The following is a 57,671-nucleotide window of genomic DNA, read 5'->3' on the forward strand; positions in this document are numbered from 1 at the left end:
ATATGTATCGTTCCTACGGAACTAATTTTTTATATCCATTATTTTCTCAACGGATTAAATCCGTTGCTACAATATTTTTCATTCCTAACGGAATTTTTAAAGAGCCATAGACTCGGTTTATTTTGCAGCCCGGGATTTAATCCCGGGTTAGAAAATCTCAAATAAAAAGAGCCATAGGATCGAATCATTTAATCTGCAATAATTCAAAAGACATAAGAAAAACCTTCAATTACTTACCTGAACTTATATGGTTCAAAAAATAAATGCTATTTTTGTTACTCTTTCAAAAGCGTCTTGTGATTAAAAACACCCCATTTTAATCAAAAATCAATAATACTTTACCATTTATGAATGTTTTACTCATTGAAGATGATAAACGCATCAGCGAATTTATTATAAAAGGTTTAGAAGAAAACAACTTTACCGTGCATCTTGCCGAAACGGGCGAAATGGCGCGTGACCTTGTTCAGGAAAACACTTGGGATATTATCCTGATGGATATTATGCTTCCGGGAATCGATGGTATTCAGCTGACGAAATTAATGCGTTTTAAAAAGATTCATACTCCTATTTTAATGCTCAGCGCCTTGAGTAATACCGATGATAAAGTTACCGCACTAGATTCTGGTGCCGATGATTATCTTGTAAAGCCTTTTCATTTTAAAGAACTGATTTCGAGAGTAAATGCGCTTACGCGAAGAACAAAATTCAATTACAACGAACCCGAAACTTTATACACCTGCGGAACTTTAACGATCAATCCGGACGAGCATAAAGTCACCGAAAATAACGAACTGATCGATCTTTCGCCAAGAGAATACAAACTGCTTTTGTATTTATTGGAAAACCGAAATAAAGTCATGTCTCGAACTCAGATTCTAACAGCGGTTTGGGGAATTAATTACGACAATAACACTAATGTGGTCGATGTGTATATTTCGTATCTAAGAAATAAAATCGAACACAATCACAAGTTCATTCACACCATAAAAGGAATCGGTTACATGCTAAAAGAATAAATATGAAAATCCGTAATCGCTTTACTTTAATTTCTTCTTTGACATTCAGCGTTGTGTTTGTCATTGCATCGCTGATCACGTATTTTTCTTTCTACAGTTATTCCGAAAAAATCGTGTATAACGAATTGCAGAAAACCTGTTTACTGACAGGTATTTTCTATTTAGAAAAAGACGAACTTCCAGAAAACCAGCATTTAATTATCGGACAGCAATTCCGCGAAAATTCACTTGAAATCGTAACTCGCGTTTACAATAAAGAGAACCAGATTGTCTACGGAGATAAAACTTTAGACAACAATATCAATAAAACCCGGCTGGATTACATTAGAAAAAACAGAAAACTAAGTTTTAAATCCAAACATCATTTTTATTTCGGAAGTTATTACCATGACAATCAAGGAGATTTTGTGGTTTTCGTTAAAAAAAATGACACCGATTTCAAAACCATGACCGATAGATTATTAATCATCATGATTTTGGTTTTAATTTCGGGTTTGGTCAGCATTTATTTGGTCAGCCGAGTACTTTCTAATTTGGCTTACAGTCCGATCAAAAATATTATCAATCAGGTTAATGAGATTCAGGCTTCGTCGTTAGACAAACAAATTGTTTCTCCGAATACCAAAGACGATGTTCAGGAATTGATCGAAACGTACAATAATTTGCTGAAACGTCTTTCGGATACTTTTATCATTCAGAAAAACTTCATCAATTATGTTTCGCATGAGTTCAAAACGCCATTAACTGCCATTTCTGGAAACCTTGAAGTTTTTGCCCAAAAAGACAGAACCAGCGCCGAGTATAAAGAAATGTCTCAGAAAGTGTTGGAAAACGTTTATCAAATCGAAGACACGATGAATACTTTAATGATGCTTTCGGGTCTTCGCGAGAATATGGAACTCAACGAAATTTTTAGAGTCGACGAATTGGTTTGGGACATCAACGATCAATTGTCGGCTAGTTATCATTTAAAAGGGCAAATCCAAATTGCATTAGAAGTTGGCAATGACAAACTGCTTTCGATACAAGGAAATTCAAACGAAATCAAAATTGCATTATTTAATATCATCGAAAATGCCGTTAAATATTCAGATGGAAATCCAATAAAAATCAGTTTATTAGAACAAAATCAGCAGTTAAAAATTGTGGTTGAAGATCAAGGAAAAGGCATCAGCGAAGACGATCTTCAATTCATCAAACAAACCTTTTACAGAGGTAAAAATGTGAGCGACATTAAAGGAAGCGGCATTGGTTTAACTTTAGCCAATGTAATTTTCAAACAAAATAATATCGAGTTTACCATTACATCCAAAAAAGGCGCTGGAACCACAGTAACACTGGTTTTCCCGAAACTCTAATCGTTTTCTAATCTAACTCTTACTGGTTTCTAACAGACATCAAATTAGGACTTAATATGCAGCAAATAGCTTTGCAACTTATTAAATCTACTTAATTTGAAACGTATATTTTTAACCTTGTTTTTAATTGTATCATTCAAAAGTATGGCACAAAATGCTACTTTAAATGATACAATTGTCTTGTCTAGAAAAAAAGCCGAAGCTATATTTCTGGAAAAAAATATTTCTATTATTTCAGAAAAACTAAACATCGATATTGCCGACGCGCAGGTAATTCAGGCAAAATTATGGCCGAATCCTACGCTAACAGTTGGCGAAATCAATCTTTGGAGCAATGCCACTGCACAGCAATTGCCGCCGCTATGGGGAAATTACGGAAGAACGCAGCAAGTTAATGCTGAACTAGAACAATTAGTTCAGACTGCGGGAAAACGAAAGAAAATGATCGCCATGGAAAAAGTGGGCGTTGATATTGCCAAAGAATATTTCAAAACTTTTTTGCGAAATCTCAAAATTGAGTTTAGAAACAACCTGACTGAACTGCAATACACACAAGCTCAAGAAGCCATTTATAAAAAACAGCTTTCGTCTATGCAAACCTTGATTAAAGCCTATGGCAATCAGGTTGCACAAGGTAATATTGGCAAAGCCGAATACATTAGGCTAAAAGCATCTGAGCTTCAATTTTTAAAAGAAATCAGCGATTTACAAAAGGCAAATAATTCGTTGCAGCAAGAACTTAAAGTTTTAATGAATCTTCCGCCAACAAATTATATCAAACTTACAGATGAAGGTTTTGTTCCCGAAAATAAAAATATTGACGATATCAATCTTGGAAATCTAATGGCATCGGCTGTAGAAAATCGTCCAGATATGAAAGTGCTCAAACTTGGAAATGACTACAACGACATTAAATACAAATACGAAAAAGCAGTACGAACTCCAGATGTTACGCTTGGCTTAAGTTACGACCGTGGAGCAAGTTTGATGAATGATTTTGTGGGTATTGGTTTTTCATTGGATCTGCCGTTTTTTAATAGAAATAAAGGAAATATAAAAGTCGCGAAACTCGCTATTGAGCAAGGCAAATTAGCTACAGATGAAAAAACGCTGACCATACAAACAGAAGTTTTACAAGCGTATCAGGATTTACTGGTTACCAAAAAACTTTATGATAACGTTGATGCCAGTTATGAAGGTGATTTGGATAAACTATTAGAAGCTTATCGAAAAAATTTCATGCAAAAAAACACAAGCATGCTCGAATATCTTGATTTTGTTGATGCATATCTAGACAACAAAACCATTTTATTAAACTCTAAAAAAGACCTCAACAATAACCTTGAAGAACTCCGTTACATAGCGGGTGAAGAAATCAATTAAACCAAATTATCTAAAAAATAATAACATACATAATGAAGAAATTTATTTTACTCCCGATACTTGGGTTACTGCTCGTTTACGGATGTGGCAAGAAAGAAGAAGTTAAAAAAGCACAGGATGAAAAATTCTGCATCGATAAAGAATTAAAAGAAAAAATAACAATCGAAACTGTTCAAAAACGGTCTGTGAGCGAATCGATCAATCTTACGGGAAACATTACTTACAATGGCGATCATGTAGTTCAGTTTAACAGTCTTGTTCAAGGTATCATTACCAAAACTACTTTCTCGTTAGGCGATTATGTAAAAAAAGGACAAGTGCTGGCAGAAATTAAAAGTACAGAATTGAACAGTATGCAGTCAGAAAGCAGATCATTGCAGTCGCAGATTACGGTAGCCCAGCGCCAGCTGCAATCAACAAAATCAATGTTTGAGGATGGAATTGCTTCTCAAAAAGATTTACTGCAGGCACAAAGCGAATTAGATGTTTTAAAAGCTTCTTTAGGAAATGTAAGAGCCAATTTAGCAATGTTCAGCGCAAGCAGCGACAGATCTGTTTTTCAAATCAAAGCACCAACAGAAGGGTATATCGTAGATAAAAACATCAGTCCCGGAATGCAGATTACAGATGAAACGAATTCGCTATTTACCATTTCTGATTTAAAAGAAATCTGGGTTTTGGTAAATGTTTATACAAGCAATCTGAAAAACATCAGCGAAAATATGGCTGTTGACGTTACAACACCCGCTTATCCGGGAGAAATTTTCAAAGGAAAAATCAATATGATGGCAAAAGTTTTTGATGCCGACGAACATGTTCTAAAAGCTCGAATTGTTATGGATAACCGCAATCTGAAACTAAAACCGGGAATGACGGCCGATATTACAATCGATAAAAGTACAGGTGGTGAAGCATTGGCAGCTGTTCCTGCAAAAGCCGCCATTTTCGATAACAACCGTGATTATATCTTAATCTATAAAAACGATTGTACAATCGAAACCAGAGAAATAAATCCAGTCTTAAAAAACAACACTTGGCTTTATTTTGATAAAGGCGTAAAAGAAGGCGAAATGGTGATTACTAAAAACCAGCTTCTGATTCACGAAAGATTAAAAAACTAAGCATCCTTAAAACGGATAAATACAATACAAAACATGAAAAAATTTGTACAAGGTCTGGTTGCTTTCTCCTTAAAAAACTCACTGATTATATTCTTTTTCACAGCCATTTTATTGGCTGCAGGAATTGTGAGTTACATTCACACACCCATAGAAGCATTTCCTGATGTAACCAATACAAGAGCCAGAATTATTACACAATGGCCGGGAAGAAGTGCCGAAGAAGTCGAAAAATTCATCACGCTTCCCATTTCCAAACAAATGAATACAATTCCGAAAAAGGCAGAAGTTCGTTCTATTTCCCTTTTCGGATTATCCGTTGTAACCGTTTTATTTGATGACGGAGTCGAAGATTTTTATGCGCAGCAATACGCTTCAAACCGATTAAACGGACTGGATCTTCCAGAAGGAGCCGATGTTGAAATCGATCCGCCGTCTGGAGCAACGGGCGAAATTTTTAGATATGTCATTAAAAGTGATCTGCCAATTAAAGAAATCAAAGCCATTCAGGATTGGGTTATCGAAAGAGAATTGGTTGCTGTTCCCGGCGTTGCCGATGTAGTAAGTTTTGGTGGAGAAGAAAAAATGTTCGAAATCAAAATCAATCCAACCGAACTCGAAAATTACAATTTATCGGCATTAGACGTTTACGAAGCTGTTTCAAAAAGTAATATCAACGTAGGCGGAGATGTCATCAAACGAGGCGATCAGGCGTACGTGGTTCGAGGAGTTGGTTTAATTAATAAAGTTGAAGATATTGGTAATATTTTAATTGAAACAAAAGGCGGAGCTCCTGTTTTAGTAAAGCATGTGGCCGAAGTTTCCATTTCAGCAAAACCAAGATTAGGACAAGTTGGTCTAGACGGAAATGACGATGTTGTCGAAGGAATTGTAGTCATGCTTCGCGGAGAAAATCCAGGTGAAGTAATTGGCAGATTAAAAGAACGTTTGAATGAACTAAATGAAAGAGTACTTCCAGACAATGTTAAAATAGTGCCATTTATCGACCGTACCGAATTGGTTAATACAACCGTAAAAACAGTAACCAAAAACCTTGTTGAAGGTATTTTATTGGTTTCGTTAATCGTATTTATTTTCCTTTACAACTGGCGAACTTCGCTGATTGTAGCAACTGTGATCCCGCTTTCATTTTTGTTTGCGATTATCATGCTGCGAATTCAGGGACTGCCTGCGAATTTGATTTCTATGGGAGCGTTAGATTTTGGATTACTGCTCGAAGGTACGCTGGTAATTGTCGAACAAGTTTTTGTTTCGCTCGAAAAGAAAGCCCATAAAGTGGGAATGGAACGTTTTAATGCCATGAGTAAAATGGGATTAATCAAGAAAAGTGTAGGAAGCGTGGCAACTTATATTTTCTTTGCCCTAATTATTTTGATTGTGGCGCTAATGCCAATTTTCTCTTTCACAAAAGTAGAAGGAAAAATGTTCTCTCCCCTAGCCTTTACTTTGGGGTACGCCTTATTAGGTTCGCTGATTTTATCACTTACTTACGTGCCCGCCATGTGTAAAGTGATGCTTACGAAAAATATTGTCGAAAAAGAAAACATGATTTCACGTTTCTTTAGAACCAATTTGTACAACCTTTTTAAATGGAGCACCAAACATCGAAAAATAACGATTTATTCTTTTCTAGCTTTATTAGCCGTTTGTTGTGTAAGATTTGCATTTTACGGCTCAGAATTTATTCCGAAGCTGAATGAAGGAGCCATTTACGTAAGGGCCACACTTCCGAATAGTATTAATTTGGATGAATCGGTCCGATTGACAAAAGAAATGAAAGCCAAAATTAGGAAGTTTGAAGAAGTAAAATTTGTGCTTTCCCAAACCGGAAGACCAAATGACGGAACTGACCCAACTGGATTTTTTAATATCGAATTCCATATCGAATTAAAACATAAAGACGAATGGAAACACGACATCAGTAAGGAAGAATTGATTGCAGAAATCAAAAAAGTACTCGATGTATATCCAGGAATTGCATTTGGTTTCAGCCAGCCGATACAGGATAATGTGGAAGAATATGTAGCAGGAGTTAAAAGTCCGCTGGCGATTAAGATTTTCGGAAGCGATCTTTTCCAAATGGAAGAAATGGCCGCAAAAGTCGCAAATTCAATTAAAGATGTAAAAGGAATTGAAGATATCAATGTCTATAAAAATATTGGATTGCCAGAATTAAGAATTCAGCTTGACGACGAAAAAATGGCACGTTATGCCGTTACTACTGCCGATGCTCAAGCCGTTATCAGAATGACGATTGGCGGACAGGCTGCTACCAAATTCTACGACGACGAAAAGATATTTGACATTACGCTGCGTTTTGAAAAAGAGTATCGCGATTCTAAAGAAAAAATCGAAGGTATTTTGATTCCGACTATGAATGGTAAAAAAGTGCCCTTAAAAGAAATTGCAACCGTAGAATATAAAACAGGGCCAACATTTATTTACCGTGAAGGAAACAGCCGTTACATTGCTGTAGGATTTAGTATTGAAGGACGAGACTTAGGAAGCACCATCGAAGAAGCACAGAAAAAAGTAGCTGCCGAAGTGAAACTTCCTAAAGAAAATGTCATGAAATGGGCAGGCGAATTTGAAAGTAAAGAAAGAGCTTCCAAACAATTGGCAATGATTGTTCCTGTTGTACTTATCCTTATTTTATGTCTCCTGTATTTCAACTTTGGTAATTTCAAAGATACCATGATTGCTGTAAGCGCAATGCCGTATGCCTTTATTGGCGGATTCTTGTCACTTTGGGCAACAGGAACTGTTTTTGGAATTTCGGCTGGAATTGGATTTATCATTCTTTTTGGTGTCAGCGCGATTGACAGTATTGTCCTAATCGGAATGATCAAAGAAAATATGCGCGCCGGAATGCATTTAAGAGATGCTATTTCGCACGGAATTTACAGTCGTATTCGTCCAATTGTCATGATTGCCTTAATGGGATCTTTAGGATTATTACCCGCTGCTTTATCAACAGGAATGGGCTCCGAAGTTCAAAAACCGCTGGCCATCATGATCGTAGGAGGATTAATAACCTGTATGATTCTTTCCTTAACAGTTTTACCGCAAGTTTTCTATCTGGTTTACCGCAAAAAAGATATAAGTACCTATTCATAATTTTAATTGTTATTATTTATTCTGAAAGCACCTTTGAACTTTTATGGTTTGGAGGTGTTTTTTTTTGATTATAAAAAATCAATTGCTTCCTGCTTTTGCTGGAAGCAATTCATAAAAACTATCAACAGCTTACATGAACTTATATGGTTCAAAAAATAAATCTTACATTTGGTAAAATCAAAAACAAAATGATTGAAATAAAAGCATTTAGTCAGGCAGAAGATTTAAAAATTCCGAGACGTGTTCTAAAGTATGTTCTGGTATTTTGCACTTCGGGAGAAACTACGATTTCCATTGATGAAAACGAATTTACATTAACCGAAAATTCTGTTATAACGATTACTTCTGGGCAGATTCATTATTTTAAAGATATTGAAAATGCTTCTGGTTTTGTTCTCGAATTTACCTATGCTTTTTTCTGTAAAGACGACAGCGACATGGAACTGATTTTCCACAATGGTTTATTCTGCCATTTTGCGATGAATGAAATGATCAAAGTCGATCAGCCCGAAATTGTGGTTCGTCAGCTTGAAGAAATTACAAACGAAATAAATCTACAACCGTATCAATATTTAATTTCTATTCACAGCCGAATTGAGTTGATTTTAATTGAAATCAACCGAACCAAAATAAATCGTGGAGATGAGATCTACAAACCCGATGCTTTATTTCTTCAATTTCTGGAAACGGTCATAAAAAACTTTGAAAAGAATCTTTCGGTAAATGAAATTGCTGGTTTGATTGGTACCACCGAAGCCAAACTCAACGAACTTTCAAAACTGCATTGCAATAAAACAGCCCAAAATATTATTTTTGGATTGATTGTTTCTGAAGCAAAACGATTGCTTACTTACGAAAAATTAACGGTAAAAGAAGTGGCTTATGCTTTAGGTTTTAATGATCCTTTCTATTTTTCAAACTTCTTCAAAAAACACGCTCAAGTTTCTCCAAAATCTTTCAGGGAGAAAATTGTTAGTGCCTAAATGTTTTTAAACACATAGAAACATAGATTTTTATTCTAAACTTCTTAGAAGTAAATAAAAGAGAAACTAGTCTCTCAACACATTAGCACTAGGTTTACTTAAAAAAGTAAAACTCGTTTTTTAACCTTTTACTCTACGCTTCTTTGTGTTTAAAAAAATATAATTACATGCTTTTTCCAAGATTCTCTATTTCTTAGCAAACGTTCTTGCGAGATCTTTGTATCATAATAATTACTAATCATTTAGTCATGAAAAGATATCAGGATTTTGCCATTTTTCTTTTACGTATTGCATTAACCAGCGGATTTATTTCTGCTGTTTCAAGTCGGTTGGGCTTTTGGGGAAGTCAATCTTCAGGCTGGGAAAATTTCTTGGCTTACGCCGAAAAAGTCAATTCTTTCGCACCAAAAAATTGCATTCCCGCAATCGCCATTACAGCCACAATATTCGAATCACTTTTGGGATTACTCCTTCTCTTTGGCTACCAAACAAGATTGGCATCAATTGCCGCATCTCTTTTAACCTTATTTTTTGCCTTAGCAATGACCTATTCTTTTGGTGTAAAAGATCCTTTAGATTATTCGGCATTTGCCTTTTCAATGGGCGCTTTTCTTTTATCAACTGTCGAAAAATACCAATGGAGTTTAGACGAAATTCTTTCTAAAAAATAAAATTTAACACATAGAACATAGTTTTTCGGATTAAAAAAAGATAGCTAAAGAAACAAGTTTGCACACATAGCTAAACTATGTGCATTTGAATTAGTGAAACGCCTTTTTAAATCTTCGAAAAACTATACTTCAATGTGTTAAAAATAAATACACGCAACAGATTAAACAATTAAAAATCAATTACAATGGAAAAACAAATTGCAAAAACAAGCGAAGTAAACTGGAAACCTCTTATTGAAGAAGGTGTAAATACAGACGGTATTTTTTATAAAGTATTACGTTTTGACGAAGCCGCCAACAGACCTAAAACTTTTTTATTAAAATTTGAAGCTGGCGCTTCGTATCCAAATCATATCCATCCCAGCGGAGAAGAAATCTTTGTCTTGGAAGGCGAAGTCCGATCTGCAAAAGACGAACTGAAAGCAGGCGATTATTTATACATGCCGCCTGAAAGTACACATTCTGTATTTTCTAAAACAGGTTGTACGATATTGTTTGTAGTGCCCGAAGAGGTAGTGATTTTGAAGTAAATAAAATATTGAGTAGCCTCCTGCTTTAGTTGGAGATGTACTTGCGACTCCTTTGGGGCTTTAGCCAAATATATTTTTGGGCTAAAGCCTTTTTATTTTACCAATTAATAACCTCCAGCTAAAGCAGGAGGCAATTCAAATAATTGAAATCTTTAAAATTACTACAGCATATTTATCTCAAATCCTTCTTTATAACCAAATATTTCAAATTGGTATTTCCGGCATTACTTATTCCATGTTCTGCATTTGGCGGGCAATATAAACTGGTATTTGGTCCAACCACAACTGTTTTACCATCTAGAAAAAAAGAAGCCGAGCCTTCTAGAATATAAAAAAATTCTTCTTCGGGATGATGATGTGGAGCGTGCGTCGATTTCCCAGGTTCGACAATACTCATTTTTAAAGTGTTTTCCTGAGTAAAGTTTTTATCTGCAAACCAATATTGATAACCTGCTTTGGTTTTGGTGGCTTTGTCTATTTCAAAATGATTCACACAGTTTTCGATAGTGCATTCTGGTGATGCTGTTTCTTTTTTGGTTTCCTGTGCGAAGGCTATTTGTTGGAAAAGCAAAAGAGCGATTGTGGTTTTTAGAGTCGTTAGTGCGTTCATTTTTTTATTGTAATGTTATGAAAATTGACATTCATAAATAATTGGAGAAAATAAAATACAATCAGTAACATGAAAATTAGAGTTTTGTCATAACTTTGTTTATTAACTTTAGTAAACTTTAAAAATCATGCAAGCAATTAATATCACAGCATATACCGAAGATGACTCTCAGATTGAAGCTGTAAAAGCTTTTATGAAAGCATTGAAGATAAAATTTGAAATTGCAAATATAAAACCTTATGAATTATCTTCTGAACAGCAGGAAATTTTAAATAGCCAGATTAATTTAGATAGAAGTAATTACAAAGATGCTGAATCAATTTACACTGATTTAAAAAAGAAGTATGAATTATAAGATTATCGTTTCTCCAATTGCATTAAAAAATTGAGGAAGCTATTGAATATTATATCATAAAAGTTAGCAAGAAAGTAGCCTTAGACTTTCTTAATGATTATAAAAAAACTTATAAACTCTACAGATAAATCCATTTTATCAATTTCACGATAACAACTACCGCTATCTTCCTTTTAAAAAATTTCCATATGTGGCATTTTCATTGTTGATGAATTCTCGAGAACCGTCTTTTTAAACGCTGTTTTTCATACTTCACAGAATCCCGAAAAATATCCTGTTCGATAACCGTTAAATTGTAGTTTATATACATTTCAGCGGGACGCAACCTTTTATCTATATTTCATTTTATTAAAATAACATCCAATCTTTGTAGAACTACTTACGGAGATTATTCGTTCTTCAGAATGACAAAAATAAGGGTAAACTTTGCGCCTACGCGACTTTGCGAGATAATCTAAGTAACAAACATCAATCTTTGCAGAACTACTTGCGGAGATTCTTCGTTCTTCAAAATGACAAAAATGAGGGTGAACTTTGTGTCTTAGGGACTTTGCGAGATTAATCTAAGCAACAAATTTGAACCCGGCTTTGCAGAATATCAGAAATAAAAACTACTTTTAAAACCGCTTCAAAAGCAACTTTTAAAACTTTTTATCATGAATGCATTCCAACTTAAAATAAAAGCACACCTTTTATTTGTTATTACTTTAACTTTTACAAATTTTATATGCGCTCAGACATCAAAAGAAAAAAGTCATGACTTAATAGCAAAAGGCGCCCTTCTCACAAAACTATCCGATCAATTCAGTTTTACAGAAGGACCTGCTGCGGATAAGAAAGGAAATATTTATTTTACGGATCAGCCCAATAATAGAATCATGAAATGGTCGGTTAATGGCGAACTTTCTGTTTTTATGGAAAATGCAGGAAGAGCGAACGGTTTGTATTTTGATCACAAAGGCAACCTTTTGGCTTGCGCCGATGAAAAAAATGAGCTTTGGAAAATAGACCAAAACAAAAATTATACGGTAATACTAAACAATTTCGAGGGAAAAAGGCTGAATGGTCCCAATGATCTTTGGGTTGACCCAAAAGGCGGTATCTATTTTACAGATCCTTTTTACCAAAGGGACTACTGGACACATATTTCCAAAGAAATAGAGAAAGAATGCGTTTACTATTTATCTCCAGATAAATCTAAAATTATCAACGTTGATAATGATCTTGTAAAACCTAATGGCATTATTGGAACTTCGGATGGAAAAACCTTGTACGTAGCTGATATAGCAGCAAATAAAACCTATTCTTATACCATCGAAAGTAATGGCTCTTTAGGCAAAAAAACGCTGTTTACTGAATTAGGTTCAGATGGAATGACAATAGACGAGTCGGGAAACATTTATTTAACAGGAAAGGGAGTTACCATATTCAATCCGCAAGGAGAAAAAATAGCCCATATTGATGTTCCTGAGCCATGGACAGCTAATGTTTGTTTTGGAGGAAAAAAATTCAAAACATTATTTATTACAGCTAGTAAAAGTGTTTATACATTAGAAATGAACGTTCGGGGAATGAAATAATCGATATATTTTTAACTGGACTGAAGTCCAGCCCTACAATATGAGACATTCCTTCGGAATTTTTCTTGCCATCTGATACAAAAAAGAGCCACTGGCTCTACGAATATTGTAGAGCTGGACTTTCAGTCCAGTTGAACATGGATTTTTTTTTGTCTTTCTATAGAAAAATTATGAAAATGATTCGTTCTCGCCTAGTCCCGATCGAAACGGCATCCTTTTGTATTGGGGTTCAATACAAAAGATATAGTGTAGAGCAGGACAAAACGTCTTTAAAACGAAAAATGTTCTGCTCCTAAAAAATATTTTAGAAATTAAAAGTCTAGTAAAATCAACACTTCACTAGCATTTTTAGTATTACTTATTGTACGATAAGAAAATATTATGATAAAAATATTTTGAAATTCAAAAAACCGCCATACATTTGCCTAACAGTGTTAAACAATTTAATACTCGAATATAATGGCTAGTAAAGATCGAATTTTAAGACAAAAAGAAGAGACAAGAAATAATATTCTTGGCGCTGCTTATGATATCGTGAAAGACGAAGGCTGGAATGGTTTGAGTATGCGTAAAATTGCCGACAGAATCGAATATACCGCTCCTATTATTTATGAATATTTCTCGAATAAAGAAGCAATTTTGGAAGAACTGACTGGCAAAGGTTTTATCAAGCTGACTAAAGAATTGCAAACTGCAATTGATAAGTTTGAAAAACCCGAAGATCAATTAGAAGCGATGTGGATGACTTATTGGGACTTCGCTTTTACTAATACTGAAATGTATCAGTTGATGTTTGGTGTTCAAATGACTTGCTGCGCACAGCGATGTTCAGCTCAAGAGGGACCTTACAAATTATTCACTCAGGTAATTGCTGATGTAATGAAAGACAGCAATCCGAGTCAAGATATCATAAAACAAAAGTACTTCACTTTCTTTTCTGTTATTCATGGTTTAATCGCCATCAACATCATTAATAAAAGTGATATTTTAGAAACAATTAATGCTCAAATTTTAAAAGATGCCATTGGGGGTATCATCAAATCAATACAATAATATTTTTTTCAATTTTTACTTAACGGTGTAAAATTATTTAATTGGATAATATAAAATCCTTTTTTTTATAACCTTAACTTAACACTGTTAGAAAATTTAATCGAGGTAATAAAACTCTTTTTTTGGACTTTTACTTAACAACGTTAGATAATTTAATACCGATTTAAAAAGAGAACTGAAAATGATAAAAGTATAGAAGTTTGTGCTCATTTACTTAACAATGTTAGAAAATTTAATTCAATTAAATATGAATCCCGAGAATGCCACAATACAAAAGAATTTAATCCGAGAAAATGTTCAACCAATTAAAACCACTATGAAAATGAAAAATGTAATTATAACCAGTTTTATTCTGGCACTAGTGTTAAGCAGCTGTGCCGATAAAAATCAGGCTCCTACTGCTCCACCACCACCGGTTTTACCAGTGTTAGCTATTACAAGTGCAAACACAATCACTGACTCTGAATATCCTGCTTCTATACAAGGAACTGTTGACGTTGAAATTCGACCACAGGTAAGCGGTAACCTAGAAAGAGTTTATGTTGACGAAGGTGCTTATGTAAATAAAGGACAAACGTTATTTAAAATCAATGAGCGTCCGTTTCGCGAGCAGTTAAACAATGCTTTAGCAAGTCTTCATGCAGCAGAAGCGGCTTTAATCAACGCCAACTTAGAAGTTGATAAATTGACTCCGCTAGTTCAGAACAAAGTGGTTTCTGATTATCAGTTAAAAACGGCTAAAGCAACTCAAAAAATTGCTGCTGCAAATATTGAACAGGCAAAAGCAATGGTAGGTTCTGCAAAAATTAATTTAGGATATACTAACGTAACTGCACCAGTAAGCGGCTACATTGGAAGATTGCCTAAAAAACAAGGAAGTTTAGTTTCTGCAACTGATGTTGAACCTCTTACTACTCTTTCTGATGTACACGAAGTATTTGCTTATTTCTCTTTGGGTGAAACTGATTTCATCAACTTTAAAGAGCAATATGCGGGAAGTTCATTAGGGGATAAAATCAAAAAATTACCTCCAGTTACTTTGATTCTGGCTGATAACAGTGCTTATCCAAAAACAGGAAAAATCGATATGGTTGACGGTCAGTTTGATAAAACTACAGGAGCTATTACGATTAGAGCTACTTTCCCAAATGCAAACGGAGTTTTACGTTCTGGAAACACAGGAAGAATTCGTTTAGGATTAAACCACAATGATGCCATCTTGGTTCCGCAGGCAGCTACTGTTGAAATGCAAGATAAGGTATTTGTTTTCACCGTTGGAAAAGACAACAAAGTAACTAAAATGCCAATTACTGTCGTAGGGAAAAGCGGTACGAATTATTTAATTAAAGACGGCGTAAAATCTGGTGATCAAATCGTATTAAGCGGTATTGACAAACTTCAGGACGGACAAGCGATTCAGCCTGAAAAATCAACTAAAGTTGCCGAAGTAACTAACAAAAAATAATCAAAAGAAATAATGTTCAAAATATTTATACAAAGACCAGTACTGGCAACTGTAATCTCCATTTTGCTGGTGATTCTAGGTGTGCTGGGTTTAACTAAACTGCCTTTACAACAGTTTCCTGATATTGCGCCTCCATCGGTTTTGGTAACGGCGGTATATCCTGGAGCGAATGCAGAAACGGTTTTACGTTCTGTGGCTCCTTCTCTAGAAGAATCTATAAATGGTGTAGAAAACATGACTTACATGAGTTCTACCGCGAGTAACGATGGTAGTTTGGCCATTACTGTTTTCTTCAAACTAGGAACAGATGCGGATCAAGCTGCAGTAAACGTACAAAACCGAGTTGCACAAGCAACAAGTCAATTGCCAGCAGAGGTTGTACAACAAGGTATTATCACGGCGAAACAGCAAAACAGTTTCATCATGGCGATTGGTATGTACACTGATGATGAAGCAAAATACGATCAGACTTTTGTGGCCAACTATGCGCAGATTAATATTATTCCAGAATTAAAACGTATTCCTGGAGTGGGTTCTGCCAGTATTTTTGGTGGTGTAAAAGATTACTCTATGCGTGTTTGGCTAAATCCAACACAAATGTCAACTTACAAAGTAACACCAAATGAAGTAATGGCTGCCATTCAGGACAAAAGTTTGGAAGCTGCACCAGGTAAATTTGGTGAAAGAAGTAAAGAAGTTTTTGAATACGTAATTAAATACAAAGGTAAACTTACTAAACCTGAAGATTATGAAAATATTGCTATACGTTCTAATGCAGATGGTTCAGTACTTCGCTTAAAAGATGTAGCGAGAGTTGAATTGGGTGCTTATTCATACAACAGTTTAACTCGTTTAAATGGTAAAAAAGGAATTGTAATTGGGGTAATTCAGTTAGCTGGATCAAACTCAAATGATATTCAGATTGCGATTAATAAAATGATGGAAAAAGCTTCTAAAGATTTTCCAACAGGTATTAAACACAATATATTCTATAGTACAAAAGTATCTTTAGACCAATCGATCGAACAGGTCGAACATACCTTACTGGAAGCTTTTATATTAGTTTTCATCGTGGTATTTATCTTCCTGCAAGATTTTAGATCAACATTAATTCCGGCTATTGCTGTACCTGTAGCAATTTTAGGAACGTTCTTCTTCATGCAGTTATTCGGATTCTCGATCAACCTTCTAACACTTTTCGCATTAATTCTGGCGATTGGTATTGTGGTAGATGACGCGATTGTGGTAGTCGAGGCCGTGCATGCGAAAATGGAGCACAAACATTTGTCTCCAAAAATCGCCACGCATGAAGCAATGCACGAAATAACGGGTGCTATTATCTCGATTACGCTGGTAATGGCTGCTGTATTCCTGCCGGTTGGTTTTATGGAAGGTTCTACGGGAGTTTTCTATCGTCAGTTTGCCTTTACGATGGCAATTGCAATTGTAATTTCGGCTGTTAATGCCCTGACTTTGAGTCCAGCACTTGCTGCTTTGTTCTTAAAAGACAATCATGGAGCACATGATACAAATGCATCTCATGAGAAAAAAGGATTTAAAGAAAAATTCTTTACCGCTTTCAACAGCAGTTTTGAATCACTAACAAATCGTTATGTTGGCGGAATAAAATTCTTAATCAGAAAAAAATGGTTGAGTTTAGGCGGATTGGCTTTAATTACTGTAGCAACAGTTTTATTAGTAAAAACAACTCCTGCAGGATTTATTCCAACAGAAGATCAAGGATTTATTGCCATTGCGGTTAATACACCATCAGGAACATCTCTAGACGGAACTCAAAAAGTAATGACTGAGGCTGAAAATACATTAAGAGGTTTAGATGCTTCACGATTTGTAACAGCGATTTCTGGTTTCAACTTGTTGACAAATTCAACGAGCCCATCTTCTGCTGTTGTTTTCGTATTGCTGAAACCAAACGAAGAACGTGGAGAAGTTAAAAATATTGACGAAATCATGAATCAGGTTCGTGGTAAACTAGGCTCTATTTCAGGCGGAAGTTTCTTCGTATTCAGTTTTCCAACTGTTCCTGGATTTAGTAACGTTGAGGCTTTAGATTTAGTTCTTCAGGATAAAACTGGAGGAAAACTGGATAAATTCAGTGGTATTTCTCAAAACTTCATTGGAGAACTGATGAAACGTCCAGAAATTGCAGTTGCCTTTACTTCTTTTAAAGCTGATTATCCTCAGTTACAATTAGAAGTAAATGATGAAAAAGCGAATCAGTTAGGCGTAAATGTAAAAGACATTTTACAAACTATGCAGGCCTATTTTGGTAGCGCGCAGGCATCAGACTTCAACCGATTTGGTAAATATTATCGTGTGGTTGTTCAAGCCGATATTGCCGACAGAGCAGATCCAACAGCAATTGACCGTGTATTCGTTAAAAATAAAACTGGCGAAATGGTGCCGATAAATACTTTAGTGAAACTAACTCGTATTTATGGTTCTGAAACTGCTTCTAGATATAATTTATTTAACTCAATTTCTATTAATGCCATTCCGAAACCTGGATTTAGTTCTGGAGATGCCATTAAAGCAATTGAAGAAGTAGCAGCACAACAATTACCTGCAGGTTACGGGTTTGAATTCTCGGGCCAAACTCGTGAGGAGATTTCTTCTGGAGGGCAGTCAGCGACAATTTTCTTACTGTGTTTAATATTTGTTTATTTCTTACTTGCTGCACAGTATGAGAGCTATATCCTGCCTTTAGCTGTAATCTTATCAATCCCTGCAGGTATTTTTGGAGTATTTGTTGCCATTGGTTTCACAGGAATCGAAAACAACATTTATGTACAAGTTGCCCTTGTCATGCTGATTGGACTTCTGGCCAAAAACGCCATTTTGATTGTGGAGTTTGCGGTACAAAAACGAAAATCAGGTATGGCATTAGTAAGAGCTTCAATAGATGCTGCCAAATTACGTCTGCGACCAATTATCATGACGTCTCTAGCCTTTATCGTTGGTTTAGTACCCATGATGAGTGCCAAAGGACCATCGGCGCAGGGAAATCACTCAATCAGTATTGGAGCTGCGGGTGGAATGATTTCAGGAGTAATTTTAGGATTATTTATTATTCCTGTATTGTTCATCGTATTCCAATATTTACAAGAAAAATTCAGCGGTAAACCAATCGCTGTCATTCACAACGAAGAAAAATAAATATGGAAAACTATATAACGACAATCCTTGTTGCCATCTTATTTGGCATCGGATATATATCATACAGAATCACGAAAGATCTTGAAACTAAAAAAGATATTTGTACAGAGATTTAATCTGTTAATGAGATTTAAAAATATATTTTAACACATAGAGACATAGAATCATATGCCTAAAAAGAGATTAGAAGAAACTAGTTTCCACACATAGTAACTATGTGCATTAAAATTAGTGAAATGCCTTTTTTAAATCTTCAAAAAACTATGTTTCTATGGGTTGAAAAAAAATTACACCCAAAGTCAATGGGTACGGAAATCTAATAAAAAGACAATGAAAAATTATATAACCAAATTCGTGACCTTCGCCATTCTGATCACGACTTTAATATCCTGTAAAGTTTCAAAGGATATTGAAACTCCAAAAGATGCATTTCCTGAAAAATTCAGGAATGCATCGGTTTCGAGTGATACAACCAGTATTGCCGATATCGAGTGGAAAAACTTCTTTACAGAAAAAGATATTGTTACGTTAATCGACAGCGCGGTTGCCCGAAATAATGATCTGCTTATTGCACAAAAAAACATCGAAATTGCGCAGTACAGATTTACACAATCGAAATGGGGAAATGTTCCTCAGGTTAATTTATTTGTAAATGCTAATACAAGCAATCCTTCTGACAATAGTTTTACAGGAATGAACTTGAATCAGGCTTTAGGCGCTAAACATATTGATGATTATTCTGCTGGAGCTTCACTTTCTTGGGAGGCTGATATTTGGGGAAAGATCAGAAACCAAAAGAAAGGAGCTTACGCAGGATATCTTCAATCTGCAGAAGTTAAAAAAGCATTGCAGACGAATATTGTAGCGAATGTTTCAAGAGGTTATTACAATCTTTTGATGCTGGACGCTCAGCTGAAAATTGCACAGCAAAACCTAAAATTAAATGACAGCACAACGAATATTATCAAATTGAAATATGATGCTGGTCAGGTAACCACTTTAGCAATTCAGCAGTCTGAAGCACAAAAATTAAACTCAGAGCAATTGATTCCGTTATTGGAACAAAATATTGCTATTCAGGAAAATGCTTTAAGTGTTTTAACCGGTTCATTTCCGAATTCAAAACAAAGAACCGTTCTTTTAAATTCAATAGAAATTAAAAGCAATCCAGCCATTGGAATTCCGTCTTCATTAGTAAGCAGAAGACCAGACGTAAAAAGTGCTGAATTAGCTCTTAAAGTAGCCAACGCCAATGTCGGTATCACAAAAGCGGATTTATACCCAGCTCTTAGAATTACGGCTCAAGGCGGTGTAAACTCTTTCGAAACGAGTAGCTGGTTCAATATTCCAGCTTCTCTATTCGGAACTGTTGCAGGTGGTTTAACACAACCAATCTTAAACAACAAAAGAGTGAGAACGCAGTATAATATCGCTGTCGCGGAAAGAGAAAAAGCGGTTTTAGCTTTTAGACAAGCTGTTTTAGTGGCTGTAAGCGAAGTTTCTGATGCCTTAGTAAAAGTAGAAAAACTACAGCAGCAAGAAACGTTCTTAAAAGAAAAAGTAAAAACTTTACAGCAAGCAATTAAAAACTCGAACTTGTTATTCAAAAACGGATTAGCAGAATATCTTGAAGTTTTAACTGCTCAAGCCAATCTTTTACAAAGCGAATTAGAACTTGCTGACTTAAAAAGACAACAACTCACAGCCAATACAGATTTGTACCGCGCTCTAGGCGGAGGTTGGAAATAATATAATACCCGTTACCCGTTAATTACCCGTTAATTATTTATTTTTTGAGATGAAAACGCTGTGAGACCTTTTGGTTTCATGGCGTTTTTTTTTGCAATAAGGCACTAAGGTTCAAAGTTTATTTTAATTTCTCTCGCTCCCGATAGTTATCGAGATTACAGATTAAGCAAATTTATTCTCATTTTATGTCTTCGTGAGCGGAGTCGAAAGATCGCATGCTAAATCCATACAGTACTTTTTACTTTGTGTGTCCTTCGACTTCGCTCAGGAGACAAATCTTTGTAAATTTTTGTGTGCAATTTCTCGTTGCTCGAAATGACAAACTTTATGCTTATTTCTTTATTTTTGGAAAAAAACTTTGCGCCTTAGCGCCTTCGTGGCAAAACTTATAAAAAAATGACTTTCAATAAAGAAACCTATCTCAGCAATCTAAAACAAACTATTGAAAGTTATTATCCTATTTCTGAAAATTCATGGAAACTAATCGAAAACATCACCAGTTTTCAAACGCTTAAAAAAGGAGAAACATTATTACAAAATGGAGAAATTGCTAAAAATGTTCATTTTATTGCAAAAGGAGTTTTACGAGCATTTATAACAGATGAAGAAGGTAATTTCTATAACAAAAACCTTTTTCTCGAAAATTATTTAGCTGGTTCGAAGGTTTCTTTAATGCTCCAGACACCTTCCAATTTTACTATTGAAGCTTTAGAAGATTCTATTGTAATCAACATAAATTACAAAAAATATATTCAAGCTATTAACGAAAATGACGACCTCAAAAACTTCTATATCGCTCATTTAGAAAAGCATTGGATTATAGAAAAAGAGCAAAGAGAAGTTGCGCTCGTTATGCAGAATGCAACTGAAAGATATGTCACACTTTTAAGGAAACATCCAGACATTGCAGATCGTGTTCCGTTACTGCATATCGCATCGCATTTAGGCATTACTCCTACACAATTAAGCCGAATCAGAAAAAGTTTGGAAAAAGATTTGTAAATCAACATATGTAAAGGTTTTTTCAGAAAGGTCATTTTATCTTTGTGTTAGATTTAAAATCTATTCCGAAAAAATGAAAAATACAGATCTTATAAAAGACAATATTGACAATCTCACCACACTTTGGAGAACTGCCGCTGCTCCTCTCCTTTCGTATCATAAAAATGATCCTTTTCAATTCAGCCAGATAAAAAATTCAGGCTGGCCGAATAGATTATGGTTCCGAGAAGATATTACAGAAGAAAATCTGCCGCAGATTCTTGAAATTATAGAACAAAATCCAGGTTTGGTAATTCCGTATTGGGATATTTTTGAAAGCAATTCCAATGAAATATTTGAAAAAAATGGGTTTGAAATACGAAATCAACTTGTTGCAATGGCTTTAAAACTGGAAGAAAGATTTGTTCTTCGAAATATTCTTTCTTTTAAAAGAGTTTTAAATGAAGAAGATGCCATAACGTGGTCTGATATTTATCCGTTATCTTTTAACTACGTAATCAGTAAAGAAACAATCGTCCATAATTACGAAAACACTAAATTTTATCTGGTTCATTACGACGAAAAACCAATAGGAACTCTCAACCTTTTTCAAACGGGAAATGTTATGGGAATTCATGGCGTTGGTGTAATTCCTGAAATGCGTAAAAGAGGTTTCGCCGAAGAAATCATGAAGTTTGCGATCAACGAAGCCATTGATGCTCATTGTAATTATGCACAATTACAAGCTTCTCCGCTAGGAAAAAACATTTATACAAGGTTGGGTTTTGAAGATTTGTTTTTAATTAAGAATTACTTTTTGTAATAAATTTCAATTTTAAAATCCAAATTGCAATTCTCCGCAGTTTTATGTCCTCCTGAGCGAAGTCGAAGGATCGCATGCTGAATCAGTACAGTGCGTCATCACCGAACGTTTCCTTCGACTTCGCTCAGGAAGACAAACTGTTGTGATTACTTTAGCAAGAAGATAATTCATCACAACCAACCAACCAACCAACCAACAATTGTCCCAAATGCCCCTAAAATAGTCGTAAATGTGTATTTCAGTAAAGGAAAACATTATTAGATTTGTAATACATTAACTAATAACCTTTTAAACAAATACCCAATGAAAACAACGAAAATTATTTTCTGGACTACTACAATCCTTATTTTTTTATTTGAAGGCGTGATGCCAGCTTTAACTTCTCAAACTGAATTAGCAAAAGAAGGAATCAAACATTTGGGATATCCGGAATATTTTGGAAATGCTTTAGTCGTATTTAAAATTCTGGGCGTTTTAGCTTTAATTATCCCACAAGTACCTGCACGCATTAAAGAATGGGCTTATGCCGGATTTGCTTTCGATTTTATTTTTGCTTCAATAAGTCATTTTGCAGTAGACGGAATTGATTTTCAAGGTTTCTTCCCTTTAATCGTATTTGCCATTTTAATTGTATCGTATGTAACCTATCATAAAATACAGCGTTATAAAAATATAGCGCTCTAAAAAACAAAACTTTATGATTGAAGTTTTTAAAACAAATGTTCAAGAAGAATGGCAATGTAAAATGATCATTGAAATGCTTCTTGAACATTTCCCAAATAGTTCGATTAACTTCGATCTCGAAGACTGCGACAAAATTCTGCGTGTTCATGCTTCATCCATCTGCAATACTACTATTATTGAGCTTTTAAATTCGCATGGTTATCATTGCGAAGTACTTCTATAAAAATCATAATTTATTGATTTACAAATTTTTAAAAATAAAATTGTAATTTTAGAATACTAATTTTAAATCACTGAAAATGAATATACCAGCAGAACATCAAACCATAATGCCTTATTTGATTTTACAAGGTGCATCAAAATTTATCGATTTTACCAAAAAGGTTTTTGGCGCAACTGAAACTAATACCAAATCGCTGCGTACAGACGGAAGTATCATGCATGCCGAGGTTACTTTAAATGGAAGCACTATAATGATAACTGATGAAATAACCGACTGGGCAAAACAAACCGCAAATTTGTTTGTATATGTACCCGATGCTGATGAAACGTTTCAAAAAGCGATCGAAAACGGAGCCAGTTCGCTAATGGGTTTAAGCGATCAGGATTATGGCAGAACCTGCGGCGTTACAGATCCGTTTGGCAATGTCTGGTGGATTACTTCTGTAAAATAAAAAACTTAAAATCAATGATATGAAAGCTGAAATCCAAAAAAATATTGTTGACACATTTCGAAAATTACATACCATACTTTCTAAATTTTCTGAAAACGAGTTAAATTTAGTTCCGTATCATGGAAGCTGGACTGCAGGTCAGGTTACACAGCATATTATTCTTGCCTGTTCTGGCTATCCTGAACTATTTGCAGGCGAAACAGAAAAATCAACTAGAAAACCAGATGAAAAAGTAAAAGATATTGAAGGCTTATTTTTAAACTTCAGCATAAAAATGGACTCTCCTGTTTTTTTGATTCCTGAAAAAAAAGAGTACGATAAAGAAAAACTAAATTCAAAATTGTTGAAAATAGAATCTGAATTATTGGATTCTGCGGAAAGGTATGATCTAACTTTGATTCCGCTAAATTTTCAATTACCTGGATTTGAAAAATTCACTATTTACGAATGGATTAGTTTTGCACTCATACATACACAAAGGCATACGAATCAATTGAATACTATTTTTCAATACATCACCAAATTATAATCGTTTATGAAATCAAAATTCGAAACTATTTTATTATCAGGTTTAACAGCTGGAACACTCGATATTCTGGCAGCAGTTTTGGTTTATTCGGTTTTATTAAAACAAACATCAGCAGTAAAAATTCTTCAGTCAATTGCAAGTGCCGTTTTTAGACAAGAAGCTTATGAAGGTGGTCCAAAAATGGCTTTTTACGGATTATTGTTTCATTATATAATAGCTTTAATCTTTGCTTTTATTTATTTAAAAATATATCCATATTTCTCTTTTTTGAAAAAACACGTATTTATTTCAGCAGTCATTTACGGCATTTTTGTGTGGCTTGTTATGAATTTGGTCGTTCTGCCAATTGCTTTTCCTAAACTTCCTCCAAAACAATTTGATTTTCAATTACTGCTTTCGGTTTTTATTTTAATAATCTGTATAGGTTTTCCAATTGCTTTTATAACCAAGAAATTTTACATCAGGCAAGAACAACTCAAAAATATTTAAGTTTCAAACCTGAATCCAAATAAAAAAGCGAAATCAAGATGTATACTGATTTCGCTTTTTTTTATTTGTATAACTACTACAATCTAAACTCTCGATCTTCCGCTTATTAATGAGATAATAAATAAAACCAAAAATATAAAGAATAAGATTTTTGCGATACTAGCGGCTCCAGCGGCAATTCCTCCAAAACCAAAAATTCCGGCTACTATAGCCAAAATTATAAAAGTGACTGTCCAACGTAACATAATATTAAATTTTAAGTTAGAAATATGACTTTTTTAAAAGTCTGACTTGTTTGTATCTCAAAGTTCTAATTTGTATACAGATAACTTTAACTCAAAAACACTGTTTTTATCCCAATCAATTACAAATCACATTTTTTAGTTAAGGTTTTTAGAATTCTAATTTTAACGTTATACAATTCCCATCCAGAAGCTTTAGAGTTAATTTTTTGATCGATTGGATTAATTCTCGCTTGATTATGAAAGTAATTTTAGACAAAATTTACAAGCCATATGGAATTAGCCACTACTCAGGAAAACATTACAGCAATAAAACACGGAGTAATTTTAGAAAAATCAGATCGAAGTTTCGAAGAATTAGGCGTACTAAATCCTGCTGTTTATCAGGATGGAAATACGGTGCATATGTTTTACAGAGCCGCTAAAAGAGGAAATTTTTCAACTATTGGATACTGCAGATTTGAAGGACCAAAAACTTTAGTAAAACGTAGCCCGGAACCAATTTTTATACCTGAATATATTTATGAAATTCATGGTGTTGAAGATCCAAGGATTACTAAAATAGACGATACTTTTTATTTGACGTATGTCACATATGATGGTATCAATGCGTGCGGTGCTTTAGCTGTATCGAAAGATTTGAAAAAATTTAAAAAGAAAGGCATTATTACTCCGAAATTTATTTTGCATGAATTTACCAATCTGATTCGTAAACATTTGCAAAATCCGAGTGTTGCAAAAATTCTGGCTTTTAATACCGAAAGAAATTATCCTCTAACCGAAACCATAAAAGAGAATTTATTTGTCTGGGATAAAAATGTAGTTCTTTTTCCGAAGAAAATTAACGGAAAATTTGTAGCGCTGCATCGACTATTCCCTTCTATTCAAATTGTTTCATTTGAAAAGAAAAGTGAATTAACGGTTGATTTCTGGAAAGAGTACATGAAAAATCTGCCAGATTATATCATTATGGAGCCCAAATACGATCATGAAACAAGTCATATTGGTCCTGGAGCTCCGCCAATAGAAACTGCAGATGGCTGGCTGATTATTTATCATGCTGCAGAACGACGTGAAAAAGGTTTAGTTTATCATGCCTGTGCCGCTTTATTAGATCTTAACGATCCTTCTAAAGTAATTGCAAGATTAAAAAAACCAATTATTACCCCAGCCGAACATTACGAAAGACATGGTTACGTAAATTATGTTGTGTTCCCAACAGGAACAGCCATTTTTGATGACCAATTATATATTTATTACGGTGCCGCCGATGATAAGATTGCGGTGGCTTCTTTGAACCTTAACGACTTATTAACTGAAATAAAACAGAATCCCCATGAAGACGATATCAAATAAATCGAAAATAGTTTTTCTTTCTACTTTTCCTCCAACTCAATGCGGCATTGCAACTTATACGCAGGACACTATAAAAGGTATTACTGATGTTTTTGGTAAATCTATAACTTGTGAAATTTGCGAATTGGTAGACAAACCAAAAGAAAATAAAACACAAGCGTATACTTTAAATACCAAAAACCGAGAAGAATATACACAGGTTGCGGAAGAAATCAATAAAGATGAAAACGTAAAACTGGTTCATATTCAGCATGAATTTGGTTTATTTAGCGGGAATTATGGAGATCATCTGCTTGACTTTTTAAATACTATTAAAAAGCCGGTAACTTATACTTTCCACAGTGTCATCCCAAACCCAAATAACGAATTAAAAACGTTTGTACAATTGCTTTTAAGCTACAGTAATTCGGTTTTTGTAATGACAAATCAGTCAAAAGAAATTTTGATGAGAGATTACGAAATTCAAGATGAAGTAATTACAACTGTGCCACACGGAACTCATATTGTAATTTACGAAAAACCAGAAGATGCAAAAGCAAAATACGGTATTCAAGATCGAATTGTATTATCTACTTTCGGACTTTTGGGCGAAGGTAAAAATATTGAAACCGGGCTTCATGCATTGGCAAAAATTGTCGAAAAAGAACCAAATGTATTATACTTAATCATTGGCAGAACCCATCCAAATTTAATTATTGATGGTGTCGATGCTTATCGTGATAAACTAGAAGCAATTGTTGAGGAATTACATCTACAAAACAATGTACGTTTCATCAATCAATATTTAGAAACAGAAGAACTTTTAGATTACCTAAAAGCAACTGATATCTATATGTTTACATCAAAAGATCCAAATCAGGCAGTAAGCGGCACTTTTGCTTATGCTATGAGTTGTGCTTGTCCGATGGTAGCATCAAAAATTCCACACACTAAAGAAGTATTGACTTCAGACTGCGGTATTTTAGTAGATATTGGAAATGTAGATCAATTTGCAGAAGCAGCTTTACAATTAATTTCTAATGAAAATCTACGATATGAAATGGCTATTAACGCCTTATCTAAAATGAGAGCTTCATCTTGGGAAAATGCGGGATTAACCCACATGAATACCTATAAAAAATTAATGGAAAACACGCCTGAAATTAAATATACATATCCGGATATACAATTACGCCACATCAAAAAATTAACTACCGATCTTGGAATTATTCAATTTAGCAAAATTTCAATTCCAGATCTGGAATCAGGATACACATTAGATGATAATGCACGTGCTTTAATTGCATTCTGTATGCATTACAAATTAACGCGTGATAAAGACGATCTTCCATACATTTTGATTTATCTGGATTTTATCGAAAGATGTCAAAGACCAAAAGGAGATTTCATCAATTATGTCGATCAGGAAAATCGTGAACACATTGAACAAAATGCCGAAGTTAATTTAGAAGATTCAAATGCAAGAGCTATCTGGGCTTTAGGTACTGTGGTTGCAAACTCAGATATCCTTCCTGACAATATTTCTAAAAAAGCATCAAAATGCTTATTAGATTCTTTGAAATGGGCAGAAAATATTCAATCGCCTCGTTCAATTGGTTTTGCAACAAAAGGTCTGTATTTGTACCACAGCACAATTCCAAATTTATACGTTGCAGCAATTATCAATAAACTAAACGCAAAATTATTGGCTAACTATGAAGATACTGCTACAGAAGACTGGCAATGGTTTGAAAATTATTTAACGTATGGAAACGGAATTTTACCAGAATCTATGCTTTATGCTTATTTAATCACCAACAAACCAGTTTATAAAAAAGTGGCATTAGATTCACTTGATTTCTTACTATCGAAAACATTTGTTGATGGCAACTTTAAAGCCATTTCGAACCAAAGCTGGTATCATAAAGATGCACAACCAGCAGAATATGGAGAACAGCCAATAGATGTTACGTATACGATTCAAACTTTAAATGCTTTCTATAACGCATTTAAAACTCCTGAATATAGAAAGAAAATGAAAATTGCCTTTAATTGGTTTTTAGGTAAAAACCATTTAAACCAGATTATGTACAATCCGGTGAGCGGAGGTGGTTATGACGGGCTTGAAAAAGAAAATGTAAATTTAAATCAAGGTGCAGAATCAACAGTTTGTTATTTGACCGCCAGATTGTTAATGGAAAATTTCGCTTTATCAGAGTCTAAAGTTATTCCCTTAGTTAAAACCCGAAGTGGTGTCGCTATAAACTCATAATAGAATTCAAAAAAAAGCTGACCAAAATTCTATTACAACCCAGAAAATCCCTTTCTCAATGAAAGGGATTTTTTGTTTTTGCAAGTGCCATAACGTGAATCCCTCGTAATTATTGCCTTCAAATGAAAATTATATAAGCATCCTCAAAAGTTTTGTAAAACTTTTTAACAAGTATTAAGGTAACTTTCATATATAATTCCAAAACAGGAAAAAATTGTTAAAGTATTGATTACAAATCTATTTCACAACCTAAAATAAAAACATTTTGATTCTCAGCTTAAAAAATACATTCACACAAATTGGTGATGCAACTATGTTTGCAAAGCGGTTTTTTAAGGAGGTTTTTATTCCTCCTTATGAGGCAAAAGAGTTTTTGAAACAATGTTATATCATTGGTTACAAATCCCTTCCGCTCGTAGCCATAACTGGTTTTATTATGGGATTGGTTTTGACTTTACAATCACGACCAACTCTGGTAAAATTTGGTGCCGAAAGCTGGCTTCCTGGAATGGTGGCACTTTCATTAATTAGAGAAATTGCTCCCGTAATTACAGCTTTGATCTGTGCCGGAAAAATTTCGTCTGGAATTGGTGCCGAATTAGGTTCAATGAAAGTAACCGAACAGATTGATGCCATGGAAGTTTCGGCTATAAATCCTTATAATTATTTAGTCGTAACCAGAATTCTGGCTTGTACCTTAATGGTTCCCATTTTAGTGTTTTTCGCAGATGCAATTGGCATTGTAGGCGGTTATATGGGAATTAACATTCATGGAGATGTCAACTTCTATCGATATCTCAATCAAATTATTCAGTCATTGGAATTTCTTGATGTAATTCCTGCTACGATAAAAACCTTCTTTTTTGGCTATTTCATTGGAATGATTGGCTGTTATAAAGGATTTACCGCTTCGAATGGAACTGAAAGTGTTGGACGCGCTGCAAACTCTGCCGTAGTTACAGCCTCTTTAAGCATATTTATTATTGATATGGTAGCCGTACAGATAACCGATTTATTTTTTTAAAATGATAAAGGAAAAGAAAAATACCGAGTCAAAACCAAAAGAAAAAAATCAAAAGCCGATTATTGAAATCAAAGATCTGCACAAAACTTTTGGCGATAATGCTATTTTAAAAGGCGTTAATCTAACCGTAAACAGAGGCGAAGATTTAGTCATTTTAGGACGCTCAGGTTCAGGAAAATCGGTTACCATAAAATGTATTGTTGGCTTAATAGAACCAGACAAAGGCGAGATAAAAGTATTTGATGAAAATGTACTCAATCTTGATAAAAATGAGCTGAATAAAATCAGAGTCAAAATAGGATTCTTATTTCAAAGCGCTGCCTTATATGATTCGATGTCGGTTCGAGAAAATCTAGCCTTTACACTAAAAGCCCACAGAAGAGATTTAAATGCCGAAGAAGTTGAAAAAGAAGTTAAAGAAGCACTTGAAAATGTAGGTTTAGAAGAAGCTATCGATAAAATGCCATCAGAACTTTCTGGAGGAATGCGTAAGCGAATTGGTCTTGCGAGAACATTAATCCTAAAACCCGAAATTATTTTATACGATGAGCCTACAACAGGACTTGACACTATTACATCTAGAGAAATCAGCCAGTTGATTCTGGACATTAAACACAAACAAAAAACATCATCTATAATCATTACACACGATATGGCCTGCGCCAAAATGACGGCTGACCGAATTATGGTTTTAAAAGACGGAGCCATTCATGCGGAAGGAACTTATGAAGAACTGGAGAAAGACGAAGACGAATGGGTTCGTTCATTTTTTGAATAAAAGCAAAGCAAAATAAAATAGTAGAAATCATGGAAAAAGAATCTGGATATACCTGGAAATTAGGAATGTTTGTATCAGTTGGGCTATTACTTTTTATAATGGCCATTTACTTTATCGGAAAACAAAAAAACCTATTTGGCTCGACATTCCACATTAACTCAAAATTTAAAACTGTAAGCGGACTGGAAGTGGGAAACAATGTTCGTTTTTCAGGAATCAATATTGGTACCGTCGAAGCCATCCGATTGATAAACGATTCTTCGGTAGTGGTTTCAATGGTCATAAAAGATGAAGTTCGCAAATTCATTAAAACAGATGCCCGTGCCAGTATTGGATCTGATGGTTTAATGGGCGACAAAGTGCTTACAATCACGCCGGGAGTAAAATCGACAAAAGTCGTTGAAGACAATGGCGCCATAGCCTCAATTGATGGAATAGAAATGAACGATATTATGAAAAGCGTTAAGAAAAGCGTAGATAATATTGGGGTTATTTCTGATGAAATTGCCATTTTCAGCCACAGTATGAACAACGGAAACGGGGCATTGGCAAGATTGGTACGCGATGATAAAATGGCAAACAGTGTTTCTAATACCTTAACTAACCTAGAAAGCGGTACAAAAGGTTTCAGCGAAAATATGGAAGCTGCAAAAAGTAATTTCCTGCTTAGAGGGTATTTCAAGAAAAAAGAGAAGGAAAAAGCAAAAAAGCAGAAAGAAATAAAAGAGAAAAAAGAAGAACAGCAAAAAGAGGCTGAGAAAGAAAAAGAAAAGCAAGCCAAAGAAGAAAAGGAAAGACTTGAGAAAGAACAGAAAGCTAAAGAAGAAAAAGAAAAGCAGGAAAAAGAGAAGCTAGAAAAACAGCAGAAGGAGTCTGAAAAGAAACAATAAAAGATATACGCCATGAAAGCCTCATTTAAAAATATAAGCCTGAAAATCCTTAAATGGACAGGAATAGTAATAGCAGGAATCCTGTTATTACTTTTTGTGCTTCCATTACTATTCCCCGGAAAAATTGCTTCTGAAGTAAAAAAAATAGCAAATGAGAGGCTCGACACGAAAATGGAATTTTCAAAATCAAAGCTTTCGTTCTTTACCCATTTTCCTTCTTTGACCGTTTCACTAGACGATCTATCGCTTACAGGTTCGGCACCTTTTGGAAACGATACATTGCTGCGGGCAGATCAAGTTGCATTTGGGATTAACCTCAAACGACTGATTTTTGACAATGAAGTTAAAATCAATAAATTATATGTTTCCGATGCCCTAATCAATGTAATGGTCAACGAAAAAGGTCAGGCCAATTACAACATTTATGTTGCACCAGAAGACCGAAAAGAAAAAAAAGATCCCAATGCACCCGAAGAAGGAACTGCCATTAAATTGGAAAGAATCGATTTAGAAAACTGTCATGTAAAATACAATGATCGTTCGGCTAAAATTTTAGTCGATGCCAAAGGATTTAATTACATCGGAAAAGGAAATTTAAGCGAAGACATTTTTGACCTTAATACCGATGCAAAAATAGACACACTTGATTTCTATTACAACAGAACCGCTTATCTTCGAAAAAAACAAGTTCACGCCGACTTAATTACCCGAATTAATACTCATGCGCTTTCGTTTATTCTTCAAAAAAATGAATTACAGATCAACAAACTGCCTTTAACTTTTACTGGTTTATTTACGATTTTACGAGATGGTTATAAAATCAATATCAAAGCCGCTTCCGAAAACACAACCGTAAAAGATTTATTATCCGTTATGCCTCCGGAATATTTAACCTGGCTGGATAAAACGGAAGTTTCAGGACGAAGTGATCTCGTACTTTCGTTTAGAGGAGATTACAATGTGGCCAAAAAACTAAAACCAAATTTAGCCTTCAATTTAAAAATTGGCGACGGAGCCGTAAATTATAAAGATGCGCCTGTTCCTCTAACCGATTTCCAAATGGATTTAAATGCCCTGCTGCCTTCACTCGACACAGAGCAGTTAATGGTTAACCTAAGAACGCTCCGTTTTAAAGTTGGCGAAAAAGATTATTTCAATGCCTATTTACGAAGCAAAGGTCTTAGCGAAATGAATCTGGATGCCAGCGTAAAAGGTGCTCTCGATCTTGCTGTAGTAGATGCTGCACTAGGCTTAAATACTGTAGATGTAAAAGGAATTTTAAAAACTGATATTAAAGCAAAAGGACTTTTCAGCACTTCAAAGAAACTATTTCCTAAAACAATCGGCGGTATTTCATTGCGAAACGGCTGGCTGAAAACCAAATATTATCCAAACCCAATTACCAATATCACTTTTGTAGCCAATGCGCTTAACAAAGCTGGAACTTACGAAGATTTAATTGTAGCTGTCGCGCCCGCTTCTTTCACTTTTGAAGGAAATCCAGTATATGTAAATGCAGCCTTATCTGATTTTAGTGATCTGGCTTATAATGCCAAAATAAAAGGCGAATTAAATGTTGGCCGAATCTATCAAGTGTTTTCACAAAAAGGACTTGATGTAACGGGTTATGCCAAAGCCGATCTTTCACTCAAAGGCAAACAAAGCTACGCTACAAACGGACAATACAATAAATTAGACAATCGCGGAACAATTCTGCTCAAAAATATAAAAGCAACATCAGAATTATTTCCGAAACCTTTTTTCATTAAGCAGGGAAATTTCCGTTTTCAAAATGAAAAAATGTGGTTTGAAAAATTCAATGCTACTTACGGAAAATCTGATTTCGACATCAATGGATATCTTTTAAATACCATTAATTATTTTCTCGAATCGCACGGAACGCTGAGCGGGAATTTCAATATGAAATCCAAACTCATTAATGTAGATGAGTTTATGGCTTTGGAAAAAGGCGAAAACAAAGACCGAAAAATTGAAGTCGAATACGCCAAAGAAGATCATCCAAAAATGAGCGGTGTGGTCATGATACCAAAAAACCTAAATGTTTCGCTTACCGCAAATGCTGACAAAGTCGAATACAACGGACTTGCTCTAAACAAACTTTCGGGAAAAGTGGGAATCGCAAAAGGTGGTTTTTATTTAGAAAATACCACTTTAAACATCATTGACTGTATTTTAGGAATTAATGCTTCTTATAAAGATGAATCGCCTACAACAGCACATTTTGATGCACATTTTACCGCTAAAGATTTCAGCGTACAGCGCGCTTATAAAGAAATTCCAATGTTTCATGACATGGTAACCGCTGCCGAAAAAGCACAAGGAATCATTTCGGTCGATTATAATATCAAAGGGGATTTAAACGGAAATATGGGTCCTATCTACGAATCGCTTGAAGGAGGCGGAACGATTAATCTTCGTGATGTAAAAATCAAAGGATTAAAATTATTTGAAGGTTTAAGCTCTAAAACAGGACAAAAAGGTTTAGATGATCCTAACATGAAAGGAATTGAAATCAGATCAAATATTGACAACAATCTTATTCATGTTGAACCTTTTACCTTCAGCGTAGCAAGTTTTAGACCTACTATAAAAGGAACTACGAGTTTTGATGGACTTTTGGATATGAGAGTTCGATTAGGACTTCCTCCTTTCGGAATTGTTGGTTTTCCAATCGTAGTAACGGGAACACATCAAGATCCAAAAATCAAAATATTCAGTAAAACCGGCCAGAAAATAATGGGTTCAGTTTACGATGAAAAAAATAATAAAGTAGTTAAAAAGGAAAAAGTGAGCAAACGCAAATCTTAATTTACAATGCTATGAAAAAGAAAACACAAAATGGGGGCAGTGCATTTGAAAAATTCGCAACAAAGGTTTGTAAAGCTGCCGGAAGCACACCGGCATTTATCGGAGCATTTTTACTTGTCGTTGGATGGGCAATTTCGGGTCCTTTATTCAATTATTCAGAAACCTGGCAATTAGTAATTAATACTGGAACCACTATTATCACGTTTTTAATGGTTTTCCTGATTCAAAAAGCACAGAATAAAGATTCATTGGCAATTCAGTTAAAATTAAACGAATTAGTCGCTTCAAATGAACGCTCCAGCAACAGTCTGGTTGATATTGAAAATATGACTGAAGAAGAAATGATAATCATTCAGAAATATTACCATCGTTTAAGCGAACTCGCCAAAAAAGACGAAAGTATTCGAACCTCCCACTCGATTGCCGAGGCACACTCTCAGCATGAGTATAAAGATAAAAACCGAACTAAACATCGTACTACACGAACTAAAACTGAAAAATGAAACTACGCTCTACAGAAACATTCTGGCCATTAATCAGCGCCATGAATATTAGCTATCCCTCTATAGACTCTAATGTCGATACCGAAATATTAATAATCGGAGGCGGTATTACCGGGGCTTTGGCTGCCTATAAATTAATTAATGAAGGAAAAAAAGTGGTACTGGTTGATCGTCGCGACGTATGTAACGGAAGTACTGCTGCAAGTACTGCTTTACTTCAATATGAAGTCGATGTACCACTGCATGAATTAATTAAACTGAGAGGTGAAAGATGTGCTGTAGACAGTTTCCGAAACGGAAAAAAAGCCATATTCGATATCCGCCAGATTATTGATGAAGTAAAAAGCAATTGTGGGTTTGAATTTAAAAAAAGTATTTATTTTACTTCCTATAAAAAGGACATTCCGTTTTTAAAAAATGAATTTAAAGCTAGAAAACAGCATGATTTTGACGTAAGCTGGATGAATAAATACGATCTCGAAAAGCTAGGCTTAAAAGCCATTGCTGCCATAGAATCGAAAACGGCCGCTGTTATGGATCCGTTTAGACTGGCAAATGATATCCTTAAATACTGTCAGGAAAAAGGCATGCTTATTTTTGATAGAACCAATGTGACTTCTATTCAAACACAAAAAGGAAAATCTGTTGCTCACACCGAAAATAAATTTACAATTACGGCAAATCATATCATACATTGCAGTGGTTACGAAAGCACAGAAACACTGGAAGAAAAAGTAGTTGATTTAAAAAGCACCTATGCTGTTGCCTCAGAATCTCTTGAGGAAATACCCGAAATCTTAAAAAATGCTATTATCTGGGATACTTCTTCTCCTTACTTTTATTACCGCACAACTGCCGACAACCGAATTATTATGGGAGGCGGCGACGAAGATTTTAGAGATACTAATAAACGAGATAAATTAATTCCGAAGAAAGAAAGTTTTTTGATGCGTCAGTTTAAGAGACGTTTTCCTGATTTTAATTTCAAACTGGATTATTCCTGGGCAGGAACTTTCGGCGAAACCAAAGACGGACTTCCCTATTTCGGAAAACCAAATCCTAAGAAAAATGAACATTACATTCTAGGTTTTGGTGGAAACGGAATCACTTTCAGCGTTATGGGAATCAATTCGATTTTAGATTCCATTAATAATAAAAAGAATTTGGATTTGGAATATTACCGCTTCGGAAGGTGATTTTTTAAAGATGCTAAGATTCTAAGGTTCTGAGATACTAAGAAAAAAACTCAGAATCTTAGTATCTCAGAACCTTAGAACCTTTTTTTAAGAAACAACCAACTCCATCTGAATATTACATCTCTTGTACGGAGTTTCCAAACCATAGACTTTCTCAAAGCCTAATTTGTAATATAAGTTTATAGCAGGTTTTAAGATTGTATTGCTTTCTAAATAGATTTTCTTGGCCCCTAATTCTCTGGCCGAATTAACAATTGCCTGTCCTAAAAGCCAGCCGATACTTTTGCCTTGTGCTTTTGGTGAAACCGCCATTTTAGCCATTTCATAATCGTATTCAGGATTGTTCATTTTTATCAAGGCACAAACACCAACAGGTTCATTTTGGTACAAAGCCACAAAAATTTTTCCACCTTTATTTAGGATGTATTCATCAGGATTATCAAGCGCTTTATAGTCGGCTTCTTCCATTTCAAAATAAGTAGAAATCCATTCGACATTTAACGATCTAAAAGCTTCGTGATATTCAGGTTTATATTCTACAATTTCTACCTTCTGGCTTTCTCGCTGTTTTTTCTGTTCGTTTACTCTTTTTAGCAATGATTTTTGCTGCAGTAAAAAATCCCATTCTTCAAGCGCCGCCCATAAATTGTGTTTCGCTTCCGAAATAATCCCTTCAATCGCTTTGTCAACATCTTGTAATTGCAGCTGAACATTCTTCCATATCAAAAGTCCCTTTTCTGATAAAACAACGTTATTTTTACGTTTATCATCTGTTTTTAAACTTTCCTGCACCAATCCTGCAACGGTCATTTCCTGAATAATTTTACTCACAGATGGCTGCGAATGTCCAATTTCGTTTGCAATTTCGGTAATGGTAATTTCTCTTTCTTCTGCCAGCGTATAAAATACAGGAAACCACTTCGGCATAAAATCCACTCCATACAACTCGTATATTTTAGCAGCATCATCGGTAACAACAGCTGTCATTAAACGCAAACGGCTCCCCAAAGCCGCTTTCCCTACTTTATCAAAAAACTCCATAAATAATTAATTATATAACTAGTTATGCAAATGTATAAAAAAAATCTTTTTTGCAAAAGATTTTGAGACAAAGGTTCAAAGGCTCAAAGATGCAAAGTAGTTAAACCTCTGTAACTTTTTCATCTTTGAACCTTTGCAACTATATATTATGCTGTAATAGCTAACGGATTTAAATTAAACTTGTATTCTTTTGGACTGCAGTTGAATTTTTGTTTGAAAATTTTAGAAAAATAACTTCTGCTCGTAAATCCAATGCAATACACAATTTCAGAAATATTTAAATCTGAAGTTCTAATAAGGATTTCGGCTTTTAAAACGCGCATGTGGGTAATGTAATCATTTACCGTTCTATCATGAATCATTTTAAAACCTTCTTGAAGTTTATTTGGAGATAAACCTGATTTTTTGCTTAATGATTTAATTGTAAATGGTTCTTCCGGATTTGCTTTTATAGCTTCTGAAAGTTCTTTGATTTCTTCCATTTCTTTTAAAGACAAGCAGTTGGTTTCTTTTGAAAAAGCTTTTAAATCATCTGAATGCTGTTGGATTTCCATTGCCAGAATAATTCTTAGAATACCTTCTTTTAAAAGATTTCTAACAATTCCGGTTTGATTTACAGCATTAAGCTGTTCTATTTTTTCTCCTATTTTCAAATTGTACGACCCTGCATAAAAGAATTCTTCTTCAGGATTTTCTTGAAAAAAAGTATCTCTAACCATTTGGTTTAGTGAATTTGCCTGATTTACTTCTGGCTGGCTTCCCACAATAATTAAAGTAAATTTTGTCTTTTTATCTTTCTCAAAAAACAAATTATTTTCCTTCGCTGATTTTGAAGTTACAATTGCAGTCTGGAATGTTTTTAATTTTCTGACTTCTGCCGAAACACCAAAACTATGCGATAAATTACCTTTTGAACAATATGCAAAATAAATTGGTGCCGATTTTCCGTTCGTGATATCCATTCGAATATCAGCCGAAAATGTCATATCAAACTGCACATATGAAATATTATCGTTGAAAGAAGCTCCCATAATAGAGCCTTTAACTAAATTGTTGTTAACTTCGAGTGTATATTCGTCAACGTCACAAGTTACTTTTCCGCCGAAGTTAGTACTCAATTCTCTAAAAAGATTTTGAATTTTGTCTGTATGTAAGGTAACTATTTTCATGTCGTCTAAATTTAAATTGGTAATTTTAAATAAACTCTTAAATAAGCCGTTGTAATTGGCTTGAAAAGCTGACTCCAAAGTTCGCCCAAAGACAGACCAAAAATGTTATATAATTTTCGGCAATTGTTTTATAATTACTAATTAATGATTATTTTAACTCAAACAAATTATTTCTTAATTCAATAAAATGAAAAGCTTTTCCTTTTCTCCTATCAGCTCACCTAATTCTAATATCCTGATTTTAGGAACAATGCCTGGAACAAAATCATTAGAACTCAATCAATATTATGGACACAGCCAGAATAACTTCTGGAAATTTTTATTTACCATTTTTAATGAAGACTTTTCAACTGATTATGAAATTAGAAAAAAACTTCTGCTAAAAAATAATGTTGCCTTATGGGATGTGCTTCAATATTGTGATCGTGTGGGAAGTCTGGACAGTGCCATTAAAAATGAAATTGCCAACGATTTTGAAACGTTCCTTAAAAACCATCCTAATATTAAAACGATTTTATTCAACGGACAAAAGGCGGCTGCTTTCTTTAAAAAATATGTTCATTTACAAAAAGAGTATAATTTGATTACTTTACCCTCTACAAGTCCTGCAAATGCCAGCAAAACGTATCAATCAAAATTAGAAGAATGGAAAATCATTCGTTCATTATACTAATTCGTACTAAAAAAAAATAACAAATATTGAAATAATATAACATTTGAAGTTTAAAATATAACACGAAATTTCGCATCCCTAAGTAATTTTACAATCAAGAAATCAAAGCCATTTAAATGAATGATGCAATTGAGGCTTTTTCTTCATTATTGATTATTACTAAGACAAACTGTGACAAGTTTAGATTATAAAGAGAACATTGGTTATGTTAGTTTATTTTTGAGAAAAAAGCTATTCTATTCATTTAGGGTAGCTTTCTTTTTTACCTTTAATTCAAATTTATAATTCCCTCCAAATCATGAAAATACAAACGTATTACAACCATATCCGATTTTACACCCCGCACCATTTTGTGTATTATCCGCTTCTGACATTGTTTTTAGCAGGAAGCATTTATTTTGCCTATACAACAGACGAAACGCTTATCTGGTCATTTATAAGCGTTATTTTCGTATTTCTTTTCTTCTTGGCACTCATGCTTCGCCAGCATTATGCTTTAATTCTTCAAAACCGAATTGTTCGCTTAGAACTTCGTTATCGTTACTTTACGTTAACTGGAAAACGTCTAGAAGAATTTGAACATAAATTAACCGATGCTCAAATTTTTGCCCTTCGCTTCGCTCCAGACAATGAGATTCTTCCGTTAATTGAAGATGCGGTAAAGAACAACCTCAGCGGCGATGCGATCAAAAAAGCAATCGTGCACTGGAGAGCCGATTATAATAGGGTTTAAACTATTAAATTATAAAAAAAGAAAATCCAAATTCCAAGTTTAAAATTGGAATTTGGATTTTTTATATTTAAAATTTTAAAATTTTTATTTTCTATTGAATATCATATATAGTAAAAACAACACCAGCCAAACAGAGAATATTACGGCAAAAAATATCGGCATAATAGACGGATGAAGGAAATTGGGTTCGTAAAAATAACGTTCCAATGTTTGGAGTTTTTCATTTAACGCTTTTCGGTCAAAACTATTAGGGAGATAAATGGAAAAAACATCTTTATTTTTTTTATTCTGAAAAACGGAAGCAGTCAATTGTTTCGGAACAATATTCGTTTCGATATTAAACTTCTTCAATAAAGTATCTAGTTTTTGAAACTGATATTCCAAAGAATCTTTTTTGTATTTATAAAGAAGTTTATATCGATGTACGGCAGCTGTAAATTGCTGCTTATTAATTGAATCGCCATGAACTGGTTTATATAGCGATTTATTCATCAGAAAAATACAAATATCTTCATCGTATTCTGGATGAACCTCAGCACCTTTAAAGATAATCTGAGTGCTGTCTTTTAGAATACTCTTTTTGATGATTCGATCTTTCAGAATATTTTTATCAAGTCCCACAAAATCCAGAATTGAATCGGTTTTTTCTGAAACTTTATTATAAGTTTCAGTCAGGACTTTTAAAGTATCGATGCTGTAATAACTGGTTTGAGTACTAAATTGATCATGAAACAATAATTCTTGTTTTTCTTCTTTAATAACCGGATACGGTCTTGGATACAAGATGTTCTCGTAATTAAAGAGTTTTTCAGAACTGAATGAGGTCGAACCATATAAAAATGGATTAAGCGTATTTAGCAGTTCTTTATCGGCATTATATTCTTTTTCAGACAGTTCACTTTTAAGTTTTGCATTTTGTCCAAAACTAAAGCTGATAAAAAATGTAAATGTAAAAAACGAAACCAGCAAGAGTAAACCGCCAATTTGTAGCACTTTCGCAAACGAATAGCGTTGTTTCGAATGATTTTTCAGCAAAAAAATCAAAAAGAAAAGTAAAAACAAACCGCTTACAAAAAAGTGCGAAATCGAAACATCATCGTAAAATTTGAATCTGTAAAATTCAGAATAAATATCTATTTTCTTAATTCCTTCAAAAGTAAAATAGCCGTATAGAAAATAAGCTAAATGTATAATGGCAAGAATGACAAATGATTTTACGAAGTATTGTTTCAAATTTTTAGTCATATTTTTCAGAGTTTATTTCAAATATATCGATTTTAGACATGAATAGCAATCCGAAAAGTGATTGATATTGGCAAAAGACAAATTTTAGATCGTTTTTCAAAACAAATCAAAAAACATAGTAAACTGATAATCAAAATAATAAATCCACAAAACAAATTTGAAAGATTTTTTTGACTAACTTTATTCTGCTTATTCAACAATAACCTAAAACCATCAATCTCATGAAAAAATTAGTTTATTTATTGATAATTCCACTTACTCTCTTTTCGGCAAAAGCACAGACCACCGCTGAAATTACTCCCGAAAATACTTTAATCTCTACAAATAATGATGATCGAAAACTACTAAATAATGATGCAGATGATCTGCCGTGGCATGCTAGGAGATTTAAAGTCACGGCTGGTGCTTTTTTTCCGGTAAATAATACTCAGATTCAAGTCGGTAGAAATAATGGGCAACAAGGAACAGAAATTGATTTGGAAGATGATTTAGGTTTTTCTAAATCAAGCACTTCTTTTCTTGGAACTTTTGACTGGCGTATTTCCAGAAGGTCAAGACTTGGTGCAGAATATTTTGTATTGAATCGAAATTCATCTAAAACTTTGCAGAAAGAAATTACATTTGGAGATAATACGTACAATATAAACACACGTGTTTCTGCTTTTTTCGATGTGCAAATTGCGAGAGTAGCTTACGGATATGCAATTCTCTCAAAACCAAAATACGAAGCAGGATTGCTTATTGGAGCCCACGTACTTTTTGCTGATTTAGGTTTGCGTGTTGAAGCGAATCAGGCACAAGCTGAAGTGAGAGATAATTTTGCTTTTACAGCTCCTCTACCCGACGTTGGTATTTGGGGCGAATTTGTTTTAGGAAAACGTTTTGGGCTGTATGCCAATGCTAATTATCTGGCACTTCAAATTGATAACATTGACGGCCGAATTGTCAGTTACAATCTTTCTCTTCTGTACAATGTGCATGAAAATTTCAGTCTGACTGCTGGCTATACGGGGTTAAATTTTAAAATTGATGCTGTCGAAGATCGTTTAAACGGTTTCCTAAAATGGGGATATAATGGTCCAACCATTAGTGCAGCCTATACATTTGGGAATCATGTAAAATTGTACAGACATTAAGGTTTTGGAAATTCCAAGATTTTTAAATTCAAATTCCAAAATATGTTATTAAATATGTGTCGCTCCTATGGAGCTTATTAGTTTGATACTATTTCTTCTATAGATATTAGACTGCTACGCAGCATTAGTTTTTATAATGATGTTGTATTTTACTATCTATTAAAAAGTTAAAAACTTTAATGAATATTTTAAACGATCATTAATTCAACAAAAAGCCCTAGAAGGGCGATATATTTATAGAATACAATTACCCAAAGAAAATAAGCTCCAGCGGAGCGAAATATAAATGTAGAATCTAACCCTAAAAACAACTGAGGCAGATACAAAAAACGCGACAGATTTAAACCTGTCGCGTTTTACACTTAAACTTAACTCAAACTATTATTTTTCGATTGGAGTAAATTTTATGGCTGTTCCTCCTCCAGCTGCCAATTTAATATTCAATTCGCTTTTGTTAGTTACTTTTTGCTTAGAGATAGTAACTGGATACGGATTGGTTTTGTAATTCGCCCCTGCTCCATCTGCATAGATTTCGGCTTCGTATTCTTTTCCTGCGTCAAGGAAAGAAAGTGTTACTTTTAAATCTCTGGCATTTCTATTGGTAATAGAACCTAAGTACCAATTTTTCTCGTCCCAGTCTTTACGGACAATGGTTGTATATTCTCCAATTTTTGAGTCCAAAACTTTTGTATCTGACCAAGTACAAGGAACATCCTTAATGAATTGGAATTCAGGTTTACCTTCATAATTTTCAGGTAAATCGGAAGCCATTTGCAACGGACTGAAAATAATAACATACAATGCTAATTGATTGGCTAATGTTGTTTGTACTCTCGCTCCAGATGGTGTTTTGTAATCAAAATTGAAATTCCCCGGTGTGTAATCAAAAGGTCCAGAAAGCATTCTTGTAAATGGTAAAGTGGTTAAATGCTCTGGTGTATTTCCTCCATCTACAGACCATGCATTGTATTCCTGACCACGTCCACCTTCTTGAGACATGAAGTTTGGGTAGGTACGCTGCAAACCTGTCCCTTTCATCGGTTCGTGGTTGTCGATCATAATATGATATTTCGCAGCTGTTTCGATCACTTTTCGGTAATGACGTGCTCCGTACTGGCTGTCGTGCCATTCTTTTTTATCCAGATATTTGTTTACATAACCTGTTTTAACCGAATTCACGCCCATTTTCTGGTACAATTTAAATGCATCTTCTAACTGGCTTTCATAATGTTTTGAAGCTCCAGCCGTTTCGTGATGTCCAATTAAACGAACATTTTTCATAGCAGCATATTTGGTGATTTCTTCCAAATTAAAATCAGGATATGCTTTAACGAAACTAAATGCAGAACCATCTGCTGTCCAGTCACCATCCCAGCCTTCGTTCCATCCTTCTACCAATACGCCGTCGAAATTATTTTTTGCTGCAAAGTCAATGTACTCTTTGGTATTTTTAGTCGTTGCTCCGTGTTTTGGTCCTTGTCCCCATGTGAATTTTTCTAAGTGCATTCCCCACCAGATTCCGATGTATTTTGAAGGTGTAATCCAAGAAAGATCTTCAATTTTTGATGGTTCGTTTAGATTCAGCATGATCGTAGAAGTCGCCACTTCTCCTGGATTTTTACCCACTACAATTGTTCTCCAAGGCGTTTTAAATGGCGTTTCAGCATATACTTTTACACCATCAGCCCACGGCACAAGATCACTTTTGTATTGTTTGTCACTTGTTTTTAAAAGTGTCATCGAAGCAAAATCAGTTAAATTGGCTTCATGAATCGCTACATACAGTTTATTTTTTGTTTCAAATGTGGCTGGTGTGTTAATCGTATCGGTTTTGCTGATTGGTGTTTTACGATATTCACTTTCGTAATAACTGTTTTCACGGTGTACCGGAATCCACCACACATCGTTATTATCTTTAAAAGTGAATTGTGTTACTTCATTTGAAATTTTTACTTTTCCTAAGTTAGGCTGTTTTGGGAACTCGTAGCGGAATCCTAAACCGTCATCAAAAACTCTGAAAATAATATCTACCAGACGCTCTTCACCTTTCGATTCTTTCAAATGTACAATAAGTTCATTGTGATGGTCACGAACTTTTTTGAATTCTCCCCAAGGTTGTTCCCAAGTTTCATCGGCTGATTTTTCTTCGGTGGAAACCACTTCAAAACCGTCTGTCATTTTTTGGATTTCCTGAAACTCAAATCCCATTAAAGAAGGTTCTATAACTGATTTTCCGTTTGAAGAAAAACTGTACTGAGGCTGACCTGACGGCGTTAATTCAAAAATTAATTCGGCTACTTTTCCAGGCGAACTGATTTTGTATGTTTTTTTAGTACTGCAGGCAAATAGCATCACCGAAGCCAAAGCCAGTAAACAGTATCTATATCGTATGTTTCTCATTATTTAAATTGTATTAATTACAGCGCTTATTTAATTTCATTTATTAACTGTTTTGCTTTTGCAGGCTGCATTGAAACAAAATAATTAAAAGCCTGATCCAGTTTTTTCTGGGTATCGGCATTGCCTTTCTTTTGAACACGCAGGTTGTACATTTTACTGATTTCAGGAAAAACGGATTCGGTGTTTTTTACTCCGGCAAATGTTTTTATTTTTTCTATGAATGTGTATCCAAATTCTACTGTTGGCTCGATCATGGTTCCTTCTCCAAAGTCATTCCAAGTGATTAATTGTAAATAGTTCACATTGGCATTTTTAGCCATTTGAAGTGTTTCATCAAGTGTAGCTCCGTTTTTATGATCAATTGTCCATCCAATCGCTGCTCCGCCTCCGCCTTCGGCATAAAAATCTTTAAAACCCGGATAAGCGCTTCCCATTGCAACCGAAAGGTTTGGTTTGGTATTGGTATAAAAATTAATCAAAAAGCTATTGTCTTTGTAAACCCATGCATATTCTCCTGATGCATTTACACCAGCGTCTGAAGATTCGCCCCAAAGAGTTAAAAAAGTAGGTTTTGTGGTTAAGGTATTGAAAACGTTTGTCCATTCGGCAGGCGTTTGCAATACAATTGGACCAAAATTCAGCAATAATGGTTTTCCATTTACTTTGATGTAATTGGCATCACTGAAACAATTTTTCTCTAAATAGGCTAAATCCGTTTTGGCTGCGCTGGTTACTGAAATTGCTTTTCCAGCGTTTACTACATTAGTTGTTACACGATCTTCGTAAACTATGGCATATTCTAAACCCACTTTATCGAGCATAGCAATAAGCTGTTCTGTATTTTCTTTTACCATTCGGTAGTCGTTGACATCGTAAGTCCCGTACCAGTCGATCAAAACGCCGTCAATTCCTGAGTATTTCATCAATAATAAATGATTCTCAATCACACTTTTATCTCCAGAATGGTAAGGCCCAATCATTGGATAATAATAAGCCGCAATTTCTCTTTGATTGTTTGCGCCTATATTGTTTGGATTTTTATTTGCCATTGTCCAGTGGTATCCCCATTTTTTATCGGCTGAACTTTCGTTGGTTTCAAACCAAGGCATATAATGAACGTAAATTTTGGTGCTGTTTGTTTTTTCAATCGCAACCGGCTCGACCACTTCGGGTTTTACTGGTTCATCTGAACCTTTATCATCACTGCTGCAGCTAGAAACGAGTAAAATGTTCATTATTCCAAAAAACAATAATGTGATATATCTTTTCATAATTGAGGTTCTATTTATTTTATAATTAATGCTTTAAAAATTTAAACACATAGAAACATAGCTTTTGAAACTTAGGAAAAGGTATTTCATTTGCATCAGCGAACATCGCTATGTGCGAGAAATGAGCTTCTTTCTTTATCCTAATTTTGCACATAAAAATCTATGTTTCTATGTGTTAAATACATCTCTTATAAATCCTGTTTTGCTAATTAATATGTTTAAAAACATGTCAGCCTTCCACGACTAACCAACATGGAAGACTGACATTCTGTAATTTAATACCCAGGATTTTGTATTAAATTTTTGTTTGTTGTTAAAACGGTACTTGGTATTGGAAAAATTGCTCTGTAAGCAGGCGTTGTTCCTTTTTCCCACCATGGCTGGAAGAATGTTCCAAAACGAATGTTGTCTGTTCTTCTTCTTCCTTCAAAAGCAAATTCTCTAAGTAATTCCTGATCGATAAAATGCAGGTCGATTACTGCTGGCATTTCTGCTCCTGCTCGTGTTGTGATTTGCTGTACAAAAGGTTTTGCCAAATCTGGAGAACCTAAACGCACGTAACATTCTGCCTGCATCATTAAAATTTCAGCATAACGAATTACTACTAAATCGTGATCACGCTCCCATGTTTCTCCGGCCTTCATTTCGTATTTCCCTAAACGTACACCTTCATTGTCTTTTGCGTTAGCAACGCTTGTTACATCTTCTGTATAGGTAAGTGGTTCTCCATTGTCCATGATAATTACTTGTCCAGTTGCCATGTTGATTTGATCTCCGGCTACCATACATTTCTTTCTTTTGTCGGTATCAGCAAAAGCAGAATAAACTCCCGGCTGTGCACATATTCCGTTTGCACTCCATGGATAATCTGTTCCTGAAACTGACATTGTTAATCTGTGTAGATAATGGCAAGACATTGAGTTCATGTAATTTCCAACTGTTCCTGCTTTTGAGTCGTAAGGAATCGCAAAAATAATCTCTGGAGATTTTTCATTTTGAGTTGAAAAATTGGTAAAGAAATCTGGTGTTAAAGTATATCCAGAAATTTTCTGGCACATATCGATACAATCCTGCCAACGTGCTGTTCCGATAAAAGCTTCTGAATTCAGATATAATCTTGCTAAAAGAGCATACGCTACATTTTTTGTCATTTTAGAATACACCACATTTGATGTTAAGTGCGGAATAGCATCTAATAATTCTTTTTCAACAAAATCATACACTTGTTTTCTTGTAGAATTTGAAGGCAATGAAGTATCTTCAAAATTTACAACAATAGGCACGTTACCAAAAGCATCCAATAGGTTGTAATAGTAATACGCTCTTAATGCTTTTAATTCAGCATAAATGGGTGCTTTTGCAGCATCTGTCAACGATGATTTATCGATTTGATAAATGATAGAGTTGATTTTTGCAATTCCAGTATAGTTATAACGCCATGCCGAAAGAATCAAACGGTTGTCTGCTTTCCAAGTATGTTTTTGTGCATCTTGATATTGTCCGCCATCGTACCAGTTGGTTCCTCTTGTTGGAATCGTAGCTTCATCAGAAACGGTTTCATTCAAAAAGAATACGAACTCACAGGTTGGATAGTTATTTGATATTCCGTCAGCGAAACCTCTTAAAGATGAATACGCTCCTCCTACCAATGCATCAACTTCTTTTGGCGTATTTCCAAAATTTCCATCTTCTACTCTATCATATAAGTCTTCACTTAGATCGGTACATGATATCGTAAAAAGCATACTTACTACTAATGCTCCTAATATTTTGATTTTCATTTTTTATATTTTTGAGTTAATCGCTTAGTTATTCAAAGTGAAATTTAATCCCACAGAAATTGTAGTTGGTCTAGGATAATTGTTGTACTTATCGATACCTGGCGCTGCTAATCCTGTTTGGTCAGCACCATCTTGTGCATTTAAACCAATCTCTGGATCTACTCCTTTGTATTTTGTAAATACGGCAAGATTTTCTCCCATGATGTACATTCTTAGTTTTGATTTTTTCATGTTCAATGGCAAAGTATACCCAACTGAAACGGTTTGTAATCTAAAGAATGACGCATCTTCAATCCAGTAATCAGAATATTTTGGAGCCGATGTAATACCGCTGTTTAGGAATCTGTCTGGAACATTGTACGTTGGAAGCCTGTTTGGATCGTTCAACATCATGTTCGTAGCATTTAAAGCTTTTTGTCCGAACATTCCATAACCAGAAACTCCAAGATCAAAGTTTTTGTAGGTAAAGTTCATCCCAATACCTAAAGTCAAATCAGGCTGAATGTTTCCTAAAGCTGTTTTGTCAGCATCCACTAAAGCGCTTTCTGGTACAACATCTCCTGCGGCATTGTAGTACTGGATTTTTCCATCGGCATCAAGTCCTGCATTTCTGAATCCCCAGAATGTTCCAACTGGATATCCTTCCGCAATAATCTGAGAATATTGTCCCGACATACCTGCTAAACCGTGTAATGAACCGCTGTAAATAACATCCGTTTTATAAGTTGGGTTTGATAATTTCTCGATTTTCTGAACGTTGTGTCCAAGCGTTACATTAGCATTCCATGTAAATTTATCTCCTCTTACGATATCAGCATTTAAAGTAAGTTCAACTCCTTTGTTAGACATTTCTCCAACGTTTGCCAGCATAGTTCCTACTAAATACGGAGGCTGAGGCACTTCGTAAGTGTATAATAAATCGTGAGTGTTTTTTTGGTACCACTCGAATGAACCTGTAATTCTGTCAAATAAACTGAAATCTACTCCAATGTTTAATTGTCTTGTTGATTCCCATTTTAAATCAGGATTTGGGTTTTGTTTTGGAGAATACGCTAAACTCCATGTTCCTGTAACTGGATCGTAGTAACTGTCGTTTCCAACTCCTAAAATAGAAAGCGATTTGTACTCGCCAATTCCGTCTTGGTTACCAGTAACTCCATAACCTGCTCTTAATTTTAATGATCCTAACCAGTTTTTTGTAGAGCTCATGAAGTCTTCGTTAGAAATTTTCCAAGCGACAGAAGCTGATGGGAAAGTTCCCCATTTATTGTTTTCTCCAAAACGGCTTGAACCATCTCTTCTTACAGTAGCTGTAAGCAAATATTTTCCATCGTAATTGTAGTTAGCACGTGCATAAAAAGAAACTAAGTTTGATTTTCCTTTGTATGAATACACGTCACCTAAACGATAATTATAACCCGCTCCTAAATTGTTGTATCCAAAAGCATCTGTTACGAAACCTGAACGCTGTGCGCCAAAACCTTCGTAAATATTTTCAAGATAAGAATAACCCGCAAGAGCGCTGATATTGTGTTTGTCGATTACTTTATTGTAATTTACGTAAAGTTCTCCTTGTGCATTTGTATATTCAGCATATGTTCTTTGTGCATATCCAGACTCAGAACGTCCTTCCATAATCGCGTAAGTTGGTTTGTAAGTTCCGCCTTTTACTGCATTATGTTCTAACGAAATGTTAGCCACTGCTTGAAAATCATTTAGGAATTTAACTTCTGTTTTGAAATAACCTAAAAGTCTGTGTCTTTCATTATCGACTGTTCTGTTGGTTAAAATTTCAACTGGATTTTCGTAAAGTGTAAAGTTTACATTCGTGAAATTTCCGTTTGCGTCATAAACCGGAATTGTTGGGTTTAAGTTATAAGCACGTTCAAAAATTCTGTAATCAATTGGATTCCATTTGTCGATATTCGCAAATAATCCCATATCAAATTTTACATCTTTGTTATCACCTAAATATTGGTAAGCGTTGATGTTTCCGCTGATTCTTTCTAAACCTGATTTTTTAATAACGCCTTCATTGTTTAAATATGAAATAGAAGTTCTAAAACCACTATCTGCTTTTCCTGAATTGATACTTAAAGTATGTGACTGAGAAATTGCAGTCTGCTCAATTGCTTTCTGCCAGTTGGTGTTGCCGCCAAAGTCAACTGCATCCATATTTCCAGTCTGACGAACATATCCTCTCCATTGGTTTGCCGATAATAAATCAAGATTATCAGCAACATATCCCACACTTGACTGACCGTTGTACACTACAGAAACGCCTTTAGTTCCTGATTTTGTGGTAATGATAATAACTCCGTTTGCTCCTCTTGATCCGTAAATTGCAGTTGCAGAAGCATCTTTAAGAACGTCAACCGATTTAATATCTGAAGGCTGTACCACGTTGATATCAACACCAGCAATTCCGTCAACTACAATAAGCGGACTGTTGCTTGCTGTTAATGAAGTTCCTCCACGTAAACGAATAGTAGCACCCGCCGCAGGGTCTCCTGAAGGACGAATAATGTTTAATCCGGCTACTTTTCCTTGTAAAACCTGTTCTGTAGAAGAAATAGTTCCTTTTACTAAATTATCTGCCGTAACAGTTGAAATTGAACCTGTTAAATCAGATTTTTTCTGAGTTCCATATCCCACAGAAACCACTTGAACCTCATTTAATTGATATCCATCATTTTTAAGGTTAACATCTAGTTTTGTGGTTGATGATGTGATTTGTATTTTTTGAGTGGTTGATCCGATGAATGAAACTTCGATTGTACCTCCTACGGCTACCTCCAATGTAAATTTACCGTCAAAATCGGTTGTAGTGGCATTTCGCGTTCCAGTTTCGATAATCGAAGCTCCCGGAAGTACAGTGCCAGTATTGTCATAAACTGTACCTGTTACAAGCTTTTTTCCCTGCGCAAACATTCCTGCCGAAATAAAAAGCATGAAAATCATGAATACGAGCGATTTAGTAGTCCACATTTGATGCAGGACTATTCTTTTATTTTTACTATTCATTAGAATGATGTTTAAATTTGATAGTGAATTATTTGTCTAAAGTTTTAAGCGGAATTGTGGTATCCGAAATTGTTTTGTCTTTGTTGTCTTTTACCACAATATGAATTTCACTTAAAGCTGGAGAATCCTTTAGTTCTGAAACTAAATTGACAAATCCTTTTATCTCTGCTGTACCTCCTGAGAATTCACCAGTAATGGTTTTAGCACCGGCAGTAATCGTGTAGATTAGTTTATTTACACCTGGCTCATTGTTTTTTCTATACATTCCCAAGAAATCTTTCTGGCTGATTTGTAAAGGAAAATATCCAAAAATTGGTGCTGGCGGCGGTTCGTAAGCGCCTGCATATAAAACCTGATCTGGAATAGTTCCTGCCCAGTCATCTTTTACCATAAGGAAAACTAAATTTTCCATAACGTAACCATCTGGAGCATTGTAGTAATCTTTCGGAACTAAATCCATTTTATAAAAGCCGTTTCCTAAATCTTTCAGTTTTGTTTTTTCAACAATATCTGGCAACCAAGACTGATATTCTTGTTTGATATCCCAATTGTTTAATCCGCTATGCATGTGAACGCTTGTCGCGCCTGCAAATCCTGGAGCTAAATTGGCATTAAACAAAATGCTGACCCCTTTGTCTAATGTTGGTTTAGTTGGATAGGCTCTGATTAATTCATTTGCCGTGTAGAAAGTTGTAAAGTCAGTGTACGGCATATTGGCCACATCACTTTGTTTTGATCCATTTTTGTTTTTCAAACGAAACCAAAATCCTGCACTTGCTGCAATTTCAGCCGGAGTTTTAGAAAAATAAACAGTTGGAGTTAAAGTAAAACTCCACACTTTATTACCCACATAACTTAATTTTGCAAAGTTTGAAGAGTTTTCCCAGTTTCCTGCATCTGGTTCAGATGGAGACCAAATCCAAATGTATAAATCTTCGTTTTCTAAAAATGTAGTTCCCGAAAGGTCAAAATACCACGTAACCTGCTCATCATATTTGTACACGACCGGAAATGATGACATTGGCCCTACAGCTCCTGCGTTCTCTTGTGCCTTAGTAAAAGTTGGAGCCATCAAAAGGGCAAGTAAAATTGTATATAGAAATTTTTTCATATTACTTTTTAGTTAATAGCATTTAATTTAAATACATAAGTCACAAACGTTGTTCCGCCTGAAGCATGCGATAATTGGAATTCCATTTCGCCATTTTTTCCAGGAACTGATGTTACTCTAAGTTCGTCTGTTTTTTGAGTTTTCTGTGCATCGCTGTACAAGTAGATTTTTACAGGATTTGCATTGGTCTGCTGAAAATCTGAGCTTAATTGCCAGTATCCCTTTGGAGCAAATAAAGGAGGTACATTACCTGATACTTCATAACTAGTAGGTTTGTTTTTTTCATCTACATTAAATTGGATTTTAAAATCCTCGTAATTGAAATACATACTCAGGTTTTCTTCGCTTGGTTCGATCTTATTTGCCTTCGCAAATTCGTCAACCATTTTCAAATTTGTTAGTCCCCAGTTACCATTTACTTTCTCATAAATTGTAATGGGATCTACGTAGCTTCCATCTTCTGTATTGTCGCAGCTAACTGCAAAAAAACACATAAAAAGAGCTAACCAATAATAACTTTTACTTCTCATAAATTTTTGGTTTTTGTTAGTTTTCCATCCTATCAAAAGGACGATACGAAACTATCTCTTAAATAATTCTAAAAAAAAATATCTGTGAAAAATCAAGATATAATCGACCCGTTTTAAAACATAAATTATTAAAAATCAATATTTTAAAATATTTTTGTATTTAAAAAAATCAAGGTCATGTTTAGACTAAAACAGCCTGTAAAATAATGGTAAATATGACAATATGGTAATTTTATGTGAATATTTTTTCGGTATACATATATATAATTGCTTTTTATTGTATAATTGCAAAATATTAAAGTACTTTTAACAAATAACAGCCTTTTACAGCCTTATAAAATGCTTTTATTACCATTCTCAAAAGTAAATTCCTGATTTCAAAAACTGCTGACCATTAGTTTTTAAATTAATTTTTAATTTAGACGAATTAACTCAAAACCATAACTATCTTACCTTAAAACCAAATCGAAACCATGCAAAAAATATTTGTTCTATATTTTTTAATTGCGGGTTTTTCTCTAACTGCGAAAGAGACCAATCCGATTCTTGAAGAATTAGATAATGTACTGCTCAAAAAAGAAGTTTACTTAAAACAGAAATATCGCAAAATTGAAACTTTAAAGAAAAATGTTTCAAAATATACCGTTAGTCAAAATAATGAAGAATTGTATCATACTTATATGTCGCTGTTTGAAGAATATAAATCTTTCAAATACGATTCGGCCTATTATTATTTAGAACAATCGAAAATCAAAGCCAAAGTTTTAAAAGATCCCAAGTATTTATCTAAAAGCCGAATCAAAGAGGGTTTTGTGCTTCTTTCTTCCGGACTTTTTAAAGAAGCCATTGATACATTAGATGTTATCGATGATCAAAAGCTGGATCTAAAAAACAAATTTGAATACTACAACATTAAAGCCCGAGCTTATTATGATTTAGCCGATTACAATCGTGACCAGCGTTTTAATATTCATTATGTACAGCAGGGAAATCATTTCTTGAAAAAAGCTTTAGAATTAATTGGAACAAATACCAATGAATATTGGGCTGCCGAAAGTTTAAAACGTCTTAAACAACAAGACTGGCGCGGCGCCGAATTCGCTTTTAGTTATTGGATTAACAATTACAATCTGCCGCCTGATTATTACGGAATCGCAACTTCGAGTCTGGGTTATATTTATTCGGAAAGAGGCTACACCAAAAAAGCAATTCATTATTTGGCTTTGGCGGCAATTGCCGATGTGAAAAATGCGACTAAAGAAACCGTAGCGCTTCGTAATCTGGCAAATGAGCTTTTTAAAATGGGCTATCTCGACAAGGCTAATGAATACATTAATATTGCAATGGATGATGCTACTTTTTACAACGCCAGACATCGCAAAATCGAAATTTCATCCATACTTCCAATTATCGAAAAAGCACAGCTGAATAATGTAAAAGAGAAGAATGACAAACTGGAAAAAATCATCATTTTACTGACAATCTTGACTTTGATAATCATTTTGTTCTCGATTATTATTTTCAAGCAATTGAAAGAAAGAAATAAAGCCAGAAAAATAATGGCTTCCTCTTATGCGCAGTTACAGGAAATGAATGTAAGTCTGAGCGAAGCCAATGCGATTAAAGAAGAATATATTACGTATTTTATTAAAGCTACTTCGGCTTTTATTAATAAAATTGACCATATTCAGAAAAGCACACTTCATAAAATAATTACCAAGAAAACCGATGAAGTGATTGCGAGTTTAAAACGTTATAATGTAAAAGAAGAAAGAGAAAACCTGTTCCATCAATTTGATGAGATCTTCCTGAAATTGTTTCCCACTTTTGTAACGGATTTTAATAATTTATTTCCCAACGATCATAAATCTATAGTTAAGAAAGGCGAACTTTTAAATACTGAACTTCGCATTTTCGCTTTATATCGATTAGGAATTCAGGACAGCAGTCAAATGGCAGAATTTCTAGAACTTTCTGTAGCTACCATCTACACCTATAAAACGAGAATTAAAAGCAAATCCGATTATAAAGATACTTTTGAAGAAAAAATTATGGCGATTAAAACCATATAATTACCCAATTCCTGCAAGGTTTCCAAAACCTTGCAGGTATATTTTTGTAGAAATACTAAATAAAAGACCTACAAGGTTTTGGAAACCTTGCAGGAAAGAAAGCGATTTGAATATTAAAATATCATTCTGATCTCTCTAATTGTAAAATCATATTTTGATAATATCTACTTAAAGAGAATAGTTGTTCTGCAAAAATCATTACTGCTAACGGAATAAAGAAGAACATAATTAGATTTTCTTCATACAGGAAAAAAATCGCAATCATATACAAACGTGCGTATTCCAGATAATAAATCCATTTTCGTTGTTCTAAAATAGCGCCACAATTAATTAATGTAATAATGATTAAGCAGAGTACAAAAATTTTATCAAACGCATTCAATGCATCAAAATAATAGGTAAAAACAGTAAGCAGTAAAGTAGAGATTCCCAATTGTATGTAAAGGTAATTTCGAAAACGGAGTCTTTGATGCGGATTACTTTTATCTTGAAGGAAACGTTTTTCTAGAATGGGACGAATATCCTGATCCATATCGGCAGGACTTCCAAAAACAGCTTTCCATCTGGCTTTAAAACCTTTTGAACGTTTCCATAATTCGTAAATTTCAAAATAGTAATGAAAATGCTGCCAAAGGAAACTGTACGTTTTTAACGGATGTGTCAATCCGTATTTTGGTTTTTCTTCTTCTGCCTGAAAAGTTCCAAAAAGGCGATCCCAAAATGTAAACATATCTCCATAGTTTTTATCAAGATATTTTTCATCAGAAGCATGATGAACACCATGAACAGAAGGCGTTACAAAGACATATTCGAGCCATTTAATTCTGCCGATGATTTGTGTATGAGTGAAAAACGAATAGGCACCGTGAACAATCAGCATGGTAATAACCATTGAAGGATGAAAACCCACGAGAGGGAGAACACACCAAAATCCCGTTCGGATTATGGCTTGAAAAGTAGTAATTCTGGCTGCGGCCGTAAAATTAAATTCTTCACTGTGATGATGCACAATATGTGCCGCCCAGAAAAAATTGACTTCATGTCCTAATCTATGATACCAATACCACACAAAATCTGTGGCGAGAATCAAGGCAATCCAAACCAAAACACCACTCGGAATATCGAAAATTCGGTAGTCATCATAAATCAAATAATACAATTGATAAAAACTTGCCGCGATAAACAAGTTAATCAATCGCTCTGCTATTCCAATACTGATATTAGAAACAGAGCTTTCATAATTAAAAATTTCAGGTCTCTTTTTTCGTTGGGCCAGCTTGTATTCCAGAAATAGAAAAAGAAAGAAAGCGGGCATTGCAAAGGCTAGAAAATTAATGTTTTTCATTTTTAAAGATTACTTTATATTAATTGACAGTGTTTAAAAAAGACATTTTCATCAGCCAAAAAAGAATGCGTAAACACCTTTTATGACCAATGAAAATCATCTTGATTGAGGATATATAATTATTAATTCTGTTTAAACTTTTCGGCTTCTAAAGCCACTTCTTTAACGGATTGTGTTTCGGAAACTTTTTTCAGGGCAATAATGTAAGCCGCAATTCTTGGCGTTACGCTGTATTTCGCGGCAGTTCTAAATACGGTTTCGAAACCTTTCTCCAAAATGTCTTCCAGACGTTTGTTAATCTGGTGAATTCTCCAAGATTCTAACAACGAATTCTGAAGCCATTCAAAATACGAAACGGTTACACCTCCCGCATTCGCTAAAATATCCGGGACCACTAAAACATTCTTTTCATGTAGAATTTTATCTGCATCAGAAGAAACTGGCCCATTTGCCGCTTCTACAATGATTCTAGCGCGAATATCATTTGCATTTTTCTGTGTAATCACATCTTCCTTGGCGGCAGGAATAAGCAGATCGACTTCTAAAAAAAGCAGCTCATCGTGTTTAATAGCAACTGAATTGGGATATCCTTTAATGGTTTTGTTATTCAAATTGTAATACAAAATCAATTCGGGAATATTGATTCCATCAGGATTATAGAATGCTTCAGAAACATCACTTACTGCTACAATTTTCACTCCTTTTTCATATAAAAATAAAGCCGAATGAAGTCCTACATTTCCAAATCCTTGAATGGCAGCTGTAGAGCGTGCCGGTCTGATTTTTAATTTTTCTAAAGCTAATAGACTGATTATGCTCACTCCTCTTCCTGTTGCTTCTACTCTACCCAATGAACCTCCGGAATGCAAATGTTTTCCAGTCACTACCGCGTGAATGGTTTTTCCATGAACTAATGAAAATTCATCCATCAGCCAGCCCATCTCATCTGGACCGGTTCCCATATCTGGAGCTGGAACATCTTTTTCAGGACCAAAAATATCAGCTAAAGCTTTTGTATAGGCTCTTGTAATTCTTTCGAGTTCTGTTTTAGAGAGTGTTCTCGGATCGCAGATAATACCACCTTTTGCGCCACCAAACGGAATTCCGGTTACAGCTGATTTCCAGGTCATCCAGGCAGCAAGAGCTTTTACTTCATCCAGATTCACGGAATTATCATATCGAATCCCGCCTTTTGATGGTCCTAAAGCTGTATTGTGAATAACACGATATCCTTCGAAGTTTTTTTCGGTTCCGTTATCTAAAGTAATAGAAAAATTGACCACAATTTGTTTTTCTGGTCGCTGCAGCTTTTGTCTGATTGATTCTTCTAAATTAAGAATATCGGCTGCTATATTAAAACGATCAATCATAGATTGAAACGGATTTTGCTTTATAATTTCTGCACTCATAGTTTTTTATCTTTTAAAATTTTGGTTTATAGATTTGGGTTCTAAAAATGTTCTCTCAATAATCAACGGCAACAACACATGCAACACGGAATCTTCATTAGACAGCACTGCATCTTACTTTGTATGTTTCTATTTGATCTCATTTTTATATCGATTTTAAAATGGTTTTAAAAAAAAGCCTTTCATTGGTGCATGAAAGGCTAAAAAAAAAATAACTAACAAGTACTTTCTCTATTAACGCCATTTCATCGCACGGGTCGACATGCAGCACATCGTCAAACTGCACATAAACGGGATGATATTTAGACTATAGTTTTTCATTGTTGTGACAAATTTATAAAAATTAATTTATAAATTCTATAGAATTAGTCGAGTTTATTTTGAAAAAGATTTATTTCATTCAAAAAACAACTGTAAATTAACGCTTTACAAATATATTAAATGCATTAAAATTGTGATCTAACAATAAAAATAATTGAAATTAGTGCTAAAATAAGCCCCATTAAATTAGTTTTGGAGAGTTTTTCTTTAAAGAAAAGAAGACCGACAAGGCTTCCTAAAATAATAACTCCCATATTCATTCCTGCAAAAACAGTTGATGGATTCTCAGAAAATGCTTTGTGTGCTTTTAAATAAAACAGAATATTCCCAAAATTAAAAATTCCGACTAAAGCTCCAAACAGCAGGTTTTTATAGTCTAATTTTACTTTTTTAAAGGCCACATCATAAACTACAATAAAAAGAGCAACAGCTAATGAAATATCGAAAACGATAAATAAAGAAGTGGTATACGGCAATGTGGTATAAAGGGCGATTTGTTTAAAAAGAATATCAATGATTCCAAAACCCAATAAAACTGCCGCTGGATATATCCATTTATTTTCTTCGTTGCTGGTATTTTTTCTTAAAATAAATAAGAGTGCTGTAAAACCTATAATCAGACCGATTACTTTATAAGTATTGAATTCTTCTTTAAAAACAAGCCAAGCAGCCAGTATCGGAATAAATAATGACAATCGCTGGGCAGCATCGGTTTTTACGATTCCCATATGTTTGATGGAAGCGGCCAGTATTAAAAACAATATGGGCAATAAAACTCCAATTGCGATATAAATGTTCCAAGGAGCATCTGCATGAACTTCATTTAAATCAGGCTTGAATGTGAAATAACAAAGTAGAATGGCTGTAACATAATTAAACGCAACAATTTGAATAGGATTGGAATTATACTTACGGGTAATCTTGAAAATTACACCTACAGTTACACTGCACAATACACTTAAAATAAGAAAC

47 protein-coding genes (1 of these 47 running past the window's edge) are annotated in these 57,671 nt (G+C 34.5%); 33 read left to right on the forward strand and 14 right to left on the reverse strand.

Annotated elements, in window-relative coordinates; genetic code table 11:
• Positions 1–347 precede the first annotated feature (347 nt).
• The 8 genes from P2W75_RS16570 (at position 348) to P2W75_RS16605 (ending at position 10,200) form a co-directional block, all read left to right on the forward strand.
• Positions 348–1,019 carry a response regulator transcription factor gene (locus P2W75_RS16570; protein WP_207295750.1) on the forward strand — a complete coding sequence of 224 codons (672 nt, stop codon included), beginning with the start codon at positions 348–350 and terminating at the stop codon, positions 1,017–1,019.
• 2 nt (positions 1,020–1,021) lie between these two features.
• Entirely contained in the window at positions 1,022–2,377 is a 1,356-nt protein-coding gene (locus tag P2W75_RS16575; RefSeq protein WP_276381344.1) for a HAMP domain-containing sensor histidine kinase, read from the forward strand.
• A 144-nt stretch (positions 2,378–2,521) separates the two neighbouring features.
• Positions 2,522–3,760, forward strand: coding sequence for a TolC family protein (locus P2W75_RS16580; protein WP_276381345.1), 1,239 nt, complete (start codon positions 2,522–2,524; stop codon positions 3,758–3,760).
• Positions 3,761–3,792: 32 nt separating this feature from the next.
• Positions 3,793–4,881 (forward strand): efflux RND transporter periplasmic adaptor subunit, encoded by a 1,089-nt coding sequence (locus P2W75_RS16585; protein ID WP_276381346.1) that lies wholly within the window; start codon positions 3,793–3,795, stop codon positions 4,879–4,881.
• A gap of 33 nt (positions 4,882–4,914) precedes the next feature.
• Positions 4,915–8,016 carry an efflux RND transporter permease subunit gene (locus tag P2W75_RS16590; protein ID WP_276381347.1) on the forward strand — a complete coding sequence of 1,034 codons (3,102 nt, stop codon included), beginning with the start codon at positions 4,915–4,917 and terminating at the stop codon, positions 8,014–8,016.
• Between the two features lie 188 nt (positions 8,017–8,204).
• Positions 8,205–8,999, forward strand: coding sequence for an AraC family transcriptional regulator (locus P2W75_RS16595; RefSeq protein WP_276381348.1), 795 nt, complete (start codon positions 8,205–8,207; stop codon positions 8,997–8,999).
• Between the two features lie 248 nt (positions 9,000–9,247).
• Complete coding sequence (locus tag P2W75_RS16600; RefSeq protein ID WP_276381349.1) at positions 9,248–9,670, forward strand: DoxX family membrane protein; 423 nt, start codon at positions 9,248–9,250, stop codon at positions 9,668–9,670.
• A 185-nt stretch (positions 9,671–9,855) separates the two neighbouring features.
• Positions 9,856–10,200, forward strand: coding sequence for a cupin domain-containing protein (locus tag P2W75_RS16605; protein WP_276381350.1), 345 nt, complete (start codon positions 9,856–9,858; stop codon positions 10,198–10,200).
• Between the two features lie 172 nt (positions 10,201–10,372).
• On the opposite strand, the gene P2W75_RS16610 is transcribed toward P2W75_RS16605, so the two are convergent.
• Positions 10,373–10,810, reverse strand: coding sequence for a cupin domain-containing protein (locus tag P2W75_RS16610; protein WP_276381351.1), 438 nt, complete (start codon positions 10,808–10,810; stop codon positions 10,373–10,375).
• A 127-nt stretch (positions 10,811–10,937) separates the two neighbouring features.
• On the opposite strand from P2W75_RS16610, the gene P2W75_RS16615 reads away from it, so the two are divergent.
• The 13 genes from P2W75_RS16615 to P2W75_RS16675 all read left to right on the forward strand — a co-directional run bounded on the left by P2W75_RS16615 (position 10,938) and on the right by P2W75_RS16675 (position 24,369).
• Positions 10,938–11,165, forward strand: coding sequence for a DUF2683 family protein (locus P2W75_RS16615; RefSeq protein ID WP_276381352.1), 228 nt, complete (start codon positions 10,938–10,940; stop codon positions 11,163–11,165).
• Between the two features lie 656 nt (positions 11,166–11,821).
• Positions 11,822–12,745, forward strand: a complete 924-nt coding sequence (locus P2W75_RS16620) for an SMP-30/gluconolactonase/LRE family protein (protein WP_276381353.1) — start codon at positions 11,822–11,824, stop codon at positions 12,743–12,745.
• Positions 12,746–13,204: 459 nt separating this feature from the next.
• Positions 13,205–13,798, forward strand: a complete 594-nt coding sequence (locus P2W75_RS16625) for a TetR/AcrR family transcriptional regulator (protein ID WP_207295738.1) — start codon at positions 13,205–13,207, stop codon at positions 13,796–13,798.
• Positions 13,799–14,045: 247 nt separating this feature from the next.
• Positions 14,046–15,263, forward strand: a complete 1,218-nt coding sequence (locus tag P2W75_RS16630) for an efflux RND transporter periplasmic adaptor subunit (protein WP_276381354.1) — start codon at positions 14,046–14,048, stop codon at positions 15,261–15,263.
• A 12-nt stretch (positions 15,264–15,275) separates the two neighbouring features.
• Positions 15,276–18,440, forward strand: a complete 3,165-nt coding sequence (locus tag P2W75_RS16635; RefSeq protein WP_207295737.1) for an efflux RND transporter permease subunit — start codon at positions 15,276–15,278, stop codon at positions 18,438–18,440.
• A 330-nt stretch (positions 18,441–18,770) separates the two neighbouring features.
• Positions 18,771–20,189 carry a TolC family protein gene (locus P2W75_RS16640; RefSeq protein WP_276381355.1) on the forward strand — a complete coding sequence of 473 codons (1,419 nt, stop codon included), beginning with the start codon at positions 18,771–18,773 and terminating at the stop codon, positions 20,187–20,189.
• A 396-nt stretch (positions 20,190–20,585) separates the two neighbouring features.
• Positions 20,586–21,191 carry a Crp/Fnr family transcriptional regulator gene (locus P2W75_RS16645; RefSeq protein WP_276381356.1) on the forward strand — a complete coding sequence of 202 codons (606 nt, stop codon included), beginning with the start codon at positions 20,586–20,588 and terminating at the stop codon, positions 21,189–21,191.
• 73 nt (positions 21,192–21,264) lie between these two features.
• Positions 21,265–21,993 carry a GNAT family N-acetyltransferase gene (locus P2W75_RS16650; RefSeq protein ID WP_276381357.1) on the forward strand — a complete coding sequence of 243 codons (729 nt, stop codon included), beginning with the start codon at positions 21,265–21,267 and terminating at the stop codon, positions 21,991–21,993.
• A 303-nt stretch (positions 21,994–22,296) separates the two neighbouring features.
• Entirely contained in the window at positions 22,297–22,677 is a 381-nt protein-coding gene (locus tag P2W75_RS16655) for a DoxX family protein (RefSeq protein WP_207295733.1), read from the forward strand.
• Between the two features lie 13 nt (positions 22,678–22,690).
• Positions 22,691–22,900, forward strand: coding sequence for a hypothetical protein (locus P2W75_RS16660; protein ID WP_207295732.1), 210 nt, complete (start codon positions 22,691–22,693; stop codon positions 22,898–22,900).
• Positions 22,901–22,976: 76 nt separating this feature from the next.
• Positions 22,977–23,351 carry a VOC family protein gene (locus P2W75_RS16665; protein WP_276381358.1) on the forward strand — a complete coding sequence of 125 codons (375 nt, stop codon included), beginning with the start codon at positions 22,977–22,979 and terminating at the stop codon, positions 23,349–23,351.
• 19 nt (positions 23,352–23,370) lie between these two features.
• Positions 23,371–23,880: a DinB family protein gene (locus P2W75_RS16670; protein WP_276381359.1), complete on the forward strand. Its 510-nt coding sequence runs from the start codon at positions 23,371–23,373 to the stop codon at positions 23,878–23,880.
• Between the two features lie 6 nt (positions 23,881–23,886).
• Positions 23,887–24,369: a DUF1440 domain-containing protein gene (locus P2W75_RS16675; protein WP_276381360.1), complete on the forward strand. Its 483-nt coding sequence runs from the start codon at positions 23,887–23,889 to the stop codon at positions 24,367–24,369.
• An 83-nt stretch (positions 24,370–24,452) separates the two neighbouring features.
• Here the strand turns inward: P2W75_RS16675 and P2W75_RS16680 are convergent, their stop codons facing one another.
• Positions 24,453–24,614 carry a DUF1328 domain-containing protein gene (locus tag P2W75_RS16680; RefSeq protein WP_071638579.1) on the reverse strand — a complete coding sequence of 54 codons (162 nt, stop codon included), beginning with the start codon at positions 24,612–24,614 and terminating at the stop codon, positions 24,453–24,455.
• A gap of 270 nt (positions 24,615–24,884) precedes the next feature.
• On the opposite strand from P2W75_RS16680, the gene P2W75_RS16685 reads away from it, so the two are divergent.
• The 8 genes from P2W75_RS16685 to P2W75_RS16720 all read left to right on the forward strand — a co-directional run bounded on the left by P2W75_RS16685 (position 24,885) and on the right by P2W75_RS16720 (position 35,438).
• Positions 24,885–25,967, forward strand: coding sequence for a pesticidal protein Cry7Aa (locus tag P2W75_RS16685; protein ID WP_276381361.1), 1,083 nt, complete (start codon positions 24,885–24,887; stop codon positions 25,965–25,967).
• The gene (locus tag P2W75_RS16690) at positions 25,948–28,218 is read left to right on the forward strand and encodes a glycosyltransferase (RefSeq protein ID WP_276381362.1); all 2,271 of its coding nucleotides are present in this window, start codon (positions 25,948–25,950) and stop codon (positions 28,216–28,218) included. The genes P2W75_RS16685 and P2W75_RS16690 overlap by 20 nt, the downstream gene beginning before the upstream one ends.
• 265 nt (positions 28,219–28,483) lie before the next feature.
• Positions 28,484–29,242: an ABC transporter permease gene (locus P2W75_RS16695; protein ID WP_207295727.1), complete on the forward strand. Its 759-nt coding sequence runs from the start codon at positions 28,484–28,486 to the stop codon at positions 29,240–29,242.
• 1 nt (position 29,243) lies between these two features.
• Positions 29,244–30,020: an ABC transporter ATP-binding protein gene (locus P2W75_RS16700; RefSeq protein ID WP_207295726.1), complete on the forward strand. Its 777-nt coding sequence runs from the start codon at positions 29,244–29,246 to the stop codon at positions 30,018–30,020.
• A 29-nt stretch (positions 30,021–30,049) separates the two neighbouring features.
• Positions 30,050–30,910 (forward strand): MlaD family protein, encoded by an 861-nt coding sequence (locus P2W75_RS16705; RefSeq protein ID WP_207295725.1) that lies wholly within the window; start codon positions 30,050–30,052, stop codon positions 30,908–30,910.
• 12 nt (positions 30,911–30,922) lie between these two features.
• Positions 30,923–33,739: an AsmA family protein gene (locus tag P2W75_RS16710; RefSeq protein ID WP_276381363.1), complete on the forward strand. Its 2,817-nt coding sequence runs from the start codon at positions 30,923–30,925 to the stop codon at positions 33,737–33,739.
• Positions 33,740–33,750: 11 nt separating this feature from the next.
• A complete protein-coding gene (locus P2W75_RS16715; RefSeq protein WP_207295723.1) occupies positions 33,751–34,242 on the forward strand; it encodes a low affinity iron permease family protein in 492 nt (163 codons plus the stop codon).
• Positions 34,239–35,438: an FAD-binding oxidoreductase gene (locus tag P2W75_RS16720; protein WP_207295722.1), complete on the forward strand. Its 1,200-nt coding sequence runs from the start codon at positions 34,239–34,241 to the stop codon at positions 35,436–35,438. Before P2W75_RS16715 ends, P2W75_RS16720 begins: the two co-directional genes overlap by 4 nt.
• A gap of 87 nt (positions 35,439–35,525) precedes the next feature.
• On the opposite strand, the gene P2W75_RS16725 is transcribed toward P2W75_RS16720, so the two are convergent.
• Both P2W75_RS16725 and P2W75_RS16730 read right to left on the reverse strand, forming a co-directional pair.
• Positions 35,526–36,479 (reverse strand): helix-turn-helix domain-containing GNAT family N-acetyltransferase, encoded by a 954-nt coding sequence (locus P2W75_RS16725; protein ID WP_207295721.1) that lies wholly within the window; start codon positions 36,477–36,479, stop codon positions 35,526–35,528.
• Positions 36,480–36,625: 146 nt separating this feature from the next.
• Positions 36,626–37,648, reverse strand: coding sequence for an AraC family transcriptional regulator (locus P2W75_RS16730; protein ID WP_276381364.1), 1,023 nt, complete (start codon positions 37,646–37,648; stop codon positions 36,626–36,628).
• Positions 37,649–37,835: 187 nt separating this feature from the next.
• Between P2W75_RS16730 and P2W75_RS16735 the strand changes: the two genes are divergently transcribed.
• A complete protein-coding gene (locus P2W75_RS16735; RefSeq protein WP_276381365.1) occupies positions 37,836–38,321 on the forward strand; it encodes a DNA-deoxyinosine glycosylase in 486 nt (161 codons plus the stop codon).
• Positions 38,322–38,619: 298 nt separating this feature from the next.
• The gene (locus P2W75_RS16740; RefSeq protein WP_276381366.1) at positions 38,620–39,054 is read left to right on the forward strand and encodes a DUF6526 family protein; all 435 of its coding nucleotides are present in this window, start codon (positions 38,620–38,622) and stop codon (positions 39,052–39,054) included.
• Positions 39,055–39,138: 84 nt separating this feature from the next.
• On the opposite strand, the gene P2W75_RS16745 is transcribed toward P2W75_RS16740, so the two are convergent.
• Positions 39,139–40,299: a hypothetical protein gene (locus P2W75_RS16745; protein ID WP_276381367.1), complete on the reverse strand. Its 1,161-nt coding sequence runs from the start codon at positions 40,297–40,299 to the stop codon at positions 39,139–39,141.
• Positions 40,300–40,520: 221 nt separating this feature from the next.
• Between P2W75_RS16745 and P2W75_RS16750 the strand changes: the two genes are divergently transcribed.
• Positions 40,521–41,435, forward strand: a complete 915-nt coding sequence (locus P2W75_RS16750; RefSeq protein WP_276381368.1) for a hypothetical protein — start codon at positions 40,521–40,523, stop codon at positions 41,433–41,435.
• Positions 41,436–41,816: 381 nt separating this feature from the next.
• Here P2W75_RS16750 and P2W75_RS16755 read toward each other — a convergent pair whose 3' ends face one another.
• From P2W75_RS16755 to P2W75_RS16780, 6 genes are all read right to left on the reverse strand, one after another.
• Entirely contained in the window at positions 41,817–43,835 is a 2,019-nt protein-coding gene (locus P2W75_RS16755) for a glycoside hydrolase family 97 protein (RefSeq protein ID WP_276381369.1), read from the reverse strand.
• Positions 43,836–43,861: 26 nt separating this feature from the next.
• The gene (locus P2W75_RS16760; RefSeq protein WP_276381370.1) at positions 43,862–45,106 is read right to left on the reverse strand and encodes a glycoside hydrolase family 71/99-like protein; all 1,245 of its coding nucleotides are present in this window, start codon (positions 45,104–45,106) and stop codon (positions 43,862–43,864) included.
• A gap of 275 nt (positions 45,107–45,381) precedes the next feature.
• Positions 45,382–46,887, reverse strand: a complete 1,506-nt coding sequence (locus P2W75_RS16765; RefSeq protein WP_276381371.1) for a RagB/SusD family nutrient uptake outer membrane protein — start codon at positions 46,885–46,887, stop codon at positions 45,382–45,384.
• Between the two features lie 24 nt (positions 46,888–46,911).
• Positions 46,912–49,911 (reverse strand): TonB-dependent receptor, encoded by a 3,000-nt coding sequence (locus P2W75_RS16770; protein ID WP_276381372.1) that lies wholly within the window; start codon positions 49,909–49,911, stop codon positions 46,912–46,914.
• A 28-nt stretch (positions 49,912–49,939) separates the two neighbouring features.
• The gene (locus P2W75_RS16775; protein WP_276381373.1) at positions 49,940–51,022 is read right to left on the reverse strand and encodes a hypothetical protein; all 1,083 of its coding nucleotides are present in this window, start codon (positions 51,020–51,022) and stop codon (positions 49,940–49,942) included.
• A gap of 8 nt (positions 51,023–51,030) precedes the next feature.
• Positions 51,031–51,552, reverse strand: a complete 522-nt coding sequence (locus P2W75_RS16780) for a DUF5004 domain-containing protein (RefSeq protein WP_207295710.1) — start codon at positions 51,550–51,552, stop codon at positions 51,031–51,033.
• A gap of 473 nt (positions 51,553–52,025) precedes the next feature.
• Here P2W75_RS16780 and P2W75_RS16785 point away from each other — a divergent pair, with 473 nt between their 5' ends.
• On the forward strand, positions 52,026–53,624 hold the full coding sequence (locus P2W75_RS16785) for a DUF6377 domain-containing protein (RefSeq protein WP_207295709.1): 1,599 nt from the start codon (positions 52,026–52,028) through the stop codon (positions 53,622–53,624).
• Between the two features lie 121 nt (positions 53,625–53,745).
• On the opposite strand, the gene P2W75_RS16790 is transcribed toward P2W75_RS16785, so the two are convergent.
• The 3 genes from P2W75_RS16790 to P2W75_RS16800 form a co-directional block, all read right to left on the reverse strand.
• Positions 53,746–54,969 carry a sterol desaturase family protein gene (locus P2W75_RS16790; RefSeq protein ID WP_207295708.1) on the reverse strand — a complete coding sequence of 408 codons (1,224 nt, stop codon included), beginning with the start codon at positions 54,967–54,969 and terminating at the stop codon, positions 53,746–53,748.
• A gap of 122 nt (positions 54,970–55,091) precedes the next feature.
• The gene (locus P2W75_RS16795; protein WP_239023113.1) at positions 55,092–56,378 is read right to left on the reverse strand and encodes a Glu/Leu/Phe/Val dehydrogenase; all 1,287 of its coding nucleotides are present in this window, start codon (positions 56,376–56,378) and stop codon (positions 55,092–55,094) included.
• 446 nt (positions 56,379–56,824) lie between these two features.
• Positions 56,825–57,671 carry the 3' portion of a DMT family transporter gene (locus P2W75_RS16800; RefSeq protein WP_276381374.1) on the reverse strand. Its footprint extends 5 nt past the window's final position, so 847 of the gene's 852 nt are visible here — the last part of the coding sequence; its start codon lies off the right edge, out of view — the gene reads right to left on this strand; the stop codon is at positions 56,825–56,827.

This window comes from Flavobacterium sp. H4147 (assembly GCF_029360735.1).
In the GTDB taxonomy this organism is placed as follows: Bacteria; Bacteroidota; Bacteroidia; order Flavobacteriales; family Flavobacteriaceae; genus Flavobacterium; species Flavobacterium endoglycinae.

Coding starts and splice junctions, on each gene's coding strand:
- P2W75_RS16570 (WP_207295750.1), top strand. CDS start 348: ATGAATGTTTTACTCATTGAAGATGATAAACGCATCAGCGAATTTATT.
- P2W75_RS16575 (WP_276381344.1), top strand. CDS start 1,022: ATGAAAATCCGTAATCGCTTTACTTTAATTTCTTCTTTGACATTCAGC.
- P2W75_RS16580 (WP_276381345.1), top strand. CDS start 2,522: ATGGCACAAAATGCTACTTTAAATGATACAATTGTCTTGTCTAGAAAA.
- P2W75_RS16585 (WP_276381346.1), top strand. CDS start 3,793: ATGAAGAAATTTATTTTACTCCCGATACTTGGGTTACTGCTCGTTTAC.
- P2W75_RS16590 (WP_276381347.1), top strand. CDS start 4,915: ATGAAAAAATTTGTACAAGGTCTGGTTGCTTTCTCCTTAAAAAACTCA.
- P2W75_RS16595 (WP_276381348.1), top strand. CDS start 8,205: ATGATTGAAATAAAAGCATTTAGTCAGGCAGAAGATTTAAAAATTCCG.
- P2W75_RS16600 (WP_276381349.1), top strand. CDS start 9,248: ATGAAAAGATATCAGGATTTTGCCATTTTTCTTTTACGTATTGCATTA.
- P2W75_RS16605 (WP_276381350.1), top strand. CDS start 9,856: ATGGAAAAACAAATTGCAAAAACAAGCGAAGTAAACTGGAAACCTCTT.
- P2W75_RS16610 (WP_276381351.1), bottom strand. CDS start 10,810: ATGAACGCACTAACGACTCTAAAAACCACAATCGCTCTTTTGCTTTTC.
- P2W75_RS16615 (WP_276381352.1), top strand. CDS start 10,938: ATGCAAGCAATTAATATCACAGCATATACCGAAGATGACTCTCAGATT.
- P2W75_RS16620 (WP_276381353.1), top strand. CDS start 11,822: ATGAATGCATTCCAACTTAAAATAAAAGCACACCTTTTATTTGTTATT.
- P2W75_RS16625 (WP_207295738.1), top strand. CDS start 13,205: ATGGCTAGTAAAGATCGAATTTTAAGACAAAAAGAAGAGACAAGAAAT.
- P2W75_RS16630 (WP_276381354.1), top strand. CDS start 14,046: ATGAATCCCGAGAATGCCACAATACAAAAGAATTTAATCCGAGAAAAT.
- P2W75_RS16635 (WP_207295737.1), top strand. CDS start 15,276: ATGTTCAAAATATTTATACAAAGACCAGTACTGGCAACTGTAATCTCC.
- P2W75_RS16640 (WP_276381355.1), top strand. CDS start 18,771: ATGAAAAATTATATAACCAAATTCGTGACCTTCGCCATTCTGATCACG.
- P2W75_RS16645 (WP_276381356.1), top strand. CDS start 20,586: ATGACTTTCAATAAAGAAACCTATCTCAGCAATCTAAAACAAACTATT.
- P2W75_RS16650 (WP_276381357.1), top strand. CDS start 21,265: ATGAAAAATACAGATCTTATAAAAGACAATATTGACAATCTCACCACA.
- P2W75_RS16655 (WP_207295733.1), top strand. CDS start 22,297: ATGAAAACAACGAAAATTATTTTCTGGACTACTACAATCCTTATTTTT.
- P2W75_RS16660 (WP_207295732.1), top strand. CDS start 22,691: ATGATTGAAGTTTTTAAAACAAATGTTCAAGAAGAATGGCAATGTAAA.
- P2W75_RS16665 (WP_276381358.1), top strand. CDS start 22,977: ATGAATATACCAGCAGAACATCAAACCATAATGCCTTATTTGATTTTA.
- P2W75_RS16670 (WP_276381359.1), top strand. CDS start 23,371: ATGAAAGCTGAAATCCAAAAAAATATTGTTGACACATTTCGAAAATTA.
- P2W75_RS16675 (WP_276381360.1), top strand. CDS start 23,887: ATGAAATCAAAATTCGAAACTATTTTATTATCAGGTTTAACAGCTGGA.
- P2W75_RS16680 (WP_071638579.1), bottom strand. CDS start 24,614: ATGTTACGTTGGACAGTCACTTTTATAATTTTGGCTATAGTAGCCGGA.
- P2W75_RS16685 (WP_276381361.1), top strand. CDS start 24,885: ATGGAATTAGCCACTACTCAGGAAAACATTACAGCAATAAAACACGGA.
- P2W75_RS16690 (WP_276381362.1), top strand. CDS start 25,948: ATGAAGACGATATCAAATAAATCGAAAATAGTTTTTCTTTCTACTTTT.
- P2W75_RS16700 (WP_207295726.1), top strand. CDS start 29,244: ATGATAAAGGAAAAGAAAAATACCGAGTCAAAACCAAAAGAAAAAAAT.
- P2W75_RS16705 (WP_207295725.1), top strand. CDS start 30,050: ATGGAAAAAGAATCTGGATATACCTGGAAATTAGGAATGTTTGTATCA.
- P2W75_RS16710 (WP_276381363.1), top strand. CDS start 30,923: ATGAAAGCCTCATTTAAAAATATAAGCCTGAAAATCCTTAAATGGACA.
- P2W75_RS16715 (WP_207295723.1), top strand. CDS start 33,751: ATGAAAAAGAAAACACAAAATGGGGGCAGTGCATTTGAAAAATTCGCA.
- P2W75_RS16720 (WP_207295722.1), top strand. CDS start 34,239: ATGAAACTACGCTCTACAGAAACATTCTGGCCATTAATCAGCGCCATG.
- P2W75_RS16725 (WP_207295721.1), bottom strand. CDS start 36,479: ATGGAGTTTTTTGATAAAGTAGGGAAAGCGGCTTTGGGGAGCCGTTTG.
- P2W75_RS16730 (WP_276381364.1), bottom strand. CDS start 37,648: ATGAAAATAGTTACCTTACATACAGACAAAATTCAAAATCTTTTTAGA.
- P2W75_RS16735 (WP_276381365.1), top strand. CDS start 37,836: ATGAAAAGCTTTTCCTTTTCTCCTATCAGCTCACCTAATTCTAATATC.
- P2W75_RS16740 (WP_276381366.1), top strand. CDS start 38,620: ATGAAAATACAAACGTATTACAACCATATCCGATTTTACACCCCGCAC.
- P2W75_RS16745 (WP_276381367.1), bottom strand. CDS start 40,299: ATGACTAAAAATTTGAAACAATACTTCGTAAAATCATTTGTCATTCTT.
- P2W75_RS16750 (WP_276381368.1), top strand. CDS start 40,521: ATGAAAAAATTAGTTTATTTATTGATAATTCCACTTACTCTCTTTTCG.
- P2W75_RS16755 (WP_276381369.1), bottom strand. CDS start 43,835: ATGAGAAACATACGATATAGATACTGTTTACTGGCTTTGGCTTCGGTG.
- P2W75_RS16760 (WP_276381370.1), bottom strand. CDS start 45,106: ATGAAAAGATATATCACATTATTGTTTTTTGGAATAATGAACATTTTA.
- P2W75_RS16765 (WP_276381371.1), bottom strand. CDS start 46,887: ATGAAAATCAAAATATTAGGAGCATTAGTAGTAAGTATGCTTTTTACG.
- P2W75_RS16770 (WP_276381372.1), bottom strand. CDS start 49,911: ATGAATAGTAAAAATAAAAGAATAGTCCTGCATCAAATGTGGACTACT.
- P2W75_RS16775 (WP_276381373.1), bottom strand. CDS start 51,022: ATGAAAAAATTTCTATATACAATTTTACTTGCCCTTTTGATGGCTCCA.
- P2W75_RS16780 (WP_207295710.1), bottom strand. CDS start 51,552: ATGAGAAGTAAAAGTTATTATTGGTTAGCTCTTTTTATGTGTTTTTTT.
- P2W75_RS16785 (WP_207295709.1), top strand. CDS start 52,026: ATGCAAAAAATATTTGTTCTATATTTTTTAATTGCGGGTTTTTCTCTA.
- P2W75_RS16790 (WP_207295708.1), bottom strand. CDS start 54,969: ATGAAAAACATTAATTTTCTAGCCTTTGCAATGCCCGCTTTCTTTCTT.
- P2W75_RS16795 (WP_239023113.1), bottom strand. CDS start 56,378: ATGAGTGCAGAAATTATAAAGCAAAATCCGTTTCAATCTATGATTGAT.